The sequence below is a fragment of the Coprobacter tertius genome (genome assembly GCF_024330105.1).
In the GTDB taxonomy this organism is placed as follows: Bacteria; Bacteroidota; Bacteroidia; order Bacteroidales; family Coprobacteraceae; genus Coprobacter; species Coprobacter tertius.
In genome coordinates this window covers 1-45596 of sequence record NZ_JANDHW010000017.1, presented here as the reverse complement: position 1 = coordinate 45596, position 45596 = coordinate 1, and the positions used below count along the sequence as shown (strand labels likewise).

Annotated in this window: 34 protein-coding genes, 1 tRNA gene and 1 pseudogene; 12 read left to right on the top strand and 24 right to left on the bottom strand. The window is 40.1% G+C overall.

The genetic code is table 11. The annotated features are described in order from the left end of the window. Positions 1–392 precede the first annotated feature (392 nt). The 5 genes from NMU02_RS12815 to NMU02_RS12795 all read right to left on the bottom strand — a co-directional run bounded on the left by NMU02_RS12815 (position 393) and on the right by NMU02_RS12795 (position 8716). Positions 393–1730, bottom strand: coding sequence for a sigma-54-dependent transcriptional regulator (locus NMU02_RS12815; protein WP_255028355.1), 1338 nt, complete (start codon positions 1728–1730; stop codon positions 393–395). 56 nt (positions 1731–1786) lie between these two features. Further along, on the bottom strand, positions 1787–4264 hold the full coding sequence (locus tag NMU02_RS12810) for an ATP-binding protein (protein ID WP_255028354.1): 2478 nt from the start codon (positions 4262–4264) through the stop codon (positions 1787–1789). A 371-nt stretch (positions 4265–4635) separates the two neighbouring features. Next, the gene (locus NMU02_RS12805) at positions 4636–6669 is read right to left on the bottom strand and encodes an alpha amylase C-terminal domain-containing protein (RefSeq protein ID WP_255028352.1); all 2034 of its coding nucleotides are present in this window, start codon (positions 6667–6669) and stop codon (positions 4636–4638) included. 54 nt (positions 6670–6723) lie between these two features. After that, positions 6724–7170, bottom strand: a complete 447-nt coding sequence (locus NMU02_RS12800) for a NanQ anomerase/TabA/YiaL family protein (RefSeq protein ID WP_255028351.1) — start codon at positions 7168–7170, stop codon at positions 6724–6726. 136 nt (positions 7171–7306) lie between these two features. Beyond that, the gene (locus NMU02_RS12795; RefSeq protein ID WP_435522044.1) at positions 7307–8716 is read right to left on the bottom strand and encodes a methyltransferase RsmF C-terminal domain-like protein; all 1410 of its coding nucleotides are present in this window, start codon (positions 8714–8716) and stop codon (positions 7307–7309) included. Between the two features lie 109 nt (positions 8717–8825). Here NMU02_RS12795 and NMU02_RS12790 point away from each other — a divergent pair, with 109 nt between their 5' ends. From NMU02_RS12790 to NMU02_RS12750, 8 genes and pseudogenes are all read left to right on the top strand, one after another. Next, positions 8826–9533: an SAM-dependent methyltransferase gene (locus NMU02_RS12790; RefSeq protein ID WP_255028349.1), complete on the top strand. Its 708-nt coding sequence runs from the start codon at positions 8826–8828 to the stop codon at positions 9531–9533. A 91-nt stretch (positions 9534–9624) separates the two neighbouring features. After that, positions 9625–10428 (top strand): MBL fold metallo-hydrolase, encoded by an 804-nt coding sequence (locus tag NMU02_RS12785; protein ID WP_255028347.1) that lies wholly within the window; start codon positions 9625–9627, stop codon positions 10426–10428. A gap of 89 nt (positions 10429–10517) precedes the next feature. Continuing rightward, positions 10518–10590, top strand: a tRNA-Lys gene (locus NMU02_RS12780). Between the two features lie 565 nt (positions 10591–11155). Beyond that, positions 11156–12005, top strand: a pseudogene (locus NMU02_RS13795) (aldo/keto reductase). A 30-nt stretch (positions 12006–12035) separates the two neighbouring features. After that, positions 12036–13103, top strand: coding sequence for an alpha/beta hydrolase (locus tag NMU02_RS12765; RefSeq protein ID WP_255028344.1), 1068 nt, complete (start codon positions 12036–12038; stop codon positions 13101–13103). 31 nt (positions 13104–13134) lie between these two features. After that, a complete protein-coding gene (locus tag NMU02_RS12760) occupies positions 13135–14307 on the top strand; it encodes an iron-containing alcohol dehydrogenase (protein WP_255028343.1) in 1173 nt (390 codons plus the stop codon). A gap of 214 nt (positions 14308–14521) precedes the next feature. Continuing rightward, the gene (locus NMU02_RS12755; protein ID WP_255028342.1) at positions 14522–15064 is read left to right on the top strand and encodes a flavodoxin family protein; all 543 of its coding nucleotides are present in this window, start codon (positions 14522–14524) and stop codon (positions 15062–15064) included. A gap of 18 nt (positions 15065–15082) precedes the next feature. Then, a complete protein-coding gene (locus NMU02_RS12750; RefSeq protein ID WP_255028341.1) occupies positions 15083–15649 on the top strand; it encodes a sugar O-acetyltransferase in 567 nt (188 codons plus the stop codon). A 269-nt stretch (positions 15650–15918) separates the two neighbouring features. Here NMU02_RS12750 and NMU02_RS12745 read toward each other — a convergent pair whose 3' ends face one another. The 4 genes from NMU02_RS12745 to NMU02_RS12735 form a co-directional block, all read right to left on the bottom strand. Next, complete coding sequence (locus NMU02_RS12745) at positions 15919–17097, bottom strand: DUF418 domain-containing protein (protein ID WP_255028340.1); 1179 nt, start codon at positions 17095–17097, stop codon at positions 15919–15921. 60 nt (positions 17098–17157) lie between these two features. After that, positions 17158–17736 (bottom strand): DNA-3-methyladenine glycosylase I, encoded by a 579-nt coding sequence (locus NMU02_RS12740; RefSeq protein ID WP_255028339.1) that lies wholly within the window; start codon positions 17734–17736, stop codon positions 17158–17160. A 496-nt stretch (positions 17737–18232) separates the two neighbouring features. Next, positions 18233–19321: an acyltransferase family protein gene (locus NMU02_RS13755; protein ID WP_354003120.1), complete on the bottom strand. Its 1089-nt coding sequence runs from the start codon at positions 19319–19321 to the stop codon at positions 18233–18235. Between the two features lie 276 nt (positions 19322–19597). Then, positions 19598–20089, bottom strand: a complete 492-nt coding sequence (locus tag NMU02_RS12735; RefSeq protein WP_255028337.1) for an RNA polymerase sigma factor — start codon at positions 20087–20089, stop codon at positions 19598–19600. Between the two features lie 564 nt (positions 20090–20653). Here NMU02_RS12735 and NMU02_RS12730 point away from each other — a divergent pair. Continuing rightward, entirely contained in the window at positions 20654–21448 is a 795-nt protein-coding gene (locus NMU02_RS12730; RefSeq protein WP_255028336.1) for a basic secretory family protein, read from the top strand. 178 nt (positions 21449–21626) lie between these two features. Further along, positions 21627–22046 (top strand): hypothetical protein, encoded by a 420-nt coding sequence (locus tag NMU02_RS12725; protein WP_255028335.1) that lies wholly within the window; start codon positions 21627–21629, stop codon positions 22044–22046. On the opposite strand, the gene NMU02_RS12720 is transcribed toward NMU02_RS12725, so the two are convergent. From NMU02_RS12720 to NMU02_RS12680, 9 genes are all read right to left on the bottom strand, one after another. After that, positions 22043–22183, bottom strand: a complete 141-nt coding sequence (locus NMU02_RS12720; protein WP_255028334.1) for a hypothetical protein — start codon at positions 22181–22183, stop codon at positions 22043–22045. The genes NMU02_RS12725 and NMU02_RS12720 overlap by 4 nt on opposite strands. An 81-nt stretch (positions 22184–22264) precedes the next feature. Continuing rightward, positions 22265–24499, bottom strand: coding sequence for a PL29 family lyase N-terminal domain-containing protein (locus tag NMU02_RS12715; RefSeq protein WP_255028332.1), 2235 nt, complete (start codon positions 24497–24499; stop codon positions 22265–22267). Between the two features lie 501 nt (positions 24500–25000). Further along, positions 25001–25729: a LytR/AlgR family response regulator transcription factor gene (locus tag NMU02_RS12710; RefSeq protein ID WP_255028331.1), complete on the bottom strand. Its 729-nt coding sequence runs from the start codon at positions 25727–25729 to the stop codon at positions 25001–25003. Next, a complete protein-coding gene (locus NMU02_RS12705; protein ID WP_255028330.1) occupies positions 25726–26829 on the bottom strand; it encodes a sensor histidine kinase in 1104 nt (367 codons plus the stop codon). The genes NMU02_RS12710 and NMU02_RS12705 overlap by 4 nt, the downstream gene beginning before the upstream one ends. A 33-nt stretch (positions 26830–26862) precedes the next feature. Continuing rightward, positions 26863–28083, bottom strand: coding sequence for an ABC transporter permease (locus tag NMU02_RS12700; protein ID WP_255028329.1), 1221 nt, complete (start codon positions 28081–28083; stop codon positions 26863–26865). Between the two features lie 24 nt (positions 28084–28107). Next, a complete protein-coding gene (locus NMU02_RS12695) occupies positions 28108–28848 on the bottom strand; it encodes an ABC transporter ATP-binding protein (RefSeq protein ID WP_255028328.1) in 741 nt (246 codons plus the stop codon). A 12-nt stretch (positions 28849–28860) separates the two neighbouring features. After that, positions 28861–30057 (bottom strand): efflux RND transporter periplasmic adaptor subunit, encoded by a 1197-nt coding sequence (locus NMU02_RS12690; RefSeq protein ID WP_255028327.1) that lies wholly within the window; start codon positions 30055–30057, stop codon positions 28861–28863. Between the two features lie 24 nt (positions 30058–30081). Further along, the gene (locus NMU02_RS12685; protein ID WP_255028326.1) at positions 30082–31446 is read right to left on the bottom strand and encodes a TolC family protein; all 1365 of its coding nucleotides are present in this window, start codon (positions 31444–31446) and stop codon (positions 30082–30084) included. Between the two features lie 189 nt (positions 31447–31635). Then, entirely contained in the window at positions 31636–33318 is a 1683-nt protein-coding gene (locus NMU02_RS12680) for a putative transporter (RefSeq protein ID WP_255028325.1), read from the bottom strand. A gap of 968 nt (positions 33319–34286) precedes the next feature. On the opposite strand from NMU02_RS12680, the gene NMU02_RS12675 reads away from it, so the two are divergent. Both NMU02_RS12675 and NMU02_RS12670 read left to right on the top strand, forming a co-directional pair. Next, on the top strand, positions 34287–35990 hold the full coding sequence (locus tag NMU02_RS12675) for a fimbrillin family protein (RefSeq protein ID WP_255028324.1): 1704 nt from the start codon (positions 34287–34289) through the stop codon (positions 35988–35990). Beyond that, a complete protein-coding gene (locus NMU02_RS12670; RefSeq protein ID WP_255028323.1) occupies positions 35990–36205 on the top strand; it encodes a hypothetical protein in 216 nt (71 codons plus the stop codon). The genes NMU02_RS12675 and NMU02_RS12670 overlap by 1 nt, the downstream gene beginning before the upstream one ends. Here the strand turns inward: NMU02_RS12670 and carB are convergent. From carB to NMU02_RS12640, 6 genes are all read right to left on the bottom strand, one after another. Next, complete coding sequence (gene carB / locus NMU02_RS12665; RefSeq protein WP_255028322.1) at positions 36180–39398, bottom strand: carbamoyl-phosphate synthase (glutamine-hydrolyzing) large subunit; 3219 nt, start codon at positions 39396–39398, stop codon at positions 36180–36182. The genes NMU02_RS12670 and carB overlap by 26 nt on opposite strands. Positions 39399–39664: 266 nt before the next feature. Further along, complete coding sequence (locus NMU02_RS12660; RefSeq protein WP_255028321.1) at positions 39665–40597, bottom strand: peptidoglycan DD-metalloendopeptidase family protein; 933 nt, start codon at positions 40595–40597, stop codon at positions 39665–39667. 508 nt (positions 40598–41105) lie between these two features. Further along, the gene (locus NMU02_RS12655) at positions 41106–41873 is read right to left on the bottom strand and encodes a class I SAM-dependent methyltransferase (RefSeq protein ID WP_255028320.1); all 768 of its coding nucleotides are present in this window, start codon (positions 41871–41873) and stop codon (positions 41106–41108) included. 354 nt (positions 41874–42227) lie between these two features. Then, positions 42228–44321, bottom strand: a complete 2094-nt coding sequence (gene recG, locus NMU02_RS12650; protein ID WP_255028319.1) for an ATP-dependent DNA helicase RecG — start codon at positions 44319–44321, stop codon at positions 42228–42230. Further along, on the bottom strand, positions 44314–44985 hold the full coding sequence (locus NMU02_RS12645; protein ID WP_255028318.1) for a 2-C-methyl-D-erythritol 4-phosphate cytidylyltransferase: 672 nt from the start codon (positions 44983–44985) through the stop codon (positions 44314–44316). Before NMU02_RS12645 ends, recG begins: the two co-directional genes overlap by 8 nt. 203 nt (positions 44986–45188) lie before the next feature. Next, the coding region (locus NMU02_RS12640; RefSeq protein WP_255028317.1) for a hypothetical protein at positions 45189–45596 on the bottom strand (408 nt) is incomplete at its 5' end.

The window sequence follows — 45596 nt, the reverse complement described above, 5'->3', positions numbered from 1 at the left end:
TTGATCCGGCATCTTTCTTAGGTTCTTCCGGAGTTTGTTTTTTATTATCGGTAGAATCTTTTTTCTGTTCGGTAGGACACGGTTTAACGGGGTCCTGTGCGTTTACTACTGATGAGAAACTGCAAATGAACATAAATGTTGCGACTGATAAAATTAACTTTTTCATAATTCAGAATGGTTAGAAGTTTATAGATTCTTTTGTTGTTTGTCTTTGCTTGATATATTTCAAAGTGGATGCCAAAGTTATGATATGTTGTTAAATGTCAGATATTCAGAAATATATATGTTTTTATTTCGTTGGAGGTAGATATAAAAAATGTAGAAAATTTCTACAATGTTGTAGATTTCTTCTACATAAATACAATGCGTTAAGGCATGAGGATATTTTCCGGTTAGTCGATATTATAAATTTTCAGTTTGTTGTATAAGGTTTTTCTGTCGATGTTAAGTAGTACGGCAGCTTTACTCTTATTGTTACCGGTTTTTTTTAAAGCTTCTAATATTCGCTCTTTTTCTGTTTCGGGGTTTTTAAGTGCCATAGTTTCGTTTACCGGATGAAGAGCAGATGTAAAATCGGGTCCGAGATCTTGAGGTGTAATGAATTCGTTGCGGGCAAGTAATGTTGCTCTTTTAATGCAGTTTTTCATTTGCCGTAGATTTCCGGGCCATGGGAAATTGATGAGTATCGAAGAGGCTTCGGGTGTAAAACCTATAATCTGTTTACCCAGTTCTGCATTTGCCTGGTCGAGAAAAAAGTTTGCAAAATGCAGTATATCTTCCCTTCGTTCTTTCAATAAGGGCATATAAAGGGTGAATTCATTTATTCTGTGGTAGAGATCTTCTCTGAAATTCCCCTTTTCGATTGCCTTTTCGAGATTTTCGTTTGTTGCTGTGATTAAACGAATATCTACCGGAATTTCTTTGTTAGATCCTATCGGTTTTATTTTTCGCTCTTGTAAAGCACGCAGAAGTTGTATTTGTGTTTCGTAATTGAGATTTCCTATTTCATCTAAAAACAGGGTACCGCCATTGGCGGCTTCAAAGGCTCCGGTTTTGTCGTTCAACGCACCGGTAAAAGATCCTTTTATATGACCGAAGAATTCTGAAGCGGCCAATTCACGTGGAATTGCTCCGCAATCTATGGCAATGAATGTTTTTTCTGAACGATTACTTAATTGATGTATACGATGTGCTATATATTCTTTTCCGGTTCCGCTGGCTCCGTTGATAAGTACCGACATGGGAGTGGGTGCGACCAAACTGACGTAATGATATAATTCTTTCGCTACGTCGCTTTCTCCTTCGAGAAACATGGGAGCGGTAGAGGTGGGGACTTGTTTTTTCTTTTGAGGAACGGGTTCTGTTTGTATATGTTGTGTGAGGGTATCGTTGATTTTTTGTAAGAGTTCTTCCGGATTTATAGGTTTTGCAATATAATCTTTCGCCCCTAATTTTATCGATTGTACAGCTGTTTGTATTTCTGCATATCCCGTCATGATGATGAGTGGTACCTGCATTTTAGTTTCGTTCATCCATTGTAGGAGGGCGATTCCGTCGCCATCAGGCAATCTGAGATCGGAAAGAACGAGATCGGGGGACTGATTAGATATTGAATTCCGGGCATCAGAAATTTTCCCGGTAGAAATTACATCGAATCCCTTCCGTTTAAGCCATGTAGTAAGCATCAGGCTGTAAGTTATATCGTCTTCGACAATCAGAATTTTTTTCATCGGTACATTTCTTTCTATACAAAGTTATATGTTTTTAATGAAAATAAGAAACCGGCCTATTTCTCGCTGCTTTCTTTTAACAATACTTTCGTTTTATATAAAATGGCATTTTCTATTACTCGGTCTATTTCTGATAACAATACGTCGGTTTTTTCTTTTACGGTTTCATTAAACGGCATTTCTTTATTGTCTTCGAGCCATGATAGCAGAGTGTAGCATTCGGTAGCACCTATTAATGAAAAAAGAGGTCGCATTTTATGTGCCGTACGGGCGATAGCGGGCATATCTTTTTCTTGAACAGATTGCTGGATATTTTCTCGGTTCATTCGGTTTTCATCAATAAACGAACCGATGATCTCAGCGGCTGCCTGAGGATCGTTTCCGGAATAGGCGGTAAGAGCATCGAAATGAATTTGTGAAGAATCCTTTTCTTGGGGTTTGTGGATAGAATGTTTGTTGGAAGCATCGGGAATCGAGCGTCCGATAATTGCAGCCAAAGCCTTTATTTCGACCGGTTTGTAAAGAATTCCCGAAAAACCGTTTTTTTGTAATTCTTCTTCTTGTATGTCGCTTCGGGCGGTCACGGCTATTACGGGAATATTATTTGCTCTGACGTTTTCTGAGTTTCGCAGAAGGTTTAGTATTTCAAATCCGTCGGAGCCAGGCATCTGCATATCTGTAAAAAGAATGTCGTATTTTTCATTTTTCAGGAATGCGAATAACTCGTCTGGTTGCAAACAGGGAGTAGAGTCGATTCCCAGCTGTTTTAGTTGGGCAGAGAAAAGATCGAGTTGTAGCTTATCGTCATCGATAATGAGTGCTTTTAGGTTTTTCCCGGTAAGTATGGGTAATGTTTTTTCTTTTTCTGCAGAGGTTTCGTCGTTGGTACGGTTCGCAAACAGAAGAGGTATTTCAATCGAAAATCGGCTTCCTTTACCTTCTTCACTATCTACATCGATCGTACCTTTTAACAATTCTACCAGTTTGAGTGTAATGGATAATCCGAGGCCGAAGCCTTCTTGTCCCCGGGCCCCTTGTAAACGAGTAAATTCTCTAAAAATTTTTTCTTTATCGTTTTTACTGATTCCGCATCCTGTATCTGTTATCGTAAAGCAGAGTTTTCTCCCGGTAATGGTTACATATAAGGTAACGTGCCCCGATTCGGTAAATTTTATGGCGTTAGAAAGAAGGTTTTCTGCAATTTGTGTGATGCGGAGAGTATCACCGGCAAATGTTTTTGTAATGTCTCCGTCTGTTTCATAGATAAGTTCGAGACCTTTTTTCTGTGCAAGAGGAGTAAATCGGTTTTTAATCTCTTCAAATAACCGGTCCGGAGAAAAAACGACAGAATTTATTTCTGCTTTTTTCGAATCTAACCGGTGGAAATCGAGAAGTTCGTTTACCAGACGAAGAAGATGTTGGGAAGATTGGCGCATGTTGTCGAGATAGAATCGTTGCCGGTTTTCTTGTATGAGTCTTGATAAGAGATCGGCATATCCGATAATCGATCCGAGAGGTGCCTTAAAATCATGCGTAATCGTAAGCATTAGCTTTTCTCTTATTTGTAAAAGGTTTTCTGCCTGTAGGTTCGCTTCTTCCAGAGCCGCCCGATAACGATTACTCCGTGTAATATCCCGGAGTATTATTATGATGAAAATAATAGCCAGTAATACGGAAATTGTAGCGATGGTTCCGATGGTTTGTATGGCCTGTCGTTTTATTATTTGCTGTTTGTCTATTTTGTCGAGGATGCCGGCGATTTCTTCTTGCTCGAATTCGCGTATGGTAAGTTCTATTTGTGCATCGAGTCGTTGGTTGGCTCTTTTGAGTCGGTTGCTTTTATCGGATATAAAAGTTTGTATTTCTTGTTGCCGATCGCTGATACGTTGTTTCAATTCTAAATTGATTGCCGAAAGACTGTCGGTGCTGGAGTTTATTTCGATATGTTGTACGGGAGAGACTTCTTTTTCGGAAGAAAAGGCTTCGGCCAATCTTTTTAAAAATCTTTTCGGTTTTGGCCGGTTGAGCAGAGAGTCTTGTTGCCTGATAACTTCGAGTTGTTTTTTTTGTTCTTTAATAAGCGAGTCTTGCTGTGACATTATTTTAACAAACCCTTCTTCATACATTTTTACTTCTTCATCGGAAGCGATGGTACTTACCAATGCCAATACATTTTTTTCTTTTTGTTTGAGGAGAGAAACGATGTTCCCGATACGTTCTATCTGTAAGCTATCTGTTGTGAAAGTACGTAGCGAATCAAGTTGGTTCATTGTTTCGTTAACCGACTTACGATATAACGAATAATCTTTAAAATTACCGGTCATCAGGGTTTGCCCGATTGCTTCTACACGGTATAATCCTGTGAGAGTGCGGTTGATGACCTTTCGTTTTTCGTTCAGTTCGGTTTCATACCGGCTGGTCGCCGAAAGAAACGATATTTCTCGGTAAATAAAGTAAAATGAAATAAGTAATAAGGCGATAAGTGATAAATAACCTACTGCGACTTTGGTGCGTATAAAGGAGAACTTTTTCATTGCCAGGAATTCTGTTATTCGAACGGCTAAGTTATAGAATCCATTTTGAAAATTAAGTATTACTTTAATAAAAAAGGAAAAGGGGCGTATTCTTATGTAACCGGTTTAGGAATAAAGAGGTATTTATCAAAAAGGAGCTTTTGAGAAAAAGCTCCTTTTTATAGGTTTTCAATAGGTATTAATTTTTAAGGTAAAAAAGATTGTTTTAGGTTAATACATGCAAAGATGTATTTTTCCTGGATACTTGCAAAATTTAAAAGTATGTTATATAATATATTTTTACGTGTAAAAAGTACATTTAATTTCTGTAAACTGCACTTATATTGAATTATAAATGATTATTGCGTAAAATATGTAAAAGTAAATATATGTTAAATATTATTGTTTTTGCTTTTTATGTTCTTATGTAGTTTCAATACCATTGCCGACCGTGCCGGTATGTATAGTTTTAGCCATTCCTTTTTTTCTTTTTTATACAAAGGATCGGGAATGGTAAAATGAGTGATCGATTCATCTATCAGTCCGAATCCTCCGAATTGAGGCGAATCGGTATTCAGAGCAGTGCGATATTCTCCTTTTGAGGTGAGAATTCCGTAATCGCTATAGGATTTTGCAGGATGAAAATTGAAAATAAACAGCAAATCTTTTCTACGGAAGGCTAATATTTGATCACTTTCGTTGTCCCATATTTTTTCGATCGGTATTTTTTCGAAATTTTTTATTCCTTTTACTAAAGATATCATGGCGGCGTCGAAATTTGCAAGATACTGGTATTTAAGGTCCTCCCGATCGACGAGACTCCATTGTCGTCGAGCATATTTATATGACCATTCGTTCCCTTGTCTGGGAAAATCGATCCATTCGGGATGTCCGAATTCATTTCCCATAAAGTTCAGATAGCCACCATTGATGGTTGATAATGTTACCAATCTGATTATTTTGTGCAGAGCCATGCCTCTATCTACGGTAAAATCTTTATCACCTTTCATCATATGCCAGTACATCTTGTCGTCTATAAGTCTGAATATGATTGTTTTATCTCCTACTAATGCTTGATCGTGACTTTCTGCATAATTAATCGTTTTTTCATCCGATCTCCGATTGGTGACTTCCCAAAAAATGGTCGCCGGTTTCCAGTCTTCGTCTTTTTTTTCTTTTATGGTTTTTATCCAGAAATCAGGAATACCCATTGCCATACGGTAATCGAAACCGATACCACCGTCCTCTGTCGGTACGGCGAGTCCGGGCATACCGCTCATTTCTTCGGCAATTGTGATGGCATTAGGATTAACGGCATGAATCAGCTCGTTTGCCAGCGATAAATAAGTGATTGCGTTTTCGTCTTGTCCGCCGTCGTAATAGTCGGGATATCCGTTGAAAGATTTGCCCAAGCCATGATTATAATAAAGCATAGAGGTTACCCCGTCGAAACGAAAACCGTCGAAGTTATATTCTTCCAGCCAATATTTACAGTTCGACAGTAAAAAGTGGATCACCTCATTTTTCCCATAATCGAAACAGAGTGAGTCCCAGGCAGGATGTTCCCGTCTTCCATCTCCGTAAAAAAACTGACTGTAGGATCCGTCGTACCGGCCCAAACCTTCTACTTCATTTTTTACGGCATGTGAATGTACGATGTCCATTATGACAGTGATTCCCAATGCATGAGCATCGTCTATCAGATGCTTGAGATCGTCGGGTGTCCCGAACCGGGAAGACGGTGCGAAAAAACTCGAGACGTGATAGCCGAACGAGCCATAATAGGGATGTTCCTGTATTGCCATAATTTGTATAGCATTGTATCCTGCTTTTGCGATACGGGGAAGTACGTTTCGTCTGAATTCATCGTAAGTTCCCACCCGTTCTTCTTCTTGTGCCATTCCGATATGGCATTCGTAAATAAGAAGAGGTGAAGTTTGCGGCACGAACTTTTTCTTTTTAAAACGGTACGGTTTTTCAGGGTTCCAGACCTGAGCCGAAAATATATATGTTTTTTCGTCTTGAATGACTCGGGTAGCCCATGCCGGAATACGTTCTCCTTGTCCCCCCGGCCAGTGCATCGAGAGTTTGTACAGATCGAGATGATGTAATTCGTCAGCCTTTAATTTTAGTTCCCAAATTCCATTTTTTTTAGCTTTGAATTTATAACGCGGTAACTCCTTCCATTCAGAGAAATTTCCTATCAGATATATTTCCGAAGCATTGGGTGCCCATTCTCGAATGACCCATCCATCTTTATCTCGGTGAAGGCCGAAATACAGATATCCTGTTGCAAAATCGGAGAGTGATCCCGTTTTTTGTGTGAGTTCTTTCTTTTTATCGACCGTTAACCGATGGCGAAATTCGATCGTATCGTTATAGGGTTCGAGCCACGGGTCGTTTTTTACTAAATTCAGTCGTTTCATATAAACGGATTTTTTTAATTAGGAAACTGTTTAACCGTTTTGTCGGAGGATGGTTCAGATGCGTACTTTGACAATTACTTTCCTGAATTTTCCATTCCCGATACAGGGTGCATGACCGTCTTCTGGGAAAAAAATAGCGAAATTTCCGGGTGTTACGTCGATATGAGCAGAGGGAATGTCGTCGAAAAAAGTAATGTCATTTTTCTCATCATAAGGCACTGCTGTTTTTTTTAGATCGGCAACCGCTTTCCACCCTATTGTTTCGGTTGCTGTAAGAGGCATTTGTATATCTATATATTTAAAATGAGTTTCAATTTTAGCGTCGTTTTCTTTTTTCCCCACTGGTTCGGCAATTGTTACATAAAGGTTATCACCGTCGAGAAGAATTTTTCCGGCTTCCTTTTTTGAAAAATCAGTCGATTTAAGGTAATCGAATGCTTTTTTAAACAGTGGATGTAACTGCTCTATCGTAGCAGAATTACTTAAAGAGTCTAATATCATATTGCGTTTATTAAGTTAAGGGCATCCGGTTTGCCATTGTCAACTACCGGTGGCCGTACGCAAATTTAAAAAAATATTTGTTATTCCGATTATCGTCCGCCATTTATTTAACGGGGATTTTCTGAACCTTGTTGTTTCATAAAAAATGTTCGGTATTTTCCGGGGAATGGCTGCTGCGAATACGCCACTCTTGAGGATAGAGGTTGTTTGTACGATTACCGATGTTTTTGATCCAACCTAACGGCGTATCTTTGAATATAACCAATAAGTATCCTTTGGGGTATCCTTCGGGAATGGTAATGGTTTCACGTCGTAAATAAGAGATAGCTGTTGAGATATCGATTTCTACCGTAGGGAAATTTTTTCTATTGATATATGAAGAAAGTGCCAAAGCGTGTTCCGGTACTTTGTCTTTCCCTTTTGAAACAGTCAGTGGAATACCAGCATGTAACAGGTTGAGCCGATCCGACAATAAAATAAGATCATTTGCGTAAACTTTTGGAAAAGCAAACGAACGCTCTTCATTATTTTCGAAAACAAAGTTATCTGCTTCCGAAATATAGTGGTATAATCCGTTATCCGATGTTTGCCGTTGTCCGTTATTTTTCTTTTTTTTATTCTTTTTTAACGCAGCCGAAATTAGTGTTTCCCGATGTGTGCAAGATTCACTGTCTGGTTTTTGGAGTACAGCTATAAAAAAACCTTCTCCTTTCGTTGCATGGGGCATAAAACGATATACAGGAAAGTTCCCTTTTAAGGCTGGTTTTATGCCCCAGCTTTGTTTAGTAATTACCGGTAATACTTCTGCTCCGTAATTTTCATGCAGCCAGATAATCGTATCCTCGTTTTCTTCGGTATTGTAAGTACAGGTACTGTAAATAAACAAACCTCCGGGACGCAGCAGGTCCCAAGTAGAAGAAAGAATTTCTTTTTGTCTTGAGGAACAACGATTTACATTTGCTAATGACCATTCTGTAATCGCTCCGTTATCTTTGCGGAACATACCTTCTCCCGAACAGGGAACATCGGTAAGAATCACATCGAAATAGTGATGTAAATAAGAAAAATCCGATACATTGTTATTGGTGACGATACAGTTGGGTTGTCCCCATTTGATTACGTTCTCAGTTAGTATATTAGCTCGACTGCGAAGTATTTCGTTGCATATAATAAGGCTGTCTTTGGATAGTATATCGATAGCTTGGGTAGATTTTCCACCCGGAGCAGCACAGAGATCGAGATAGCGTACCGGTTTTTTTACATATTGCTCGAGTATTTGTCCTAAAAACATCGATGAGGCTTCCTGTACATAATAAGTTCCGGCATGAAATAACGGGTCGAAGGTAAAAGATGGTCTTTCTTCGAGATAAAAAGCATTTTCTTCCCAAGGTACGATATTTTGTCCGAAAAAACGGGAACCGTTTTTTCTTTTGTTTACTCTTATACTCACAGGAGGAGTTTTTTGTAATGCGGCTTCGAATAGATTATATTCCTTCTCTCCTAATAATCGTCGGTTGCGGACGATAAACTCATCAGGAAGTGTTATCATACGTGTGCTTTTTCTGACAAAAATAATTATTTTTATCCGAAAGAAATATCACTTGTTCCCTTTTCGGTAGAAAACCCTACCTTTGCAGTGAAAATAGATTTAAAATATGCAAGAAGCAGCATTATACCTTATACCCGTGACGCTGGGTGAAACTACTATCGACAAGGTTTTGCCCGCCTATAACCAGAGAGTTATTGGCGGTATATCGCATTTTATTGTAGAGAATGTACGTACGGCACGTCGTTTCCTGAAAAAGTCGAATCCCGATATTGAAATTGATTCTCTTACATTTTATACGTTGAATCAGCATACTCGTCTTGAGGAAATAGCTGAATATTTGAATCCGTTGGCAAAGGGATTTTCGATAGGTATTATTTCAGAGGCCGGCTGTCCTGCGATAGCCGATCCTGGGGCCGATATTGTTGCGATAGCTCAGAATGCGGGGTATAAGGTTGTGCCATTGGTAGGGCCTTCTTCTATATTGATGTCGTTGATGGCTTCGGGTTTTAACGGACAAAATTTTGCGTTTCACGGTTATTTGCCTATCGAGGGGGGAGAGCGTAATCGGGCGATTAAAACCTTCGAACAGCGTATTTATAGCGAAAGTCAGACACAAATTTTTATAGAAACTCCTTATCGGAATCATAAATTGTTGGAAGATCTCATTAGAACCTGTCGTCCTCAGACACGCTTGTGCATTGCTGCTGATATAACTTGCGAGAATGAATACATACGTACCCGGACATTGAAACAGTGGAGCCGCGAAAAGATCGATTTACAAAAAAGACCCTGTATATTCTTATTGTATAAATGATATTTATTCGCTTTCGGGACCGAGATTTTGCCTTTAAAAATGTATCTTTGTACCTTTTTATACGAAAACACTAAAAAGGATAAACGACGGGATGAATTTACGTTTTATAAGTCTGGCCAGTGGCAGTAGCGGTAATTGTTATTATCTCGGGGCCGGCGAATATGGAATATTGATAGATGCCGGAATCGGTATTCGTACTATAAAGAAAACATTGAAAGAGAATAATATACCTTTCGAAAAGATATTAGGATTATGTATTACTCATGATCATGCCGATCATATCAAATCGGCCGGATGTTTGGGGGAAAAATACGGTATTCCGGTATATACGACCTCAACTATTTTAGATGGAATGAACCGTAGTTATTGTATGACTGAGAAAATATATTCTGCAGGGCGTATTATTCATAAAGAAATATCTTTTAATATAGGAGATTTTAAAATTACTCCTTTTGAAGTACCTCACGACGGAACTGATAATATCGGCTATTTTATCGAATTGGATAATCATAAATTTGCTTTTGCCACCGATCTCGGCCATATTACCGAATGTGTGGCAAGTTATCTCAAAGCTGCGAATTACCTGGTAATCGAATCTAATTATGATCGTGAAATGCTCGAACAGGGAAATTATCCGGTGCACTTAAAACGTCGCATTACCAATCCTAACGGGCATATGTGTAATGATGATACGGCCGAGTTTTTGGCGACAAATTTTAACGAAAGCCTGCAATATATATTTTTATGCCATCTGAGTCGGGAAAATAATCATCCCGAATTGGCTTTTAAGACTGTAGAATACAGGTTGTTTCAACAGGGCATACGTGTAGGAAAAGATGTTCAGCTCGTAGCTCTTAAACGAAATCATCCTTCGGAATATTACGAATTCGAGTAAAAAAACGAAATAAAATTTTTCAAAAAATCTTTGCGGCTTTTGTAAAAAGCATTACTTTTGCAACCGCAACCGCAACCGATTAAGATCATGACTCCGTAGCTCAGTTGGTAGAGCAAATGACTCTTAATCATTGGGTCGAGAGTTCGAGCCTCTCCGGGGTCACAGGAAACAGTCTTTAAAGTCTCTGACTTGACGCTTAAAGTCCTTAGATACAGTTATCTAAGGACTTTTTCGTTTTTATCTGTCTGCTTGGAGAGCCATAAAAAGACAGAAAAAAGACGGTAGTTTGTAGTAAAAATCATGGCAATTTTATTTATATATTGTCTTTATATCTTTTATTTTTCATCATATCGTTAATTCTACCTTTAATAAGAAGTAATTTTACTGTTATGATATTCTATCGATTCGGCAGTTACGTTTCAGTCGGACAGGTTTGCAGGTCAAAATCTGTTGATCGTATAAATTATGATTATTTGAGATGAGTTGTATCTGGACTGCTACCAATACATCATCTTCGATGGTATCCCCTCCGATAACCATGAAAAGAGAGTTTCATCACTACCGCATTCCGGCCTATTTTTACACTATCGCCCTGTACTACATTATAAAATCTGTAATTGAGGTTATAATCGGAGTGTAATATCCGTAATTTATCTACAAACGGGAAATATAGAAATGCCGAATTTTGCAATATCCCGCGAAAGGAACTAATGAAATATAAAGAATAATGAGAAATATCGTATTATCCAACGGAATGGAAATGCCGATGCTGGGTTTCGGTGTATTCCGAATAGAAGATTCCAATGTATGCGAGATGGCCGTTGAAACGGGTTACCGTCTGATCGATACAGCGATGACGTATAATAACGAGGAATCCGTAGGTCGTGCAGTGCAGAATTCGTGTGTAAGACGTGAAGATTTTTTCTTCACAACTAAAGTGTGGATTTCCGATGCGGGTTATGACCGTACGCTGAAAGCATTCGACCTTTCGCTGAAGAAACTCGAGCCGGACTACCTCGACCTCTATCTTGTGCACATGCCATTCGGCGACTATTACGGTTCGTGTCGGGCTATGGAGAAACACCATCAAGAGGGGAGCATCCGATCCCGGCGTATGCAACTTTTCTCTGTCACGGTTGATTGACATGAGCTATAACTTCGATATAGTGCCGGCAGTAAACCAAATCGAGCTGCACATCCATTACCAGCGCGAAGAGGAACTTACCGTGATGCACGAGTTGGGTATACAACCCGAAGCGCGGGAATCTTTTGCCGAGGGATTAAAAGGAACATTTTCCGATCCTGTACTTGCAGGCATTGCCTGTAAATATGAAAAGACTATAGCTCAAGTAATGCTTCGTTGGAATATCCAGCACGGAGTGGCAGTTATCTTCAAAAGTGTTCATAAGGAACGCATGGTGGAAAATTTCAATATATGGGATTTCTCGCTTGACGAGGAAGACATGAGGAATATAGCTACCCTTGACAAAGATATTCCCACGATACTCGACACACAAAGACCGAGTGAGGTAAGGCGATTGTACAGTTATCTGGCCCCCTCTTACTTACAAGTTTGAAATAACAAAGACTCTTTAATCCTTATGTAAATGAAAAATTCAGTAAAAATCTTATGTATGGCAATGGCGATATGCTTTTGTGCCGCAGGCAATCTGTTAGCGGCAGACAATTATTTAAACAGGAATATGGAAAAGAAATTGAACCTGACTCAAGAATGGGACAAGACGTTTCCTCTGAGCGATAAAGTACACCACTCTAAAGTTACTTTTCACAACCGTTACGGTATCACGCTTGCCGCTGACTTATATATTCCTAAAGACGCCAATGGTAAACTGCCGGCAGTTGCCATCAGCGGTCCGTTCGGTGCGGTGAAAGAGCAATCTTCGGGGTTGTATGCTCAAAAGCTGGCAGAGAGGGGATTTCTTACGATTGCTTTCGATCCATCCTATACGGGTGAAAGTGGCGGTGAGCCTCGTTATGTGGCTTCACCGGATATTAATACAGAAGACTTTAGCGCTGCGGTAGACTATCTTGCTACTCGTGATGACGTGGATGCGGATTGTATCGGTATTCTCGGTATTTGTGGTTGGGGTGGTATGGCGCTCAATGCGGCGGCTATCGATACCCGAATCAAAGCGACGGTAACGGCTACGATGTATGATATGAGCCGTGTAAATGCCAATGGTTACAATGATATAATGGATGCCGATGCCCGCTACGAGTTACGTAAGCAACTTAATGCTCAGCGTACCGAAGATTACCGCAATGGTTCGTATACACTTGCCGGAGGGGTGATTGATCCACTACCAGATGATGCACCTCAATTCGTGAAAGATTATTATGGCTATTATAAGACCAAACGCGGCTACCATAAGCGATCACTCAACTCTAACAGCGGTTGGAACAAGACTTCTTCGCTTTCGTTCATCAATATGCCTATTTTGTCCTATAGCGACGAGATACGCAGCGCTGTGTTGATGATTCACGGCGAAAAGGCTCACTCCCGTTATTTTAGTGAGGATGCTTTTAAAAAACTGAAAGGTGACAATAAAGAGCTGATGATTATTCCTGGGGCCAACCATGTGGATTTGTATGATAATCTGCAAGTGATACCGTTCGAAAAGATTGAGCAGTTCTTCAACAGCAATTTGAAATAATAAGATAAATACAACCGATAAAATAAGAACAATGTTAGGAAATTTCAGTTATTACAATCCTACGAAACTATATTTCGGGGATAACGCTCAGAAACATTTGGGTGAAGAGTTAAAGAATTATGGTGCAAAAGTGTTACTGACTTATGGTAGCGGTTCTATCAAGACAAACGGCATTTTCGATGAAGTGATGTCTGTATTGCGTGCAGCAGGAAAAGAAGTGATAGAATTGCCCGGTGTCATGCCCAATCCGACGACAGATAAGCTTTATGAGGGAGTGAAGCTGGCGCGAGAGAATAACGTGGATTTGATTTTGGCTGTCGGTGGCGGTTCGACTATCGACTACGCTAAAGCGGTCAGCGTTTCGGTATGGTATGATGGTGACCCGTGGGAAAAATACTACCTCCGACAAGAAGACCCGGATAGCAACCTGCGTATTATTCCGATAGGTTCTGTGCTGACAATGGTAGGTACCGGTTCGGAAATGAACGGAGGTTCGGTTATCACGAATCATGAAACGAAGCTCAAAATCGGTAAGATATTCGGAGAGAATGTCATGCCGAGATTTTCTATCCTCAATCCGCGCTATACCTTCTCTGTTCCACTACGCCAAATGGTAGCTGGATTTTTCGACATCATGAGCCATATCATGGAACAGTACTTTTCAGGCGAAGATGACAATACATCCGACTATCTGGCAGAAGGGTTGATGCGCTCGCTCATACACAGCAGTAGGATTGCGGTAAAGAATCCGCAGGACTACGAGGTGCGTTCCAATATCATGTGGACATCGACGTGGGCACTGAACACGCTTATCGGTAAAGGCAAGAGTCAAGACTGGATGGTGCACATGATCGGCCAAGCTATAGGAGCATACACCGATGCCACTCACGGTATGACCCTGTCTGGGGTTTCCATAGCTTATTATCGTCATATCCTTCCATACGGATTGAGAAAGTTTGCTCGTTTCGCAACTGCGGTATGGGATATATCGGCAGCAGACAAAACGGATGAGCAGCTTGCAAACGAAGGTGTAGAAGCTCTGCTGGAATGGATGAAACAAATCGGTGTAGCTACGGAAATTTCGTCGTTAGGCGTTACTGAAGATATGCTTGAAGGCATTGCCGATTCTACTTTCATTATGAATGGAGGTTTTAAAGTGCTTACACGGGAAGATGTTCTTTCTGTCCTGCGTGAAAGTTTGTAACTGCAAGACATATATATGAGATTCGGACAAAAGTCTCCATTTTTACGAATGGGGGCTTTTTTTGATGGCTTTCATTCTGGTATGAAATGCTGATATACTCTGTTTTTCCATAAATCTGTAATCGAGGTTATATACGGGGAATAATATCCGTAATTTATCTACAAAAAGGATCAGGCTTTTTTCCGAACTTTGCGACAGAATAAAAAATAAGAATATGGCAAAAAAAGTTTTGATTTTATCATCCAGTCCACGTCGTGGTGGAAATTCCGATATGCTTTGCAACGAATTTCTGCGAGGTGCGGTAGATGGCGATAACGAAGTAGAGAAAGTTTTTCTCCGAGATAAGGAGATACATCCCTGTTTGGGATGTGGTGTATGTAGCCGGGGGAAAAAGCCCTGTCCACAAAATGACGATGCATCTGAAATAATAGATAAAATGCTGTGTACGGATGTTATCGTCATGGCGACTCCCGTTTATTTCTATTCGATGAGTGCACAGATGAAGGCTTTGATAGACCGTTGTTGCGGACTTTACACAGAAATGACGGACAAGGAATTTTATTTCATAGCTACGGCTGCGGAGGATGATCCGACGATAATGGACCGTATTATATTAAATTTCAAAGGGTTTCTCGATTGTTTGGAGAATCCTGTAATAAAAGGTTCTGTATTCTGTGGAGGCGTATGGCATGTCGGGGAGATTAAAGGAAATCTTGCCTTGCGAAAAGCATACGATATGGGACGAAGTATTGGGTAAATCATAAGAAATAACAATATGACACTTGAAGCATTCTTAAAACATGTCGGCGCACGTCTTCCGCTCGATACTCCCGAAATCTGTGAATTCATGGATCGGATGAGTAATGAAGCACGAAAAATAACCTTTGAACTAAATGCCGCTTATCATACACCCAATGAAGTACGAGAATACCTTTCCCTGCTTTTTGGCAAGGAGGTCGATGTTTCCTTCCGTGTGTTTCCTCCGTTTTATACCGATTTCGGAAAGAATATTACTATAGGGAAAAATGTCTTTATCAATGCCTGCTGCCACTTTCAGGATCATGGCGGTGTGACGTTGGGCGATGATTGTCTGGTGGGACACAATGTCGTATTCGCCACACTTAATCATGGTATCGCTCCCGAAACACGTGTTTCAATGTTTCCTGCTCCTATCATCGTGGAGAAAAATGTGTGGATAGGTTCCAATTCCACCATTTTACAAGGTGTGACTATCGGTGATAATGCCATTATTGCTGCCGGTTCTGTTGTGACGAAAGATGTGCCTGCAAATACTATCGTAGGCGGTATACCGGCCAAACCGATCCGTAGGATCGAACCGTAAAATATTTACGATGAGACAGGAAGTATTTATCGCAGAAAATACGGCCATACCGGGTATTATTCTTGCGAACTTTCCTGTGTTCGATTTTTATACATTTCTAAAAACTGACTTGACGGAAACTATTCCTATTGCTATAATCGATCATACGGTACGATTTTTACAATATATTTTTATCGACAGGAAATTCTACGTACTGTTTTCATTGTTCTTCGAAAATTTAAACAAGTTATTAGACAATTTTTAATGTTGTTTAATCGGGCGTTTATTTGTTACCGTTTACAGGTTCCAAACCAAGTCCATTTGTGCCAAATCGACTCTAATGGTCCTTGTTTATGTTTCGACAGCCACCACTTGCATAATTTCACTTGTAGTAAGAATATGAAAAATCCGATTAATAAGCTGACTGTATATCCACAATAAGGAGAGAGGTACAAACCGAATGGAAAATAGATGATAGCTCCAATTATAGATTGTGTTATGTAGTTTGTAAGACTCATTCTGCCGTAAAAACGTAAGTTGTCGACAGCATTACGGAACTTATAGTTTTGGTAAAGAAGTATGAAAGAGGCTATCAAGACTAACGAAAAGGCTAATTTTTGCCACATGTCAAATGCTGTTCCTACAGTTTGTTGTATAATCGTATCATTCTCCATAATAAGTTCTTTTAATGTATATAAAGGAGCAAAAGCGATCGCGGAAACAATCAATGTTTTTACCCAGAAATGGAGATTGCTTTCGGAAGAAACAAAAAGTTGCTTTCTACCGATATAGAAGCCCAATAGGAATAATCCTGCCGTTTGGAAAAAACGGCCTGCATTTATAGCCCATAATAGGCTGGCTTTTTGCCCTAACGAAATGTTCCCTAAAATGAAATCCCAAAAATTTCCGGCTTTTATGTATTCCGCTACTTCTGCATACATTTCGCTTACTTTGAGGTTGGGCAATCGGTGTGCCGGGTTTATCAGATTGGCGATGTAATGATACCATTCGACGGGTTGTAACAGAAAAACGGCAGCAGTAATAATAATGGCCTTGTTGCTCCAGTTTCGTGTAAAGAATAATACGGGTCCGACCACTACGAATAATAATAAAACATCTCCTGCTGGGAAAAAGGCTGCATTTAGTGTTGCAAAACCGGCCAGCAGTATTAAACGCCACAGAAAGCGATAGCCGAAGTCTTTGCCCTGTTTTTTTTGATTGTTGTTTTGTATGTAGAATGTAAATCCGAACAGAAGAGCGAAAATAGCGTAGGCTTTTCCTGCAAAGAGGGTAAAAACTCCGTTGCATACACCTTGATTTAAGATATTCAGCCAATTTGGCGAGTTAGTCGGATAAACCGGAAAAATAAAGTGTTCCAAATTATGAACCAAGAGGATTGCCATTACGGCAAATCCTCGTAAGGCATCTACGACCTCGATACGAGAATTTTTGTTGATGAGTTGTTCCATGGATTATTCATCGATGATTTTAAATACTTATTATTCTTTATGTGAATTGAAATTTCTTATTTATTTATTTATTTTTCGGCAAATGCAGTCTGTCAGATGATCGTTGATGAATCCTGTTGCTTGTAGGTATGCGTAACAAATAGTAGCTCCGAAGAATTTGAATCCTCGTTTTTTCATATCCTTGCTCATAGCTTCGGATTCAGGAGATAATACCGGTACTTCACTTAATGACCGGAAATTATTGACTATCGGTTTTTTACCGGGAAGAAACGTTAGTATGTAATTATAAAAACTTCCGAACTCCTGTTGTATGGAGAGAAAAAGTCTTGCATTTGTAATTGTAGATTTAATTTTCTGACGATTTCGTATAATGCCGTCAAATTGCATTAGTTGTTCGATGTCTTCTGATGTCATACATGCTATTCGTTCTACATCAAAGTGATGAAAGGCTTTTCTGTATCCTTCTCGTTTTCTGAGAATGGTGATCCATGCTAATCCGGCTTGGGCGCTTTCAAGAACCAGAAACTCGAATAAAGTTTTGTCATCAATAACGAGCCTGCCCCATTCTTCATCGTGATATTTTACATACAGTTCATCTGTACCTGCCCAGCCACAACGTGTGTTTATTATGTCTTTCATTATCTTAATGCATAAAAATTGTGTTATTATTAAGAGCCTATTAAATTGCCAGTTAGTAATAAAAAGAGTGCTTTTTCTTTCCTCCAAAATAATTATGTATTTGATGGATCTTGAAAAAACAGCGGCAAATTATCAAAAAAATCTTGACCCTACAAAAAAGGAAACGAAAATATGGCCTGTGTAAGAAATGGAATGTTATTGTTGTTGTCTACTGATTTAATTTTAAAATGATCATATCGACGTTAACCTGCAAAAGATTATCCCGATGAAGCGACGGAAAAAATGAGGAATTGGATAAAATTGCCGAAAAATTAAAAGTATAAAAAATAATAGAGGAGAAAGGAGAAATATCGACATCATCTGGAATTAAGGAAATCTATCAGAGGAAAAAAGTCACTTTTCCCCCTAAGTACTATTTTTGATTTAAAGATATCTTTATATCTGTTTTTCGCTACTACAAAAATGTTGGAGATAATTCCGGTAATTAAGCTTTCATTTACCTTCCGCCCGTAATTATCGAAGTAAATTTCGGGAAAAGTGTTTTTGATAATTTGTATAAAAATAATGAGATTATGATTGTAACAAAAGGGATTAAGAAATAAATCATGATCAGTGTATAAGCTGAATTAGGCTGTAATAATTTTATTGTAATTTTCATTAATTCGCTAATAAATAAGCAGTGAATGGCAAATATAAAAAAGCTGCTGTCGGTCAGAAATTTATTTACGTGTATTTTATGTTTCGACAGGAAGTAAGATACGATATTAAATGACATTATCAGACCTGTCATGATCCCGCCATTATGAATGTATGAGTGATAAGTTGCCCCTTGATAGTATACGTCAAAAAAGGCTAAAAACGGGTATATGACTAACGTCGGGATAAAAAGAGGTTTGAAACAATCGGTGATATTCAGCCGGTTGATACTTAGGTAAGCCCCAATACTGAAGAAAAAAACACTTACGCTATTTATTCCTCTGATATCGGGCCAGATATTGAAATACCAGCATATAAACAAAATAATCGGAAAAAATAATTTAAGATATGTGATTAGCCATTTGATTACCGGAGTAAAAATTACGATTATTATCAAATCTCGAATAAACCAAAAGGGGATATTTATCGGGGTACTTATTCCTCCTTCATTGGGGGGATAAAAGTCCCAGAAAGATTTAAAAAAGATCTCCGGTGTTATATTAATTTCGGCAATTCGGGGAAAAAATGCAGCAAATTGTGGTAAGTGTTTGATTAGTAAAATCAAGAATCCCAATAAATTCCAGAATAGATATGGAATTAGCAAGCTTTTAGTGCGACTCTTTATTTTTCGTTTATAAGTTGCAAAACTAAAGTTTTCGTTATAAAAAAACAGATATCCCGAAATGAAAAAGAATAAAGGAACCGCTATACCGGCAATCGCATCGTTGATAAGGTATATGATATTATAATACCATTGCGGATTTTCGAATACAAGTTCTTCTCCTTGTATATTGATTGTCGATATATTATTATGAATAAAAACAACTCCTACAATAAGAGGAAACCTTAAATACGAAATTGTTTTTGATTGCAGTTCACTGGAGTTCATTATATATTATTTAATAAAATAAATAATTTTAAATATTGTTATAAATCATCTTTCGTAAAGATAAAAATTGTATTTAATAATTTCTTATTTATGTTTGCCTTAATATCTGTTTATATATGAGGTTTTTTTATGGCAATACTTTAATTGTTTTTGTTTTTCGCTAAGAAAATTCCCTCTTTCATTCTTTTTAATAAGGTAAATCTAATATATACAGATATATGCTAAATTTTAAATGGGTATATTTTTTCAATAAAGCATTTGGTTTATTTTATTAATTTATTTTAGAATATCTTTTAAGAATTCCATTTTCTTTCTCAGGCGGAATACATATTTCTTTACTGAATTCGGAGGAATGTTTATTTGTTCGGCAATATATTTATAGTCGTTTATTTCGAGAAGAAGAAATCCTAAAATAGCACGACATGTTTGGCTGAGATTCTTTACCTGACGATTGTAATGAGTCATCGTATATTTTTCATCTATATCGAAATTTATTTTCATGTCATATCCTTGTTCAGGAATATCTTCGATATAGATTTCATTTTCTTTATGTCGACAATTATCTACATGAATATTATGCATAATGCTTAAAGCCCATGCAACAAAGTTTCCTGAAGTATGATATAATTTTTTGTTCTTTAATATTCTTTCGCAGGTATCCTGAACCAAATCTTTGGCTTTATCATTGTCGTGTGTTAATTTCTTTGCATAATGAAATAAATTCGGTTGAATTTTCTCCAACTCACTGTCAAAATCGAAATTACCCATATCGTTTGTTTAATAAGGTAAATTATTTTTATCGGTAAACTTTATTTGAGTACTTCGGTTCCCTTTTTTTAATGTTATTTTGTAAAATACCGTAATTATCCGAACAATATAGTTTATTTTGATTTAAAGTTTATTGTTTGTCCTATTATTTTATGATGAATGCTTTCGGATATGAAAAAACGTGTGAAATAATCGATCATAAGGAGGCTTACTGTCTTTATCTTTAATCAACATAAGGACTGAATTCGATTCTGATGCTATATAACTTAATAGAAAACTAAAACAAGCCTTTTACAGGGATATTCTCCCCAAAAATGCCATTGATTATTGAATAACTATATTATTAATTTAGTAGAATGATTTTCTTAGATAAAGTTCTGTAATTTCAAAAAATATCTTTCTAATTTGTAACGAATCAGAAAATAGTTCTTTGTATTTGTCTTAAAAAGACAAAAATATTAATTTCGAACTGTAAAAATGAAGATTTACGGAAGGTAGGCTTTTCCGTAATATTTTTATATAGAAAGAGACTTGCTATTATTTTAAGTGCTAAAATTTTATGAAATGAAAAAGATTTATTTAAGTATGGCTTTGTCGGCCATAGTGGCCCTTATTTCATGTGGCGGCCACTCGGCAACCGAAAAATCGTCGGTGGAGGAAACTCCGTGGGATAATTATTTTGTAGGTGAGATCGATTTTAAAGATTTGGCACCCGATACGAAAGGGTCTGAAATTTATCATCACATCATACCCGATGCTCCCGCATATATAACTAAAGCAGCCCGTCAGGTATTATCTACGTTGTATTATTCTCCCGATGATAGTATTCCCGGGATAAAAAATATCGAATATACACTGGAAGATATGCCGGGTGTATCGGCAAAAGACGGCTGCCCTCCCGATATAAAAATATTTTACAGTACGCAACACATCGAGCGTGCGTTCGGCGCTAACGATACCGCTAAACTCGATTATGAAACGAAAGGCGTATTGTATCATGAATTGACTCATGCTTACCAGCTCGAGCCGCAAGGTATAGGTACTTATTCTACCAATAAAACTTTCTGGGCTTTTATCGAAGGAATGGCCGATGCCGTAAGGGTTGCTAACGGGTGTTTTGGCCCCGAAGATCGTCCTAAAGGCGGTAATTATATGGATGGTTATCGGACTGCCGGGTTCTTTTTCGTTTGGATACGGGATACGAAAGATCCCGAATTCCTGAAAAAGTTTAATCGGAGTACTCTCGAAGTGGTACCCTGGTCATTTGATGCAGCCATAAAACATGTATTGGGTGATGAGTATCAGATCGATCAATTATGGAACGAGTATCAGGTTGCTGTTGGAGATATTAAAGCTTGATTTTGTAATTTGTCAATCGATCGTTTTATTATAAAATTCGCAATGCCGTTTTTCGTGGAGAGAAACGGTATTGTTTTTTACATATATTTATAGGGAATTCCTTTTTTTATCCGGAAAAACAATTTCTTTATCTTTGCGTTATGTATTATTCAGTCTTTTATTAAATCAAATCGACGATATGGCAGTAGAAATTGTATCTGAATTTTGGAAAGCGGCACACGAAAACGAATTACGGTTTATTTCTTTTTCTGTACACGATCCGCGTTGTTTTATAACAGGTATGCATGAAATTCCCCCTGCCGGTAGGATGTGGTCGGGACCGTATCCTTTCGACAGTGATTTATTTTCTACTTCTCTCGAATGGTATGTCGAGGCTTCTCTGAAAAATGAAGTCGTGTTCGATTTTCTGCGTAGTCTTCAGATTCCTGCCACCGTAAAACCCGGAGATAAGGTGCGTTTTAAGTTAGATGGAAAGATTTATAATGGGGTCGTCGATAGGTTGGTAAATGATGAAAATTCGTGGGGGATAGGGGTGAATTATTCTTCTTCTGAAGGATTAACTGATTTTATTTTACTCTCTCCGGAAAAAATAGTTTAAATAAGCCTTTTTTCGATTACCGGTTTTTTGTGATTACGATCGATAATATTCATTTTTTCGGGTGGTACGATGACGGAATGATGTACACCCATAAACTGGTTGGCCGGTAAGAGTTGCACCATCGCTTTAATACTCATAATAAAAAATTATCTTCCGGTGGTTATGAAAAGCCCACCGGAAGAATAAATTTAATCAAGCGGTTGATGGTGATAAATTGTTTACTTATCTTGAACACAACGTATGGGAAGCCCGTTCAACCGTTCGAAGCTAACGCTTGTATTCACATTGGTATTGCTGAAGAATAAGGAGGAACTATTGTTAATACTCGTTAATGGAGTGGCGCTCCAATAGCGGCCCGATATGCCAATGGTACCCAGGCCTCCGGAAACGTAGTTGCGATTGCCTGAAGCCGGGAATGTCAGTCCGTCCTCGTTATAGATTGATTTAGTAGTGGCGTTCCATTTCCATGGCCCTTTATTGGGATAACCTTTTTCTTTGAATAACTCTACAAAATCCTCTTTTGTGGGCAATCTCCAATTACCCTTCAGGTAGTAGCGGCAAGGGTCGCCAACACCGGCTATCTCTTCTGCGGAACCTGACCCGGCAATGGTAAAAGGAACAGTAGCTGTTTTGCTTTGCCAAATTTTATCGGTATTTCCCCAATCAGTGCTACCTGCATAACCGATAGGTTTCACTACGACAGACAGAGCGAGGTTACCACCTATTCCGGTGCCATCCTCATTGGCACTACCGCTCCAGCCTATGAGTGAACCGAACTGGAAGTATAAACCACCATCGGCAGGTGATCCTATTTTAGCGCCATTAGCTCCGTCGGCTACCAAGTTTCCCGTAGCCCAAACGATGCCCGTTTTTTCAGTTACCATTACGGTGCATGTACCTTTTATACGGCTGTCTTCTGTCCAGGTGGCGGTAATTGTAACGTCACCTGCGTTTTTACCTTCTATTTCGCCCGTAGAGGTATTCACGGTGGCTATGGTGGGGTCGCTGCTACTCCATATCAAGGTCTTGACGGTGGCATCAGTCGGGGAAATCGTATAAGCGATGTTTTTTTTCTCATTTAAAAAAATTGCGGTATTGGTTAATGAAATGCTTTCTACGGCGATATTTTCAACGGTTACCGCACAGGTAGCGGTAAAATTACCGTCTTCGGTGGTTGCGGTAATTGTAGCCGTTCCTGCTTTTACCCCTGTTACTACACCTTCGGCTACGGTGGCTACGGCAGCGTCGCTGCTTGTCCAGATTATCTTCTTGTTAGTTGCGTTGGCCGGTGTAACGGTAGCGGTCATAGTTTCTGTCTTACCCACTTTTACGATAGTCGTGGGCGGATCGAGAGTTACGCTTGTTACGGCAATATTATTGTCATAGTAGAGCACACGGGTAGAAGATGTCTTGTTACCTTTGGTGTCTACTACGGCCACTTCGAGCAGAGCGGTTTCTCCGGCGACGGCAGTAGCGGGGACGGTTACATTTACCGTGGGCTGAGCGTCGAGAGTGCCGTCTTGTTTAAAAGTGGGAGCCGTGAGAGCTACAGTCCATTTTTCCGCCTCGGTACGTGTAATGGCCGTGTTTGTACCTGCCAGATTGGTGATATCCGCTTTAATGGCGGCAAAGTCTGCTTTTTTTATCGTAGCGGGAAGTTTTACGATAACAGCCGTTTTTGTTTCAGCAGTGGTTATTTGGAGTGGAGTGTAAGCTTCGAAGCTCACGGTAGTAGATAACATAGGAAGCGTAAACTCCGTACCATTTGCCAGTTTAATCATAACGGTACCGTTAGAGGTATCGGGAGTTACACTTTCGAAGAAAGAGTCGCCTTTTTCGCCTGGTGCGCCTTGCTCACCGTCTGAACCTGCCGGACCGGTATCCCCCTTATCGCCTGTGGCGGGTACTTTCTGTCCGTTTTCATCTTTCAGCCATTCGCCGTCTATTTGCCAGTAATAGCGGTCTCCATCTTTAGCGACGCTGAGTACAGGTGTCTGTCCGGCTGCACCATCTTTTCCTGTGGTAGGAATCATGTTGCCATCGTCATCCTTCATCCAGTCAGCTTTATCGTTACCTGTTTGGATAGTCCAGTAATACTGGTTGTCGGTATACATCTTAACCCCGATAATAGGAGTTATACCGTCTTTACCGTTTTTACCATGCATAATGGTAATGGGTTTGCTTTGGGTGAAAGAGAGAGTATAACCTACTTCTTCGGTTCCTTCCATTACCGGGGTTACACCTGTCACATAATCGTTGTTTTGCAGGGCGGTAACCAATCCTTGCAAAGAAGCGATTTGCCCGTTGGCAATATCACACCATTTTTCCAGTTGTTGTACTCGTGATTGTAAATCGTTTACATCTTTTCTCAACTCGGTGTCGTCGTATTTCGAGCAACCAAATACTAAAAACGTTGCTAATAGCAACAAAACATACAATTTAAATTTTATCATTTTCTTGTTTTATCTCCAAAAAATGGAGGGATTAATAAATAGAGTTGATTGTTTTATTGAAAAGTTTTTGAGAATATAAATGACGAAAGATTGTAAAAAAGATTTGTACCTTTTTTACAATCTTATATTGTAATTTTATTTTTATCTGGTATATTAATATATTACGCGCGCGATATATTTTTTGTGGCGTAGAGATTGTGTGTGTGTGTGTGTGTGTGTGTGTGTGTGTGTGTGTTTACACAAAATTCTGTAACTTCCAAATTATCAGGTGTAAAAATAAGAAAAAAGAAATTTTTTCCCCCTAAATTATAGCGATTAATCCCTAAAGTCAGTAACATTACGCCTCTATTTATAGATGCACACATCGTTTTTTTGTATATTTCTATTAATTTGTTTCGAAATTAAAACATTTTTACTAAATAAACAAGCATATGTCTTTGTTATTTAACAATAGTTTGCGTTCTGGCCTATTTTTTGGTAAAAGTAAAAAAGAATTTAAATTTATTTCAACAAAGAACGTTTATTCAGAAATTCGTTAAATGCGTTTTTATACGAGTCGGAAATCGGGATATATTGTTTCCCGAAAACGATACGGTTACGTTCTATAATTTTTATTTTATCAGGTTGTACAATGAAGGAACGATGTACGCGCATAAACTGATCAGCCGGCAGGAGTTCCTCCATCGTTTTCATACTCATAAGGGAAAGAATCGGATGAGGTTCGTCTTCGAGATAAATTTTCAAATAATCTTTCAGACCTTCGATATAGAGGATTTTTTTCAGATCGATTTGCCGGAGTTTATAGTCGGTTTTTACGAATATCGATTCTATTCTTTTTTTGTGATCCGATTGCGATATCCCATGTTTTTTCATTTCAAACCACTCGAGTGCTTTATTGCAGGCCGTAAGGAAATCGGGATAACTAATGGGTTTTAATAAATAATCGAGAGCGCTCACTTTATAGCTATCGACGGCATATTGCTCGAAAGCTGTCGTAAAAATTATCCGGCAACGGTCTTTTATAATTCTGGAAAATTCCAAACCGTTCAATTCGGGCATTTGTATATCGAGAAATAAAAGGTCGGGACAGTTTTCCGCTATTTCTTTAAGGGCTGTCACGGCATCGCCATACTTCCCCTGTAACGAGAGAAAGGGCGTTTTTTTTACATAACTTTCCATTAGGTTAAGGGCCAGTGGCTCATCATCTATAATACAGCAGGTCAGTTTCATGACTCGTCTCGTTTTTGAATGAGTAAGGTGAGAATCGTACTATATGTGTTATCCGTTTGTTCGGTTTGGAAAATGTACTGGTCGGGATAAAGGAGTTCTAATCGTTTTCTCAGATTCTCGATACCGATTCCCGATCCGCTTTTATCATTTATTTTATCTTTTGGAAAATAGCTGTTTACGATAGAACAAATAATTAGACTATCGGCACCGATAGTGATATTTATATCGATAAACGAATCCTTATTATTGCTCACACCATGTTTAAAGGCATTTTCGATAAGGGATATAAAGAGTAACGGAGCAATGGATTCTCTTTGAGGATCTCCTTCGATCGATAAAGAGACTTTTACATTGTCGGATAATCGTAATTTCATCAGTTCTACATAATTCCGAACAAATTCCAGTTCTTTTCCCAGAGGAACGTAATTAGGAGAATTATCGTAAAGAACATATCTTAAAAGCGTACTTAGATCATATACGGCCTGTTGTGCTTTTTCGGGACTAAAAGCGATAAGCGAATAGATATTATTGAGTGTGTTGAAAAGAAAATGAGGGTTGAGTTGATTTTTCAAATTCTGCAATTCGGCCTCGGTACGCCTTTGTTCGAGTTCTTTTCTTGCATTTTCAGATTTTAACCAGTTGAATGTCATTTTTATAGCTACACACAATCCGATCGTGAGGATTAGTGATCCGGCATCTCTAAGGATAAAGAACAGATCAGAGTGCCAGGGCTGTGGGGGTCTTGCATGATTATTGGCTACCGATTGTTGTGACGCGATGAATTCGTTCATTAAATGTAATTTCCATATTCGTATGATAATACATAAAACGACGATCAGGATTACATTTACTATAATGTATTTTTGTGTTTGTTTGCGAAACAGGTATCGATCGGTGAAATAAAAATAATTCAAATAAAAGGCGACAAAAAATGAAAGAGGCGCAATGACATAATCGAGGTATCGTGTCAACTTATTGACCGGAAAATTATTTTCGAAAAAAAACAGCGGCAGACAGAATACGATACACCATACGATAATGTGTATAAAAGGTTGCATGTATTTTTTTCGTTCGGAGGATTGTGTCATTACGCTTTTCATAATTATATCGAAACAAAGATATAGATTTTTTTATTATTCATAACGTATGGCGTCGATCGGATCGAGATTGGATGCTTTTTGGGCCGGATACCATCCGAAAAATATTCCGGTTACCGTACAAACTGCAAAAGAAAGAATTACCGAATATATCTGTATATAAATAGGCCATGCGAATACGACCTTTACGATATAAGATGCGGCAATACCGAAAACTACTCCTATAAGGCCTCCTGTAATACTTATTAGTACGGCTTCGATCAGAAATTGACTCAAAATATCGATACCCCGTGCTCCTACGCTCATACGCAATCCGATTTCCCGGGTGCGTTCGGTAACGCTTACATACATGATATTCATAATGCCTATACCACCCACAACCAAAGAAATTCCGGCTATACATGCTAACAGGGTAGTCATCAGATCGGTCGTACTGTTTAACATGGTGCTGAGTTCTTGTTGGCTACGAATCGTGAAATCGTCTTCGTCGGTGGCTTTCAGTTTGTGATTTTCCCTCAGCAGCGTTGTGATTTCTTCAGTTGCATTGTCGGTCATATCTTCACTTAATGCTGAAGCAAAGATACTTTGCAAATATGTAACGGCAAGTAATCGCTTCATCACTGTTGTATAGGGTGCGAGTGCGACATCATCCTGGTCTTGTCCCATGCTGTTGTAACCTTTCGATTTCAGTACGCCGACAATACGAAATGGTATTTTGTTGAAACGTATTACTTTGCCGATAGGGTCGCTTCCGTCGGGGAAGAGGTTATCAACGATCGTTTTTCCTACAACACAAACTTTTGCACTCGATAAAATATCCGCTTCGGTAAACATTTCTCCTTGATCTACAGATAGTTGTCGTATATCGAGATATTCGCGGTTTACTCCTGTAATACTCGAAGGGTAGTTGTTTGCACCGTTGATAAATTGTCCCGAATTATTTACATTAGGACTTACATAACTCAGGTATTTTGTTTCGTCGAGTAACGTTTGGTAATCGTCGAGTTTAAGGGTTTGCATCGATGATGGATCTTGCCTGACCCCGCCTCGCATTTCGGCCCCTGGATGTATCATAATCATATTACTTCCCATCTCGGCAATTTGTTTCTGAATACTTTTTTTAGAGCCTTGTCCGATAGCCAGCATGGTAATTACCGAGGCAACCCCGATAATTATCCCCAGCATGGTAAGGAAAGCCCTCAGTTTGTTATTGGCTAAGGCTCTTAACGCTATTTTTAGTAAATTGGTTCCGTTCATTTTCTCTTTTGTTTATGATTCTTGTCAGGAATCTTCCTGGGGCAATTTTGCCAATACGGCGGCGGCATCCTGTATGTTGCTGTTTATCGAGTCTTCTATGATATGGCCATCGCGCAATACGATATTACGACTGCTGTATTGTGATATTTCCGGATTATGGGTAACAAAGATAATTGTACGTCCTTCGGCATGCAGTTGCTGGAATAATACCAGTATTTCGAAAGAGGTACGTGTGTCGAGGTTACCTGTAGCTTCGTCGGCCAGTATAACAGCCGGATTGTTTACCAGTGCCCGTGCGATGGCTACCCGTTGCATTTGTCCCCCCGACATTTGGTTTGATTTATGCAATAGTCTGTTGCCCAAACCTACAGCTTTTAACGCGTCTATAGCCTTTTGTTTTCTTTCTGCAGAAGAAACGCTGGGATTATACATCAAAGGTAATTCTACATTTTCTATTGCCGTAGTTTTAGCGAGTAGATTGTAACTTTGAAAAACAAATCCTATTTTCCGATTTCTTAATACAGCCCGTTCGCTTTTACTCATGCTGCGCACCGGAATACCGTCGAGAAGATACTCTCCACTGGTGGGGGTATCGAGGCATCCTAATGTATTCAGCAAAGTAGATTTTCCCGAACCCGATGTTCCCATGATCGTTACGAATTCTCCTTCGTAAATGGTAAAGGAAATACCGCGTAAAGCATGTACGGTTTCTTCACCAACCTGAAAATCTCGTTTCAGGTTTTTAATCTCGATAACTGCTTTCATTTTTGTTGCGGTTTATTTCTTTTTTTTACTTCCCGGAGGGCCTGGCATAAAGGGGTTTGTTTCGGCTTTTTCTCCGTTCTCGTTTTCGGGTGATATCGATTGGCCGGGCATCTGTCCTATAATGACCGATGTAATGACAGGGGTTCCTTCTGCAATTCCCGAAATTATTTCGGTGAGTGTGCCATTACTTATTCCTATTTCTACCGGATGCGCTGTAAATGTTTTTCCTTCACGTGTCCAGATTTTATGTTTTCCTTCAGCATCGACGACTTTATCATCAGGCCCGATCAAAGCTTTATCGGGGGTAAAACGCAGGGCTTTTGACGATACACATAAAACATCGTTTTTTTCGAGAGTATAGATGGTTATGTTTGCCGTTAGTCCCGGTTTTAGTTTCAAGTCGGGGTTAGGGGAGTTGATGACGACTTCATAAGTTACCACATTGTTGGTCGTCGTAGCTTCCTGGCGAACTTGACTTACATGTCCCTCGAATATATCGTTAGGATAAGCATCCACGGTAAAACTTACACGTTGTCCGTCTTTTACTTCTCCTATATCGGCTTCATCTACATCGGCTACTACTTGCATTTGCGTAAGATCCTGTGCGATCGTAAATAAGGTAGGAGTGCTGTAAGAAGCAGCAACTGTTTGACCTTCTTCTACTTCTTTACTTAAAACGACGCCGTCGATAGGCGAATATATGGTAGCGTACCCGAGATTGGTCTCTGCTTTAGCCAGTTCGTTTTTACTGATATCGTAATTGTTTTTAGCGGTTTCATATTCGTAGAGAGCGGTTTCATAATCGGTATCGCTTACCATTTTTTTATCGAAAAGTGTTTTGGTACGAGTATAGTTTTTTAGTTTATATTCGTATTCGGTTTTAGATGTAGCCATATTGCTTCTTTTCGAGGCCAGTTCGTTTAAAAGATTGGTTTTATCGAGTTCGGCGATAATTTGTCCTTTGGTTACTTCCGAATTATAGTCGACGTAAAGTTTGCTGATTATACCCGATACCTGAGTACCTACTTCTACTTGTGTGATCGGTTCTATGGTTCCTGTGGCGGTAACCATATTGCTGATGGTATCTTTTGTTACTTTCGCTGTTTCGAAAGTAATCGGATGTTTCGGAGAACTTCCCCATATCAGCCATGCGGCTATGCCGGCAATAACGAGAATGATAATACTGGTAATAACTTTCTTTTTATTCATCTTAATAATCGTTATATGTATGCGTTATAAATTAATTTTTTCTCCTTGATAAAAACGGAGTAGCGCCCGGTTGAGAATGGCCATATATTTTGCTTGTAGCAGCTCTTGCTGAGCTGCAAGCATGTTATTCTTCTCGGTAAGTAAATCTACGGTATTTTTCATCCCGAGGTTGAATTGCTCATTGATGAGGTTATAGCTTATCTCTGTGCTATGCAGTTTTTCGTTGGCTGCGACAAACTGTTCTTGAGCACTATTGGCGTCGAGCCACAGGGTTTCTATGGTTTTAAAAAGTGTTTTTTGTTCGTTTAGCAGATCGAGTTCGCTATTGCTACTTTGTAAACGGGCTTTTTCTACGGCGCTTTTAGTTTGTCGGTTATTATAAATCGGGATGGAAAGAGTGAGGCCTACCGAATTGCTCAATCCGTACTTTAGCTGTTTCCCGAAATTATAATCTTGGTTACTCGAGTTGTTGGTACCTATACCTGCATTTAAGCTGAGACTGGGCATATATCCTTTTTTCGCAATATTTATTGCCAGTTCCGAAGCTTCTATATTCAGTTTTCCGCTTTGTATTTCGGGTCGGAAGGCAAGAGCAGACTGGTAAACATCTGTTTTGGAGGGTAGTGGTGAGAGTACATTTTCGGTATCGAGTTCGGGTATTAGCAGATTCATTTCTTCTTCTCCCTCGATTTCGAGAAGTTGTTTTAGTTGCAGTTTATAGTCTTTAAGAGTAGCTTGCGCTGTAACGAGCTGATATTTGTCGGTACTGCATTGGGCTTCGAGTTGGGCATAATCGCTCTGTGCGATACTTCCTACGGCAAGGAGTTCTTTTCCCCGATCGCGTTGAGCTTCTGAAAGTTTCAGGGTATTTTCGTTGGTTTTTACCGATTCCGCCGCATATAATATTTGCACATAAACTTGTGTAATACTTTCTTGTATCGTGTTGGCGTTTTGTGCGATATCGAGTTCGGCGATTTGGTTGTTGAGCTTTTGCTGTTCGATGGTTTTCAATCGTTTACCTCCATTAAATAATGTCCATGAGGCGTTTACCCCATAGTTTCCGTTGTAATTGGTTTTGTTGCTTCCGCCACTGGTTGCATAGTTACCGCTTCCGCCCACGTTAACGATATTCGTACCGCTTTGATCGTATGGGCGGTTTACAACATTATGGGAGGTAGAGAAGGACAAAGACGGAAATAGTTGAGCCTTTGCTTCTTTGGTATCTACCAGACTTTCTTCGTATGAAATTTTACTTTTTTTGAGTTGGATATTTTGTTCCAGAGCATAGTCGATGCAATCGTCGAGAGTCCATTTTTTGGCAGTCTCTTGCGCTATCCCAGGTAACGATAAGAATGAAAATAAAACTGTATAAAAAATGAGTTTGTTCATATCTTTAGTGCTTCAAAATTTGATACAAACCTATATACAGATTTATCAAGAAACAATTATATTATAGTAAGCGCCTGATTTTATCGACTAATAACCGATTTTTCCTGATGAAAAATTGAGAAGATGGTGGAAATAAAAAAGCGCTTTTATCATGAATTAGATAAAAGCGCTTTTTTAGAGTATTGAATTTTATGCGAAAATTAATATTAGTATTTGTGCGGTAAGTACCCTTAGAAACATTGTTAAAGGATATACTGTAGAGTATGCGACCGAAGGAGCGTCATTATTGGCGACCTTGTTGGCATAAGCTAATGCCGGAGGGTCGGTATTGCTACCGGCAATTAATCCCATTAAAGTAAAGTAATTGAGCTTATAATGCCAACGTCCGATTGTACCGATGATCAGTAAAGGAATAATTGTAATGAGGAAACCCCAGAATACCCAAAGAGCTCCGTCTCCACTCACGACCGTGTTTACGAAATTTCCACCGGCTGTAATTCCTACACTGGCAAGGAATAAACAAATCCCTATTTCCCTTAGCATAAGGCTTGCACTGGTAGAAGTATAGGTTACGAGTTTCATTTTGTATCCGAAACGACCGATCAGAATAGCTACGACCAATGGACCTCCCGCTAAGCCGAGTTTCATAGAAGACGACATGCCAGGGATGGCCAAAGGAATACTTCCTAAGATAATACCGAGGAAAATGCCCACAAAGAGAGTGATCATGTTCGGTTCGTTGAGACGTTTTAGAGAATTTCCTAATTTCTCGGCCAGTCGATTGATATCTTCAAGTCGTCCTACAACAGTAAGACGGTCACCTATCTGTAAGGTCAGGTTTGCGCTGGCTACGAGGTCTACACCGGCACGATTGAGTCGGGTTGCATTCAGACGGTATCCCATGCGAAGGCGCAGAGAGCCTATAGTGCGTCCGTTAAATTCGGGTTTGGTAACGACGATACGACGTGAAACGACTGGTCCTGGTATGGCATCCCAATCCATTTCGACGGGCGCTCCGATAAAAGCTTTCAAAGCGTCTTCGTCTTGTACCGACAACACGACAAGCAGCAATTCTCCCTCTTCGAGTATCGTGTCTGAGTTAGGAATTATTACTTCATCGCCTTTTTTAATACGTGAAACGACAAAATTACGTTCTACGAGTTCTCCCAGTTCCTCGAGTGTTTTTCCTACGATGAGTTTATTTTCGACTTTAAAAGTAACTAAATGCGGTTTTAAAGTGCTGGCTTCGGTTTCTTCTTCTATTTTTTTGCTTTCGTTGTCGAGTTTTATTTTAAAAAGTGCCCGTACGATGAGCATAGCGCTAATAATCCCGATCACACCGAGAGGATATGCCGCAGCATATCCGGTGGCAATCTCGGGTATTTCACCGAGCAGCTTCCCATCGAATTTTAGCTGTGCTAATGTTTGTTGTGCCGCACCTAATCCCGGAGTATTGGTAACAGCACCCGAAAGGATACCTACCAGATTGGGCATAGATACACGCCCGTTGGCTATAAAGTATATTACCAGTACGACTACGATATTAAGGGCTACTATTCCCGTGGCAAGCAAATTGAGAGTCATTCCTCCCTTTTTAAAGGAGGAAAAAAATCCGGGACCGACTTGCAGACCTATCGAATAAACGAAAAGGATCAGTCCGAATTCCTGCATAAAATGAATGATATTCTTTTCTCCCACAAATCCGAAATGCCCGGCGACCAATCCGACGAATAATACGAAAGTGACTCCCAGGGAAATACCGAAAAATTTTATTTTTCCCAAATAAACTCCTACCGCAATTACGAACGAATATAATAGTACCGTATGTGCTACCGATTCAGATGCGAACAATAAGTTATGAATCCAATCCATAGTTGATAGATAAAATATAAATTAAAATTTGAAAAAGAAAAAACTGAAAATCGTTCCCGATTCTCAGCCTCGCATAATTGCAGGTGGTTCGTTATTATAATATGTGTTATAGTAACGACGCCCCCCCTTTTTTTAAGGTTGGGCAAAGGTAATGATATTAAGTGAATCGGACAAAAATAATGACGCATTAAATATTTCTATTTTTTTCTTTGTGCGATTATGTATAGGGTTCTCTGTTATTCTGTTTTTTTTATTCTGTCATTCGGAGGCTGGGTCGATGAATCCCCTGAAGTGAGCACCAAAAGCAATATCGACCAGACAATTAATGTATTTTAAAATATTTCATCCTGTTTTCTATTAAAATTGTTGGTACGATATTAAAATTTGGTTACTTTTGCGATTGTGTAAACAACTAAATGGCCGACGATTTATGAATAGCAAGTGCGATTACCGCATAATAGGGAATTCCCCTTGTTTTTTTACTAACGGAAATTTAAAATTATCCAAAAATTTTATGCCTGAAAATTTGGAGATTCGGGAATTATTGTTAACACACACACACACACACACACACACACACACAAATGTGATGTAACCTCATATTATATATTTAAACGCTACGTTAGCGGTAAACGGATATACTGTTTACCGCATTTCTTCGTTTCTGATCTTCGTTATTATCTCCTTGTTATTAATAAAAAAAATTGTCTTCCTGATTCGCTCTCTGTTCTCCTGAACAAAGAGCGAAGGACTCCCTGGGTGACGGATCAGGTTCAAAACACTCGGTGTGCTTCCCATTGTCTTCCTGAGCGAAGTGAAGTATCCCTAGAAGAAAGGGAGAAAGATGATGCCGGGGAGGTGACCGCTATCAGGAGATTCTTCTCTGCCGCTCAGGAGGACAGTGGATTTCGGAACGGATGACAAACAAAATAACATAACATAATCCAAACGCATAAAAAAACAAGAAAATGAACCGAAAAATAAACCTTCTCAGCTTTGCGGTGGCGCTGGTGACGCTACTGTACCTGCCCGCGGTCTCGTGTGTAGAAAACTTTTCGAACGAACCCGATGTCGATACCGGCGGCACGGGGAAATTGGTTCCCCTCCGCTTCTCGGCTTTGGTAAGCGGGGCGGGGGAGACTTCACCGCCTCCTGTGGAGTCGAAGACGGTAAATCAGAATACGACCGGTTCAATGGGATATATGGGAATGATCATACAGCAGTCGCCCGGGGGCGGCGATGTCTTTCCCGGCTCCCAGGAACTGCGGGTGAAAACGTATGGTTATCTCGACGATAGTTATTGGTTGTATATGACTAATACGCCGGGAGTTACGGGGGATATTCATCCCATGTGCTACGCCGGTAAAACGATACGCGTTACCGCTTATGGCAATATAATGGATTTTGGGCCGATTGGTATCGACGGTTTTCCCTTCGATTTCAGAGGTAACCTGAAAGATGATGTTATACAGCAAGATTACCTCTATTGCGACACCACCTACGTAGTCCCTTCAAACGAAAAGCCGATAGAATTGAAGATGAAACACGCCTTCGCCCATATCCGGATAAACGTGACCAAATCGCTCGACAAAGATACGCACACACTCTCTCAGGTTGCTCTCGACAACATGGGCGACGTATGGATCAAGCGGAAAGGCTATATCGACCCCGCCACGGGCGATACGGTGTCGGGGGCCGCCCATCCCGAGCTGCGCTCTCAGGCCGGCCCGCTCTCGTACAGCGGCCTGAATGTTGCGCTTTCGTCTACGACGAAGCAAACCTACGACTTTTTCGTGCCGGCCTTTATGAGCGACACGCTCAAAGACGAAACGGTGGTAATCGCGCTTACGGTCAATGGTAAGAAAAAGATATTTCCCCTGCGGCGCAACCACCTCAACCACGAGGCACGTAACGGAAAAGACTACTACGGGTTTGCGCAAGGGTATATAAATACCTACGACGTGGTGTACGACAATACGGCCATGCGGCTGATCCTTACCGATTGGAATACGGTAAACCGCGACGGTGACTTCGGCATACCGCCCACCGGCGTGAAGGGGATACGGCTGAACGGTAGTGATATGACTTCCAATAGCATGTGGAATACTTATCCCACTTGGGGATTTGCCCCCAGCGGCACATACGATAGCTGGCTTTCTACGGTAGCCCTCGGCAATAACGGGATTTATATCGACGGTACTAAGAGGATTACATCCATGTATAGTGATACCTGGAAGACGTATGCGGGCGATGTGAATGTATATGAAGATGAAAAGCCGGTGATGGACTTTTTTATGACCCAGGAGAATGTAAGCACCATCCCGGTGCCCTGGGAAGGATCCGACGGGGCGCTCATCGCCAAAGAATTGTGCCGCAAATACCGGGGCGGCGGTTTCACCAACTGGCGCTTGCCCCGCGCCTCGGAGTGGCGGATGCTGGTGGCTTCTCAGGGCTTTCATTCCGGGGTATGGAATAGTCTGAATCTCGAGTCTGGTAACGAAGGTTCCGTAACCGAAACCTTCTGGTCGGCTACCGAAGCCGAAGCGGCCAAGGCCTGGACGGCCTATGCCCAAAGGTTTAGTAATAGGCCTGTGATTCGTATATACCTCGATGCCCGCGACAAGAAAACCACGCTGGCGAGCGTACGCTGTGTGCGGGATACTAAGAAATAATGACAAGTATTGTTCACCATGACGAAAGGTGTGATGAATGGAAAAGGGCAATTACCCGTAGTAACGAACATCAGGAGATCATTCGTTGTCACTCAAGAGGACAGCGGGAGTCTCAGAATGATAGAGTAAAAAATATAAAAACACGAGGCCCGGTTATCGGGCCTCGTGTCGTATTTTGTAATAGGTCGTTTATTTATATTCCTGCCAGCTTTTAATCTGAATATCACTTTCTTTCAGATGGCAGAAAGCATCGATAAATGCGCTTGCCAGGCGGGCATTGGTAATGAGGGGGATATTGTGGTCGATCGCGGCGCGACGTATTTTATATCCGTTGGTAAGTTCCCGTTTGGTATGATTTTTGGGGATATTTATCACCAGGTCGAACTTGTGGTTCGAGATCATATCCATAACGTTTTTGTCTCCGTTTTCGTCGGGCCATGAAACGACTTTTACCCCGTTTATCCCATTCTCGGTAAGGAATTTCTGGGTGCCTGCCGTAGCATATATTTCGTATCCCTTTTCGGCTAACTGACGTGTAGGATCGAGCAGGTCGACTTTTGATTTTGCCGAACCCGAAGATACCATAATTGATTTTTCCGGAATTTTGTAACCTACCGAGATCATCGAGGTAAGCAGGGCTTCGTTAAAATCGTCGCCGATGCATCCTACTTCACCGGTAGAGGCCATATCCACTCCCAATACAGGGTCGGCATTCTGTAACCGTGCGAAAGAGAATTGCGATGCTTTTACCCCGATGCATTCTACATCGAACGCGGTTTTATCGGGTTTGGCATAAGGCGCGTCGAGCATGATGCGTGTGGCCGTTTCGATAAAGTTGCGTTTGAGCACTTTCGAAACGAAGGGGAAACTGCGGGAAGCGCGTAAATTACATTCGATAACTTTCACATCGTTGTTTTTGGCAAGGAACTGAATGTTAAACGGACCGCTGATATTAAGTTCGCGAGCAATCTGGCGGCTGATCTTTTTAATGCGTCGGGCTGTTTCGAAATAAATTTTTTGTGCCGGGAAAACCAGTGTCGCATCGCCCGAGTGTACACCGGCAAATTCTACATGTTCGGAGATCGCATATTCTACGACCTCTCCGTTTTGGGCTACGGCATCGAATTCTACTTCTTTGGCGTTCTGTAAGAATTGTGAAACGACAACCGGATATTCTTTCGAGACATGAGCAGCCAGTTTCAGGAAGTTTTCGAGACCTTCCCGGTCGTAGCAAACGTTCATCGCTGCTCCCGAAAGTACGTAAGAGGGACGTACCAGTACAGGGAATCCAACCCGGTCGATAAAGGCATCGATTTCGGTCATACTGGTCAGTTCTTTCCAAGCAGGCTGATCGATTCCGAGTTGGTCGAGCATACTCGAAAACTTATGACGATTTTCGGCGCGGTCGATCGAGATGGGTGATGTTCCCAAAATAGGCACTTGCTGGCGGTGGAGTTTCATAGCCAGGTTATTCGGTATCTGGCCGCCGACCGATACGATGACACCCTTCGGTGATTCGAGGTCGATTACGTCGAGTACCCGTTCGAACGAAAGTTCGTCGAAATACAGCCGGTCGCACATATCGTAATCGGTCGAAACGGTTTCGGGATTGTAGTTAACCATAATCGATTTATATCCCAGTTTCCGTGCTGTTTGTGCAGCGTTTACCGAGCACCAGTCGAATTCGACCGAACTACCTATACGGTATGCGCCCGACCCGAGGATAACGACCGATTTATCGTTTTTATAATAAGGAATATCATGATCGGTGCCATCGTAGGTCATATACAGGTAATTGGTGAGTTCCGGATGTTCCGAAGCTACCGTGTTGATCCGTTTTACAGTGGGAAGAATTCCGTTTTTTTTGCGGTGCGCACGTACACGCAGATTTTCGGCTTCCATGTTTCCTTTAGGATTTTCGATGATGCGGGCGATTTGGAAGTCTGAAAATCCCAGACGTTTTGCTTCGAGGAGAACATCTGCAGGAAGGTCTTCTATTTTTTTATACTGTCGTAGTTTGGCTTTATAATTGTGGATATTTTGGAGTTTACCCAAAAACCATTTGTCTATTTTAGTCAGATCGTGGATTTTATCGATACTGTATCCTTTATCGAGCGCCGTTGCGATAGCGAAAATACGCAAATCGGTGGGGTTAGCCAGTTCCTGATCGAGATTATCGAACTCGAGGTCGTTGTTTCCTTCGAATCCGTGCATTCCCTGACCGATCATGCGAAGGCCTTTTTGTATGATTTCTTCGAAACTTTTACCGATAGACATGATTTCTCCTACCGATTTCATGCTCGAACCGATCTGCCTCGATACACCGACAAATTTGCTCAGGTCCCAACGGGGGATTTTACAAATGAGATAATCGAGCGAAGGAGCAACATATGCTGAGTTTGAAGTGCCCATTTCACCTATCTGGTCGAGAGTGTAACCCAAAGCCAGTTTTGCGGCTACAAATGCCAAAGGATATCCGGTAGCTTTCGATGCCAGTGCTGAAGAACGGCTCAGCCGGGCATTTACTTCGATTACGCGGTAATCGTCTGTTTCCGAGTTAAACGCATATTGTATATTACATTCTCCGACGATACCGAGATGGCGTATTGTTTTTTTAGATAATTCTTGTAGCAGGGTAAGTTCTGTTTCGTCGAGCGAACAAGTGGGTGCGACAACGATACTTTCACCGGTATGAATCCCCAGCGGATCGAAATTTTCCATGCTCGCTACAGTGAAGCAATGATCGTTTTTATCTCTGATGACTTCAAATTCGATTTCTTTCCAACCTTTCAGAGATTCTTCCACTAATATCTGGTTAGAGTAAGAAAAGGCATTTTCAGCCAACTCTTTCAATTCTTGTCGGTTGTTGCAGAAACCACTGCCCATTCCTCCTAAGGCATAAGCCGAGCGGATGATGATTGGAAATCCGATTTCATCGGCTGCTTTAAGTGCGTCGTCCATGGATTCAACCGCGATACTCTTCGGAGTTTTTACCTCTATTTCGTCGAGTTTTTTTACAAACAGATCACGGTCTTCGGTGCTCATGATCGCTTCTACCGAAGTTCCCAAAACTTCTACATTATATTTTTTCAGGATACCTTTATTATACAATTCGGCACCGCAGTTGAGTGCCGTCTGACCTCCGAATGCCAGTAATATCCCGTCGGGATTTTCTTTCTTGAAAATTTCCTCAATGAAAAAAGGGGTTACCGGCAGAAAATATACTTTATCGGCGATGCCTTCAGAAGTCTGTATTGTTGCAATGTTGGGATTTACCAATACGGTTTTTATCCCTTCTTCTCGTAAGGCTTTTAACGCTTGGGAACCGGAGTAGTCGAATTCTCCGGCCTGACCGATTTTTAAAGCTCCCGACCCGAGTACCAGGACTTTCTTAATAGATTTCTGCATAGGTTTGATATATTTTTAGTTCACATATTTTTGTTTTGGTAAAAAAAATGCGCCGACTAAAAAGCCAACGCATTATATATAATAAAATTATTATCGGGAAAAAACGGAAATACACTGTCGTATTGCGACAAGAAAGAGTGATGTGCTCCTATCTTATTTAGTGTATTGCTCATTTATAATTTTATATTTTCAAAATTTGTGTAAAGGTACGGGTTGTACTTATATTATTCAAATTTTTAAATATAAATTTTATGTTTTCGTTGTATTTATTTTATTTTCAGTATCTGACCCGGTTTTATTTTGGTAGATTTACTGATATGATTAATACGGCATAATTGCGTTATCGTCGTACGGTGCCTAATGGCGATCGAAGATAACGTATCGCCTTTACGTATTTTGTAAGTCACATATTTAGTCCCGTTGTTTCCTTTTGCCATAGCCTGTTTTACAGAACTGTTTTCTTTATGGGTATGGAAAACATAGGTGTCGGTATGGGGAACCTGATTTACGAAATCGAATATTTCATTCGGATTTATACTCATTCCCAGAAAACGTGTTTCGAAATGAAGATGGGGCCCGGTGGAACGTCCGGTGTTGCCTCCGAGAGCAATGGGTTCTCCCACCTTAACGATCTGGTTGGGTCGAACGAGTATTTTCGATAGATGACCATAGATTGTTTCCAGCCCGTTAGAGTGACGCAGCAATACATAATATCCGTATCCTCTGGCCTCGTATTTTGTGATACGTACTTTTCCCGAGAAAGCGGCTCTTACGGTATCTCCTACATGCAACGCGAGGTCGACTCCTTTATGCATACGGCGATAACGGGCCCTATATCCGTAATCGGATGTTTTGTGACCCGGTACAGGCATGCAATAGTTAGATACGTTAATGGAGAAAGAATCGGGCATTTGGGCCATTGTTTTATTGTAGGGGTTAACCCACTCGTTATTCCAGTCGTCTCCGTATAATTCGATGGCCGGATAGGCTTCGGCTTCCTGTTGTAGCTTTCGGGCAAAGGTGAGGGAATCGATAAGATTTATTTCTTTACGTATGTTACGTTGATCAGCCAGTAAATCTTTGTGTTGTCTGTTATGAATATTATTTAACGGCTCTGAGTCGTTCTTTTGTGCCATAGCCACTGTCGGGGCGATAAGCAATGAGGCGATTATCAGTTTCCTAAATCCGGTAAAATTCATTATATAGCAAAATTATTAACAAATTAGAAATCTATTTAATTCTCTGCGACGAGGCTTGAAATTTTTCGGAAAATATTCTCTTTCATTAAAAATAAAAGGAAGAATTTTTATATATTCTGTTCCGAAATATCATTAGAACCTGTATTTTAAGTATTAGCAGAGTCTGATTTATTTTCCTCAAAGATAACGATTTAATCCTTTATTTATATCTGTGCATTAACAAAATTTATGTATGTTATTTTTGTGTACTCTTTTTATTTTAATATAAGTACTTTATAATCTGTATATTATATTGATTTATGTTTTACAGCATATTTTCAGAATTTAATACTTTAGAAAAATAGGATTAAAAAAATTTTCTGCCTGTTGAGGAGGACGGGCGGTAAATTTTATTATGTATTTATCGAGTTTGAAATCAGTTGTTTATATCTCAAAAGAGAGATAAACTATTTTGTAAATCTATCAGGAATTATAATAAATAATACCTATTTATAGCATAATTTATTTCTTATTTGCGCATGCTTTTATATTCCTCGAGGGAAATAGGCGATTGTGAGTGTAATCTTCTGTTAATCATTCCTTTTATAAGATGTGTCGTTACTTTAATAAATATACGTACATCGCAGAAAAGAGAACGAACCGGGAATATCTTTTGGCTCATTTCTTCACTCCAGGGTTCCAGAAAATAGTTTTTATAATAGGGGTCTTCTGAATTTACGATAATATCGATTGTATCTTTCCATTCGTATTTGATGAAATCAGATTGGTGGTATGATAAATGGAAGACTCTCAGAGCTAAGCTCTGGTAGGGTAAAAAATTCAGAAATGTACGACCATAATCGGGATATAATTTCGGCAGTTTATCTTTTTCGTAAAATACGAGTTTATTATCTATTTCGAGACATACCCATTTATGCGATTTTTTAGGGAATAACGATTCACCGATCAAACTGGGTAATTCTATATATCCTCTTTTGGCTACGCGTTGCAATTCTTTTACGAAAAGCAGGGGATCATCTACATGTTCGATTACCTGATTGCAAATCACGTAATCGAATTCTTTGTCTTTAAAAGGCATATTGGCACCGTCGGCATTTATAAACGCCTGGTGAGGATATATCATGATATTATCACTCCGATGATAATTCGAGTCTATATATTTATCGACAACAACATCAGAGCGGAAGGTGGGATTATGACCGCTACCTACTTCAAGAACCTTGTCTTTTTTCTTTATTTTTAAATCGTCCCGGTCTATCGGGTTTCTGACTTTCATGCGTAGGGAATATTTTAATATGACACCAAACCGAAGATATATCTCAGAAAGATATAATTTTTTATGTACCAGCGTGAAATAATACTCTTATAATGTTTCGGGAAAATTTTAAATCTTTTGCGAAGATAATGTTTTTATGATTAAGAAAATTGTATCTGTTTATTTTTTCTTCTTTTTTAGATTTGAGTTGCGTTTGCTCGCTGTTTGAAAAAGAAGAATAGAGAGTCTGATTTTTAGATATATGATAGCCTCATTTAGTGTAAAATATCCGGTTATCCGAATATTTCAGGGAAATATATTCGGGGAAAAAGGAGTCATGATTTGTTTCCTGAATAATGAATCGCGTTTAACGGATTAACTGATTAGGCTCCAGTTAAACTTCTTTTTAAAAATCTTTTGTAGTTGTATTTTTAATATATAATGTTCGTTTGCTGATAGTTCGGGATCTTTATCGAGTACTTCATTAGCGATATCCCGTGCCAGTTGCAAGATTTGTCCGTCACGTGCGATATTGGCTATTTTAAGATCGAAAGCGATTCCGCTTTGTTGTGTTCCTTCCATGTCTCCGGGGCCTCGCAATTGCAAGTCAGCTTCCGCTATTTCAAATCCGTCGTTTGTCCTTACCATGATTTCAATCCTTTTGCGGGTTTCTTCGGAAAGTTTGTACGAAGTAATAAGTATGCAATAAGATTGGTCGGCTCCCCGGCCAACACGTCCTCTCAACTGGTGTAGTTGGGAAAGCCCGAAGCGTTCGGCGTTTTCAATGATCATGACCGAAGCGTTGGGAACGTTAACGCCTACTTCTATGACTGTAGTGGCTACCATGATCTGAGCTTTTCCGGCTACGAATTTTTGCATTTCCGCTTCTTTTTCGGCCGGTTTCATTTTTCCGTGAACCATACAGACCTTATATTCCGGAAAGATCTCTTGAATATGTTTATAGCCCTCTTCGAGATTCTTCAGATCTGAATGTTCGCTTTCTTGTATGAGTGGGTAAACGATATACACTTGTCTGCCCGATTGTATTTGTTTGCGAATGGAGTCGTATAAAGGGCCCCGGCGATTATCATACCGGTGCAGAGTCTGTACCGGCTTCCGGCCCGGAGGTAATTCGTCTATGACAGAAACTTCGAGATCTCCGTAAACGGTCATGGCCAGCGTTCGAGGGATCGGGGTTGCAGTCATTACCAATACGTGTGGCGGTCGGGAGTTTTTTTTCCATAACCTGGCTCGTTGCGCTACTCCGAACCGGTGCTGTTCGTCGATAACGACGAGACCGAGGTTGAAAAAATTTACGGTATCTTCTATCAGTGCGTGCGTACCTATTGTTATGTGCACATCTCCGTTGAGCAACCCTTCGTGTATCCGTTCCCGATCTTTTTTCTTAGTAGAACCGGTAAGTAACTCAACTCGTAATCCTATTTTTTTTACCAGTTCGCTAATTGTTTCGAAATGTTGGGTGGCCAATATCTCGGTAGGGGCCATCAGGCAGGCCTGGAATCCGTTATCGATAGCCATTAGCATGCTCATGAGCGCTACCAATGTTTTTCCGCTTCCCACGTCTCCCTGTAAAAGACGATTCATTTGTATCCCGCTTCCCACGTCGGCTCTGATTTCTTTTAACACCCGTTTTTGCGCGTTGGTGAGTTCAAATGGCAGGCATGTATGGTAGAAATCGTTGAATGCATTTCCTATTTTATCGAAACGGAATCCTCCGAGTTTACGTTGTTGCAATCGGGTAAAACGCAGTATATTGAGCTGGAGATAAAATAGTTCTTCGAATTTTAGTCTGAATTGGGCTTTTCTGAGCAGATCGGGTGATTGTGGAAAATGAATGTTGCGCATGGCTTCATGCCTGTAAATAACCTGTGCCCGGGCGATAATCCATGCCGGTAAAGTCTCGGGTAACGGGCTTTGAATGGTTTGCCACAAGTGGTACATGATTTTCTGCAATGCTTTCGAATGCAGAAAATGCGTTTTCATTTTCTCGGTTGTATTATAATACGGTTGCAATCCCGGTATTTTCTCGATGGCTTCGACAGGGTCTATTTCGGGGTGCGCAATATTGAATACGTGACCATATAAAGAGGGTTTTCCGAAAACGGTATATTCGACGCCGGTTTTGTATTTTTCGAGGATATATTTTATGCCTTTAAACCAGATAAGTTCTATGACCCCTGTTCCGTCGGTAAATTTACCGGTAAGTCGCCGGCTTTTTCCTTCTCCTTGAGTTTCGAATATAGTGATTCTTCCCCGTAATTGTATATACGGCATATTTCCGTCGATTTCCCGAATTTTGTACGTACGGCTGCGGTCGATGTATTTATAAGGAAAATACCCGAGTAGGTCGCCGCAAGAATAAATACCCAGTTCTTTATTGAGTAAGGCCGCTTTTTGCGGACCTACTCCGGGTAAAAATTTTATATCGCGGGAATCGAGGTCAAACATTATGCGATAATAATTCGGCAAAGAGCAGGTCTTGCGGTGTTGTTATTTTTATGTTTTCCGTATTGCCTTCTACGGTATTTATTCGGTTTCCCATTGCCTCAACTACCGATGCGTCGTCGGTAAAGTTTTCGCTAAAAGGCTGTTCATATGCTTGCTTCAGAAGTTTGCTCCCGAATACCTGGGGAGTTTGTACAATGCAATATTGCGAACGCGGAACGGCTTGACTACTGCCGTCGGGGGATATTTTTCGAAGTGAATCGGTAATTTTAATGACGGGAATAGCGGCTTCGTTTTTACTTGCGGCAAGAAAAGTAGTAGTGATTACTTTCTCCGAAACAAAAGGACGAACACCGTCGTGAACGGCTACCAAACCTGTTTCGGTCACCAGTTGCAGCGCATTTTTTACAGAATGAAATCGGGTTTCTCCTCCGTCTGCAATCCGATGAGATATATCGAAATGGTAGTGTTTACATAGATCTTTCCAATATTCCTGATGTGAAACCGGAAGCACTAGAATGATTTCGATTTTGGGATCGTAACGATAAAATATTCTGATAGTATGCATCAGCACGGGGTATTTCCCTATAATACGGAATTGTTTAGGAATATCACCTCCGACCCTAAGTCCTTTTCCACCGGCTACGATAATAACGTAATTTTTCATTCTGTCGCTTACTTGTTATCGGAAAGCAAACATAATAAAAATAGCTGAATTGATAAAATGGTTGGTTAAAAACAAAGGAAAGGATGATTAAAAAAAGAAACGATAAACCTGTCTTCTCAGATAGGTTTATCGTATTATCACACATGGTCATCACATCGTTATGAAACTAAGTGTTTCGGAGTATTTAGAGAGAATTCTCCCGATTAAATAAGAAAGTTTTGGTAGAGAGCAGAAGGTGTATCGGGAGTTTGCTTTTTATTATCGGTGGAGTCTTTTTTTTGTTCGGTAGGACACGGTTTAACGGGGTCCTGCACGAAAGCGAACAGGCTTGATCCGGCATCTTTCTTAGGTCCTTCCGGAGTTTGTTTTTTATTATCGGTAGAGTCTTTTTTCTGTTCGGTAGGACACGGTTTTACAGGATCCTGCACGAAAGCGAACAGGCTTGATCCGGCATCTTTCTTAGGTTCTTCCGGAGTTTGTTTTTTATTATCGGTAGAATCTTTTTTCTGTTCGGTAGGACACGGTTTTACAGGATCCTGCACGAAAGCGAACAGGCTTGATCCGGCATCTTTCTTAGGTTCTTCCGGAGTTTGTTTTTTATTATCGGTAGA

Coding starts and splice junctions, on each gene's coding strand:
- NMU02_RS12815 (WP_255028355.1), bottom strand. CDS start 1,730: ATGAAAAAAATTCTGATTGTCGAAGACGATATAACTTACAGCCTGATG.
- NMU02_RS12810 (WP_255028354.1), bottom strand. CDS start 4,264: ATGAAAAAGTTCTCCTTTATACGCACCAAAGTCGCAGTAGGTTATTTA.
- NMU02_RS12805 (WP_255028352.1), bottom strand. CDS start 6,669: ATGAAACGACTGAATTTAGTAAAAAACGACCCGTGGCTCGAACCCTAT.
- NMU02_RS12800 (WP_255028351.1), bottom strand. CDS start 7,170: ATGATATTAGACTCTTTAAGTAATTCTGCTACGATAGAGCAGTTACAT.
- NMU02_RS12790 (WP_255028349.1), top strand. CDS start 8,826: ATGCAAGAAGCAGCATTATACCTTATACCCGTGACGCTGGGTGAAACT.
- NMU02_RS12785 (WP_255028347.1), top strand. CDS start 9,625: ATGAATTTACGTTTTATAAGTCTGGCCAGTGGCAGTAGCGGTAATTGT.
- NMU02_RS12765 (WP_255028344.1), top strand. CDS start 12,036: ATGAAAAATTCAGTAAAAATCTTATGTATGGCAATGGCGATATGCTTT.
- NMU02_RS12760 (WP_255028343.1), top strand. CDS start 13,135: ATGTTAGGAAATTTCAGTTATTACAATCCTACGAAACTATATTTCGGG.
- NMU02_RS12755 (WP_255028342.1), top strand. CDS start 14,522: ATGGCAAAAAAAGTTTTGATTTTATCATCCAGTCCACGTCGTGGTGGA.
- NMU02_RS12750 (WP_255028341.1), top strand. CDS start 15,083: ATGACACTTGAAGCATTCTTAAAACATGTCGGCGCACGTCTTCCGCTC.
- NMU02_RS12745 (WP_255028340.1), bottom strand. CDS start 17,097: ATGGAACAACTCATCAACAAAAATTCTCGTATCGAGGTCGTAGATGCC.
- NMU02_RS12740 (WP_255028339.1), bottom strand. CDS start 17,736: ATGAAAGACATAATAAACACACGTTGTGGCTGGGCAGGTACAGATGAA.
- NMU02_RS13755 (WP_354003120.1), bottom strand. CDS start 19,321: ATGAACTCCAGTGAACTGCAATCAAAAACAATTTCGTATTTAAGGTTT.
- NMU02_RS12735 (WP_255028337.1), bottom strand. CDS start 20,089: ATGGGTAATTTCGATTTTGACAGTGAGTTGGAGAAAATTCAACCGAAT.
- NMU02_RS12730 (WP_255028336.1), top strand. CDS start 20,654: ATGAAAAAGATTTATTTAAGTATGGCTTTGTCGGCCATAGTGGCCCTT.
- NMU02_RS12725 (WP_255028335.1), top strand. CDS start 21,627: ATGGCAGTAGAAATTGTATCTGAATTTTGGAAAGCGGCACACGAAAAC.
- NMU02_RS12720 (WP_255028334.1), bottom strand. CDS start 22,183: ATGAGTATTAAAGCGATGGTGCAACTCTTACCGGCCAACCAGTTTATG.
- NMU02_RS12715 (WP_255028332.1), bottom strand. CDS start 24,499: ATGATAAAATTTAAATTGTATGTTTTGTTGCTATTAGCAACGTTTTTA.
- NMU02_RS12710 (WP_255028331.1), bottom strand. CDS start 25,729: ATGAAACTGACCTGCTGTATTATAGATGATGAGCCACTGGCCCTTAAC.
- NMU02_RS12705 (WP_255028330.1), bottom strand. CDS start 26,829: ATGAAAAGCGTAATGACACAATCCTCCGAACGAAAAAAATACATGCAA.
- NMU02_RS12700 (WP_255028329.1), bottom strand. CDS start 28,083: ATGAACGGAACCAATTTACTAAAAATAGCGTTAAGAGCCTTAGCCAAT.
- NMU02_RS12695 (WP_255028328.1), bottom strand. CDS start 28,848: ATGAAAGCAGTTATCGAGATTAAAAACCTGAAACGAGATTTTCAGGTT.
- NMU02_RS12690 (WP_255028327.1), bottom strand. CDS start 30,057: ATGAATAAAAAGAAAGTTATTACCAGTATTATCATTCTCGTTATTGCC.
- NMU02_RS12685 (WP_255028326.1), bottom strand. CDS start 31,446: ATGAACAAACTCATTTTTTATACAGTTTTATTTTCATTCTTATCGTTA.
- NMU02_RS12680 (WP_255028325.1), bottom strand. CDS start 33,318: ATGGATTGGATTCATAACTTATTGTTCGCATCTGAATCGGTAGCACAT.
- NMU02_RS12675 (WP_255028324.1), top strand. CDS start 34,287: ATGAACCGAAAAATAAACCTTCTCAGCTTTGCGGTGGCGCTGGTGACG.
- NMU02_RS12670 (WP_255028323.1), top strand. CDS start 35,990: ATGACAAGTATTGTTCACCATGACGAAAGGTGTGATGAATGGAAAAGG.
- carB (WP_255028322.1), bottom strand. CDS start 39,398: ATGCAGAAATCTATTAAGAAAGTCCTGGTACTCGGGTCGGGAGCTTTA.
- NMU02_RS12660 (WP_255028321.1), bottom strand. CDS start 40,597: ATGAATTTTACCGGATTTAGGAAACTGATAATCGCCTCATTGCTTATC.
- NMU02_RS12655 (WP_255028320.1), bottom strand. CDS start 41,873: ATGAAAGTCAGAAACCCGATAGACCGGGACGATTTAAAAATAAAGAAA.
- recG (WP_255028319.1), bottom strand. CDS start 44,321: ATGTTTGACCTCGATTCCCGCGATATAAAATTTTTACCCGGAGTAGGT.
- NMU02_RS12645 (WP_255028318.1), bottom strand. CDS start 44,985: ATGAAAAATTACGTTATTATCGTAGCCGGTGGAAAAGGACTTAGGGTC.